This window comes from Luteibacter sp. 621 (assembly GCF_050435445.1).
In the GTDB taxonomy this organism is placed as follows: domain Bacteria; phylum Pseudomonadota; class Gammaproteobacteria; order Xanthomonadales; family Rhodanobacteraceae; genus Luteibacter.
Genome location: NZ_JBNDKI010000012.1, coordinates 1 through 56,979, shown reverse-complemented (window position 1 = coordinate 56,979; position 56,979 = coordinate 1). Strand labels below are relative to the sequence as shown.

At 66.3% G+C, this 56,979-nt stretch carries 50 protein-coding genes and 1 riboswitch (1 of these 51 only partly in view); of the genes, 32 read left to right on the top strand and 18 right to left on the bottom strand.

The genetic code is table 11. The features are described from left to right. Window positions 1-216: the 5' portion of a hypothetical protein gene (locus tag ABIE56_RS13950; protein WP_429244390.1), read on the bottom strand. The gene continues 54 nt to the left of window position 1, outside the view; the window shows 216 of its 270 coding nt (coding positions 1-216); the start codon lies at window positions 214-216; the stop codon falls past the left edge of the window. A gap of 292 nt (window positions 217-508) precedes the next feature. Between ABIE56_RS13950 and ABIE56_RS13945 the strand changes: the two genes are divergently transcribed. The 7 genes from ABIE56_RS13945 to ABIE56_RS13915 all read left to right on the top strand — a co-directional run bounded on the left by ABIE56_RS13945 (window position 509) and on the right by ABIE56_RS13915 (window position 5,738). Continuing rightward, window positions 509-943 carry an SPFH domain-containing protein gene (locus ABIE56_RS13945; protein ID WP_429244389.1) on the top strand — a complete coding sequence of 145 codons (435 nt, stop codon included), beginning with the start codon at window positions 509-511 and terminating at the stop codon, window positions 941-943. Window positions 944-1,044: 101 nt separating this feature from the next. Next, a complete protein-coding gene (gene rsmG, locus ABIE56_RS13940) occupies window positions 1,045-1,674 on the top strand; it encodes a 16S rRNA (guanine(527)-N(7))-methyltransferase RsmG (protein ID WP_429244388.1) in 630 nt (209 codons plus the stop codon). Window positions 1,675-1,842: 168 nt separating this feature from the next. After that, on the top strand, window positions 1,843-2,685 hold the full coding sequence (locus tag ABIE56_RS13935; RefSeq protein ID WP_429244387.1) for a ParA family protein: 843 nt from the start codon (window positions 1,843-1,845) through the stop codon (window positions 2,683-2,685). A 9-nt stretch (window positions 2,686-2,694) separates the two neighbouring features. Next, complete coding sequence (locus ABIE56_RS13930) at window positions 2,695-3,570, top strand: ParB/RepB/Spo0J family partition protein (protein ID WP_429244386.1); 876 nt, start codon at window positions 2,695-2,697, stop codon at window positions 3,568-3,570. 20 nt (window positions 3,571-3,590) lie between these two features. Then, entirely contained in the window at window positions 3,591-4,130 is a 540-nt protein-coding gene (locus ABIE56_RS13925) for a sigma-70 family RNA polymerase sigma factor (protein WP_429244385.1), read from the top strand. Then, window positions 4,127-4,855: a DUF3379 family protein gene (locus tag ABIE56_RS13920; RefSeq protein ID WP_429244384.1), complete on the top strand. Its 729-nt coding sequence runs from the start codon at window positions 4,127-4,129 to the stop codon at window positions 4,853-4,855. The genes ABIE56_RS13925 and ABIE56_RS13920 overlap by 4 nt, the downstream gene beginning before the upstream one ends. A 166-nt stretch (window positions 4,856-5,021) precedes the next feature. Continuing rightward, a complete protein-coding gene (locus tag ABIE56_RS13915; RefSeq protein ID WP_429244383.1) occupies window positions 5,022-5,738 on the top strand; it encodes a glycosyltransferase in 717 nt (238 codons plus the stop codon). Between the two features lie 81 nt (window positions 5,739-5,819). Here ABIE56_RS13915 and ABIE56_RS13910 read toward each other — a convergent pair whose 3' ends face one another. Next, the gene (locus ABIE56_RS13910) at window positions 5,820-6,767 is read right to left on the bottom strand and encodes a patatin-like phospholipase family protein (protein WP_429244382.1); all 948 of its coding nucleotides are present in this window, start codon (window positions 6,765-6,767) and stop codon (window positions 5,820-5,822) included. Between the two features lie 16 nt (window positions 6,768-6,783). After that, window positions 6,784-7,779, bottom strand: coding sequence for a helix-turn-helix transcriptional regulator (locus ABIE56_RS13905; protein WP_247431065.1), 996 nt, complete (start codon window positions 7,777-7,779; stop codon window positions 6,784-6,786). 213 nt (window positions 7,780-7,992) lie between these two features. On the opposite strand from ABIE56_RS13905, the gene ABIE56_RS13900 reads away from it, so the two are divergent. Next, window positions 7,993-8,922 carry a hypothetical protein gene (locus ABIE56_RS13900; RefSeq protein ID WP_429244381.1) on the top strand — a complete coding sequence of 310 codons (930 nt, stop codon included), beginning with the start codon at window positions 7,993-7,995 and terminating at the stop codon, window positions 8,920-8,922. A gap of 91 nt (window positions 8,923-9,013) precedes the next feature. After that, on the top strand, window positions 9,014-9,871 hold the full coding sequence (locus ABIE56_RS13895) for a DUF481 domain-containing protein (RefSeq protein WP_429244380.1): 858 nt from the start codon (window positions 9,014-9,016) through the stop codon (window positions 9,869-9,871). Window positions 9,872-10,031: 160 nt separating this feature from the next. Here the strand turns inward: ABIE56_RS13895 and hemC are convergent, their stop codons facing one another. The 8 genes from hemC to ABIE56_RS13855 form a co-directional block, all read right to left on the bottom strand. Continuing rightward, window positions 10,032-10,952: a hydroxymethylbilane synthase gene (gene hemC, locus ABIE56_RS13890; RefSeq protein ID WP_429244379.1), complete on the bottom strand. Its 921-nt coding sequence runs from the start codon at window positions 10,950-10,952 to the stop codon at window positions 10,032-10,034. Window positions 10,953-11,040: 88 nt separating this feature from the next. After that, window positions 11,041-11,751: a LytR/AlgR family response regulator transcription factor gene (locus ABIE56_RS13885; protein WP_429244378.1), complete on the bottom strand. Its 711-nt coding sequence runs from the start codon at window positions 11,749-11,751 to the stop codon at window positions 11,041-11,043. Beyond that, the gene (locus tag ABIE56_RS13880; RefSeq protein WP_429244377.1) at window positions 11,729-12,793 is read right to left on the bottom strand and encodes a sensor histidine kinase; all 1,065 of its coding nucleotides are present in this window, start codon (window positions 12,791-12,793) and stop codon (window positions 11,729-11,731) included. Before ABIE56_RS13880 ends, ABIE56_RS13885 begins: the two co-directional genes overlap by 23 nt. A gap of 44 nt (window positions 12,794-12,837) precedes the next feature. Then, window positions 12,838-13,506, bottom strand: a complete 669-nt coding sequence (locus ABIE56_RS13875; RefSeq protein ID WP_429244376.1) for an alpha/beta hydrolase — start codon at window positions 13,504-13,506, stop codon at window positions 12,838-12,840. A gap of 134 nt (window positions 13,507-13,640) precedes the next feature. Continuing rightward, a complete protein-coding gene (locus tag ABIE56_RS13870; protein WP_429244375.1) occupies window positions 13,641-14,744 on the bottom strand; it encodes a glutathionylspermidine synthase family protein in 1,104 nt (367 codons plus the stop codon). Next, complete coding sequence (locus tag ABIE56_RS13865) at window positions 14,741-15,277, bottom strand: hypothetical protein (protein WP_429244374.1); 537 nt, start codon at window positions 15,275-15,277, stop codon at window positions 14,741-14,743. The genes ABIE56_RS13870 and ABIE56_RS13865 overlap by 4 nt, the downstream gene beginning before the upstream one ends. Window positions 15,278-15,287: 10 nt before the next feature. After that, window positions 15,288-15,692 (bottom strand): DUF350 domain-containing protein, encoded by a 405-nt coding sequence (locus ABIE56_RS13860; protein WP_429244373.1) that lies wholly within the window; start codon window positions 15,690-15,692, stop codon window positions 15,288-15,290. A gap of 66 nt (window positions 15,693-15,758) precedes the next feature. Beyond that, window positions 15,759-17,861 carry a prolyl oligopeptidase family serine peptidase gene (locus ABIE56_RS13855; RefSeq protein WP_429244372.1) on the bottom strand — a complete coding sequence of 701 codons (2,103 nt, stop codon included), beginning with the start codon at window positions 17,859-17,861 and terminating at the stop codon, window positions 15,759-15,761. Window positions 17,862-17,982: 121 nt separating this feature from the next. On the opposite strand from ABIE56_RS13855, the gene ABIE56_RS13850 reads away from it, so the two are divergent. The 10 genes from ABIE56_RS13850 (at window position 17,983) to ABIE56_RS13805 (ending at window position 30,810) form a co-directional block, all read left to right on the top strand. Beyond that, complete coding sequence (locus ABIE56_RS13850) at window positions 17,983-20,391, top strand: S9 family peptidase (protein WP_429244371.1); 2,409 nt, start codon at window positions 17,983-17,985, stop codon at window positions 20,389-20,391. A 310-nt stretch (window positions 20,392-20,701) separates the two neighbouring features. Next, window positions 20,702-20,794: a K(+)-transporting ATPase subunit F gene (gene kdpF / locus ABIE56_RS13845; RefSeq protein ID WP_429244370.1), complete on the top strand. Its 93-nt coding sequence runs from the start codon at window positions 20,702-20,704 to the stop codon at window positions 20,792-20,794. Further along, window positions 20,791-22,512: a potassium-transporting ATPase subunit KdpA gene (gene kdpA / locus ABIE56_RS13840; protein WP_429244369.1), complete on the top strand. Its 1,722-nt coding sequence runs from the start codon at window positions 20,791-20,793 to the stop codon at window positions 22,510-22,512. The genes kdpF and kdpA overlap by 4 nt, the downstream gene beginning before the upstream one ends. Window positions 22,513-22,515: 3 nt before the next feature. Beyond that, on the top strand, window positions 22,516-24,591 hold the full coding sequence (kdpB, locus tag ABIE56_RS13835; RefSeq protein ID WP_429244368.1) for a potassium-transporting ATPase subunit KdpB: 2,076 nt from the start codon (window positions 22,516-22,518) through the stop codon (window positions 24,589-24,591). Window positions 24,592-24,604: 13 nt separating this feature from the next. Continuing rightward, entirely contained in the window at window positions 24,605-24,793 is a 189-nt protein-coding gene (locus ABIE56_RS13830; protein ID WP_429244367.1) for a hypothetical protein, read from the top strand. Between the two features lie 48 nt (window positions 24,794-24,841). Then, the gene (locus tag ABIE56_RS13825) at window positions 24,842-26,260 is read left to right on the top strand and encodes an outer membrane beta-barrel protein (RefSeq protein WP_429244366.1); all 1,419 of its coding nucleotides are present in this window, start codon (window positions 24,842-24,844) and stop codon (window positions 26,258-26,260) included. Between the two features lie 12 nt (window positions 26,261-26,272). Further along, the gene (gene kdpC, locus ABIE56_RS13820; protein ID WP_429244365.1) at window positions 26,273-26,848 is read left to right on the top strand and encodes a potassium-transporting ATPase subunit KdpC; all 576 of its coding nucleotides are present in this window, start codon (window positions 26,273-26,275) and stop codon (window positions 26,846-26,848) included. A gap of 132 nt (window positions 26,849-26,980) precedes the next feature. Beyond that, complete coding sequence (locus tag ABIE56_RS13815) at window positions 26,981-29,641, top strand: ATP-binding protein (protein ID WP_429244364.1); 2,661 nt, start codon at window positions 26,981-26,983, stop codon at window positions 29,639-29,641. Next, on the top strand, window positions 29,638-30,336 hold the full coding sequence (locus ABIE56_RS13810) for a response regulator (RefSeq protein WP_429244363.1): 699 nt from the start codon (window positions 29,638-29,640) through the stop codon (window positions 30,334-30,336). The genes ABIE56_RS13815 and ABIE56_RS13810 overlap by 4 nt, the downstream gene beginning before the upstream one ends. A 144-nt stretch (window positions 30,337-30,480) precedes the next feature. After that, window positions 30,481-30,810: a hypothetical protein gene (locus ABIE56_RS13805; protein WP_429244362.1), complete on the top strand. Its 330-nt coding sequence runs from the start codon at window positions 30,481-30,483 to the stop codon at window positions 30,808-30,810. Between the two features lie 7 nt (window positions 30,811-30,817). Here the strand turns inward: ABIE56_RS13805 and ABIE56_RS13800 are convergent, their stop codons facing one another. After that, window positions 30,818-31,609 carry an AraC family transcriptional regulator gene (locus tag ABIE56_RS13800; RefSeq protein WP_429244361.1) on the bottom strand — a complete coding sequence of 264 codons (792 nt, stop codon included), beginning with the start codon at window positions 31,607-31,609 and terminating at the stop codon, window positions 30,818-30,820. 144 nt (window positions 31,610-31,753) lie between these two features. Between ABIE56_RS13800 and ABIE56_RS13795 the strand changes: the two genes are divergently transcribed. The 5 genes from ABIE56_RS13795 (at window position 31,754) to ABIE56_RS13775 (ending at window position 36,863) form a co-directional block, all read left to right on the top strand. Then, a complete protein-coding gene (locus ABIE56_RS13795) occupies window positions 31,754-31,996 on the top strand; it encodes a hypothetical protein (RefSeq protein ID WP_429244360.1) in 243 nt (80 codons plus the stop codon). A gap of 76 nt (window positions 31,997-32,072) precedes the next feature. Further along, a complete protein-coding gene (locus tag ABIE56_RS13790; RefSeq protein WP_247430999.1) occupies window positions 32,073-32,531 on the top strand; it encodes a MarR family winged helix-turn-helix transcriptional regulator in 459 nt (152 codons plus the stop codon). A 24-nt stretch (window positions 32,532-32,555) separates the two neighbouring features. Further along, window positions 32,556-34,010 carry an efflux transporter outer membrane subunit gene (locus tag ABIE56_RS13785; protein ID WP_429244359.1) on the top strand — a complete coding sequence of 485 codons (1,455 nt, stop codon included), beginning with the start codon at window positions 32,556-32,558 and terminating at the stop codon, window positions 34,008-34,010. 30 nt (window positions 34,011-34,040) lie between these two features. Further along, complete coding sequence (locus ABIE56_RS13780) at window positions 34,041-35,255, top strand: HlyD family efflux transporter periplasmic adaptor subunit (RefSeq protein ID WP_429244358.1); 1,215 nt, start codon at window positions 34,041-34,043, stop codon at window positions 35,253-35,255. An 81-nt stretch (window positions 35,256-35,336) separates the two neighbouring features. Next, window positions 35,337-36,863, top strand: a complete 1,527-nt coding sequence (locus tag ABIE56_RS13775; protein WP_429244357.1) for a DHA2 family efflux MFS transporter permease subunit — start codon at window positions 35,337-35,339, stop codon at window positions 36,861-36,863. 166 nt (window positions 36,864-37,029) lie between these two features. On the opposite strand, the gene ABIE56_RS13770 is transcribed toward ABIE56_RS13775, so the two are convergent. Next, the gene (locus ABIE56_RS13770) at window positions 37,030-37,563 is read right to left on the bottom strand and encodes an acyloxyacyl hydrolase (protein ID WP_429244356.1); all 534 of its coding nucleotides are present in this window, start codon (window positions 37,561-37,563) and stop codon (window positions 37,030-37,032) included. 265 nt (window positions 37,564-37,828) lie between these two features. Here ABIE56_RS13770 and ABIE56_RS13765 point away from each other — a divergent pair, with 265 nt between their 5' ends. The 3 genes from ABIE56_RS13765 (at window position 37,829) to ABIE56_RS13755 (ending at window position 42,284) form a co-directional block, all read left to right on the top strand. Next, window positions 37,829-40,774: a bifunctional diguanylate cyclase/phosphodiesterase gene (locus tag ABIE56_RS13765; protein WP_429244355.1), complete on the top strand. Its 2,946-nt coding sequence runs from the start codon at window positions 37,829-37,831 to the stop codon at window positions 40,772-40,774. An 87-nt stretch (window positions 40,775-40,861) separates the two neighbouring features. Then, window positions 40,862-41,638 (top strand): dioxygenase family protein, encoded by a 777-nt coding sequence (locus ABIE56_RS13760; RefSeq protein ID WP_429244354.1) that lies wholly within the window; start codon window positions 40,862-40,864, stop codon window positions 41,636-41,638. Between the two features lie 82 nt (window positions 41,639-41,720). After that, window positions 41,721-42,284, top strand: coding sequence for a DUF2239 family protein (locus ABIE56_RS13755; protein WP_429244353.1), 564 nt, complete (start codon window positions 41,721-41,723; stop codon window positions 42,282-42,284). An 81-nt stretch (window positions 42,285-42,365) separates the two neighbouring features. Here ABIE56_RS13755 and ABIE56_RS13750 read toward each other — a convergent pair whose 3' ends face one another. Both ABIE56_RS13750 and ABIE56_RS13745 read right to left on the bottom strand, forming a co-directional pair. Further along, window positions 42,366-45,533, bottom strand: coding sequence for an efflux RND transporter permease subunit (locus tag ABIE56_RS13750; RefSeq protein WP_429244352.1), 3,168 nt, complete (start codon window positions 45,531-45,533; stop codon window positions 42,366-42,368). Window positions 45,534-45,802: 269 nt separating this feature from the next. Then, entirely contained in the window at window positions 45,803-47,695 is a 1,893-nt protein-coding gene (locus ABIE56_RS13745; protein WP_429244351.1) for a TonB-dependent receptor domain-containing protein, read from the bottom strand. 155 nt (window positions 47,696-47,850) lie between these two features. Continuing rightward, window positions 47,851-48,086: riboswitch (cobalamin riboswitch) on the bottom strand. A 531-nt stretch (window positions 48,087-48,617) separates the two neighbouring features. On the opposite strand from ABIE56_RS13745, the gene ABIE56_RS13740 reads away from it, so the two are divergent. Continuing rightward, on the top strand, window positions 48,618-48,749 hold the full coding sequence (locus ABIE56_RS13740; RefSeq protein WP_429244350.1) for a hypothetical protein: 132 nt from the start codon (window positions 48,618-48,620) through the stop codon (window positions 48,747-48,749). Window positions 48,750-48,854: 105 nt separating this feature from the next. On the opposite strand, the gene nagA is transcribed toward ABIE56_RS13740, so the two are convergent. Genes nagA through ABIE56_RS13725 form a run of 3 tightly spaced genes read right to left on the bottom strand, consistent with a single transcriptional unit; the run spans window position 48,855 to window position 51,835 of the window. Continuing rightward, entirely contained in the window at window positions 48,855-50,003 is a 1,149-nt protein-coding gene (gene nagA / locus ABIE56_RS13735) for an N-acetylglucosamine-6-phosphate deacetylase (protein WP_429244349.1), read from the bottom strand. 28 nt (window positions 50,004-50,031) lie between these two features. Next, window positions 50,032-51,066: an SIS domain-containing protein gene (locus tag ABIE56_RS13730; protein ID WP_429244348.1), complete on the bottom strand. Its 1,035-nt coding sequence runs from the start codon at window positions 51,064-51,066 to the stop codon at window positions 50,032-50,034. 16 nt (window positions 51,067-51,082) lie between these two features. After that, window positions 51,083-51,835: a GntR family transcriptional regulator gene (locus tag ABIE56_RS13725; protein WP_429244347.1), complete on the bottom strand. Its 753-nt coding sequence runs from the start codon at window positions 51,833-51,835 to the stop codon at window positions 51,083-51,085. Window positions 51,836-52,048: 213 nt separating this feature from the next. Here ABIE56_RS13725 and zwf point away from each other — a divergent pair, with 213 nt between their 5' ends. The 4 genes from zwf to eda are packed head-to-tail and all read left to right on the top strand — an operon-like array spanning window position 52,049 to window position 56,759. Beyond that, on the top strand, window positions 52,049-53,545 hold the full coding sequence (gene zwf / locus ABIE56_RS13720; RefSeq protein WP_429244346.1) for a glucose-6-phosphate dehydrogenase: 1,497 nt from the start codon (window positions 52,049-52,051) through the stop codon (window positions 53,543-53,545). Continuing rightward, window positions 53,542-54,240: a 6-phosphogluconolactonase gene (pgl, locus tag ABIE56_RS13715; RefSeq protein WP_429244345.1), complete on the top strand. Its 699-nt coding sequence runs from the start codon at window positions 53,542-53,544 to the stop codon at window positions 54,238-54,240. Before zwf ends, pgl begins: the two co-directional genes overlap by 4 nt. A 42-nt stretch (window positions 54,241-54,282) precedes the next feature. Then, window positions 54,283-56,094 (top strand): phosphogluconate dehydratase, encoded by a 1,812-nt coding sequence (edd, locus tag ABIE56_RS13710; RefSeq protein ID WP_429244344.1) that lies wholly within the window; start codon window positions 54,283-54,285, stop codon window positions 56,092-56,094. Window positions 56,095-56,108: 14 nt separating this feature from the next. Continuing rightward, a complete protein-coding gene (eda, locus tag ABIE56_RS13705) occupies window positions 56,109-56,759 on the top strand; it encodes a bifunctional 4-hydroxy-2-oxoglutarate aldolase/2-dehydro-3-deoxy-phosphogluconate aldolase (protein WP_429244343.1) in 651 nt (216 codons plus the stop codon). Window positions 56,760-56,979: the final 220 nt, after the last annotated feature.

Below are 56,979 nucleotides of genomic sequence, written 5' to 3'. Positions count from 1 at the left end.
TGCCACTGCGCCGAGCATCAGGGCGGTGAGCGTTGAGAAAATTCCGGGAAGCGTGGTCTCGCCCACCACCCAGCAGGCCAGTGCCACCACCGTGAGCACACCCGCCGCCAGCCTGGCGCCACGGCCCAACGGCCGCGCCAGCGCGCGCTGGTTACGGGAGGAAAGGTAGGCGAGCGCCATGGCGGCGAACGCCACCAGGCAGCCAAGCAGGTTCATGGGCGCGACCGGTCGGATAGTTATTGATAATTGTTATCATTCGCCACCGGCGGGTCAAACCTGCCTGCGCCACGCCCTGCCGCTTTCCGGCCACCTTCCCGCTGGCGTGGTCAAAAAATGCCCAACGCTCAAGTTTTGACCAACCCATCCGCTAACTGAACATGGGGGTCTGGTAAAACTAGCGTTAAGACCCTTCGTTATATTAGAGTTAACACCCCGATCGATCAGCGTGGTGCGTCATCTCGTTGCACCACGAGACAGGAATTAAGCGTAACTCATTGAAGTAACAGCCATGTTGACTATCGCCCTCCTCAGCACCGTCCTTGTCGCCAGCGTCCTCGCGGTCGCCTCGTTCAAGCGCGTGCCGGAAGGCCAGGTCTACAGCGTGCGTCGCTTCGGCCGTACCCCGGCCCTCCTGTCCGCCGGTACCCATGTGCTGCTGCCGCTGCTCGATCGCATCACCCACAAGATCGACCTCGGCGGCCAGGTGCTGCGCTTCGAGGGCGGCACCGTCTACTGGCAGGTGCTGGAGCCGGCAGCGGCCGATCCGGTGATCGAGGAAGCGCCCGAGCTCATCCGCAGCAACGTGGTCGCTGCGCTGCGCGATTCGGCCACCGCCCACGCCGCGGATCGCCGCGCGGTCGGCACCCAGTTGAAGCACGCCGTGAACGGTTCGCTCCGCGCCCGCGGCATGCTGGTGACCCGCGTCGAACTCGACGCCGCATAAAGCAGATAACAAGAGAACGCGTGTGCGTTTTTTAGAAGGCGGCGGCAACGCCGCCTTTTTTTCGCCCATACTTTGCGGCCAGTAGCCGAGCCAAGAAGCCCATGACCGCGCGCGACGACCTCAAATCCCTGCTCGAACGCGGCATCGCCAAGCTGGACGTAGCCCTGCCAGAAGGCGCCGTGGAGCGCCTGCTCGATTACCGCGAGCTGCTGGAGCGCTGGAACGCGGCTTACAACCTCACCGCGATCCGCGAAGACCGTTCTCAGGTGACCCTGCACCTGCTTGATTCACTTGCCATCCTTCCCTTCGTGCACGGCCGCTCACTGGCTGACCTGGGCACCGGCCCGGGGCTGCCGGGCATCCCGCTGGCCATCGCCGAGCCGGCGCGTGAAGTACTGATGGTGGATTCGAACGGCAAGAAGGTGCGCTTCCTGCGTGAGGCTATCCGCTCGCTAAAGCTCGGTAACGCGAAGGCGTTGCAGAGCCGCGTTGAAGACGTGGAAGGCACCTTCGAGTGCATCACCGCCCGGGCGTTCGCCTCGCTGGCCGACATGCTTGGCTGGGGCGGGCACCTGCTGGCGCCGGGTGGTACCTGGCTGGCCATGAAGGGCAAGCATCCGGCGGAGGAGCTTGAAGGGGTACCGGCGGGGTTTAAGGTGGAGGCTATCCACACGCTGGCCGTGCCGGGGGTAGAGGGCGAGCGGCACCTTGTGGTGATTCGACGGGATTGAGCCTGCGGCGCGCTGGATCGCGCGCAAGCGCGCTCCTACGGGGGTAGGCGACGCAGCAGTACAGGCCAGGCGGCACGGCGTGTCAGCCAGTGACGCGGTGGAATGCAGGCTTTGCGCGCTAGATGCTACGCTAGCGCCCCTTCCGTGCACGGTAGCTAGCGACTTTCCATGGCCCGCATTATCGCAGTCGCCAACCAGAAGGGCGGCGTCGGCAAGACCACCACTTCGGTAAACCTCGCCGCGGCCCTGGCCGCCGCGAAGCGCAAGGTGCTGCTTGTCGACCTGGATCCGCAGGGCAATGCCACCATGGCGTCGGGCGTGGATAAGCACGAGGCCAAGCCGAACGGCTGCGAAGTGCTGCTCGGCGAAGTCGCCATCGGCGATGTACTGGTCCGCACCGAGGCCGGTTACGACCTGCTGCCGGGCAATGGCGACCTGACCGCGGCCGAGCTGAAGCTGATGGACGGCATGGCCCGCGAGCAGCGCCTGAAGGAGCAGTTGGCCAAGGTGGCCGACCGCTACCACACCATCCTGATCGATTGCCCGCCCTCGCTGCACCTGCTGACGCTCAACGCGCTCACTGCGGCCAATGGCGTGCTGATTCCCGTGCAGTGCGAGTACTTCGCACTCGAAGGCCTTTCCAGCCTGCTCGATACGATCTCGGCCGTACGCCAGCGCCTTAACCCGGAGCTTGAGGTGGAAGGCCTGCTGCGCACCATGTACGACGTGCGCAACAACCTCGGCAACGAGGTTTCGGCCCAGCTCACCACGCACTTCGGCGACAAGGTGCTGCGCTCGATCATTCCACGCAACGTGCGCCTTGCCGAGGCGCCCAGCCACGGCCAGCCCATTCATCTGTACGACCGCGGTTCGCGCGGCGCCATCGCTTATATCGGCCTCGCCGGTGAAATCATCCGCCGCGAGCGCGCCCTGGCGGGCGCCGTCGCAGGCGCCGCCGAGGCCGATGAGCCGGCGGCGGATGCGACCGACGCCGCCCCGACCACGCCTTAAGGAGCCCCCATGGCAGCAGCGAAAAAACGTGGACTCGGCCGTGGCCTGGACGCCCTCCTGGGCGGCGGTGCCGGTCCGGAAGCCGCTCCCTCGGTGATCGAGCAGGAAGGCGAGCTGCGCACGCTGCCCATCCATCACATCCAGGCCGGCAAGTACCAGCCGCGCCGCCACTGGAACGATGAGGCGCTCGACGAGCTGGCCGCATCGATCAAGGCCCAGGGCCTGATCCAGCCGGTGGTCGTGCGCGCCATCGGCAAGAACAGCTACGAACTCATCGCCGGTGAACGCCGTTGGCGCGCCGCCCAGCGCGCGCAGATGAGCGAGATCCCTGCGCTGGTGAAAGATGTGCCCGAGCAGTCCGTGCTCGCCATGGCCCTCATCGAGAACATCCAGCGCCAGGAGCTCACCCCGCTGGAAGAAGCCCAGGCCCTGCAGCGCCTGGTCGATGAGTTCGACCTCACCCACCAGCAGGCCGCCGATGCGGTGGGCCGTTCGCGTGCGTCGGTATCCAACCTGTTGCGCCTGAACGAGCTGCCGGCATCCATCAAGCAGCTGCTCGACGAGAGCAAGCTGGAGATGGGCCACGCCCGCGCCCTGCTTACCCTGCCGGCGGCGATCGCCGAACCGCTGGCGCTGGAAGCCTCGCGCCACGGCTGGACGGTGCGTGAGCTGGAAGATGCCGCCCGCAAGGCCCAGGAAGCCCCCAAGGGCAAGGCCAAGTCGGCTGGCCCGGTGGACCCGAACGTCGCCAACCTCGAACGCGAGCTGGCGGAGCGTTTCGCCACCCGCGTGGAAGTCGCCCAGGGCCGTGGCGGCAAGGGCAAGCTCGTCATCCACTACCACAGCAACGACGAGCTGGACGGCATCCTCAGCAAGATCCGCTGAGCCGGTGCGGGTGTAAGGAAATGGCCAAGCGCCCGGTCCATGAGGATGTGAACCCGAAGCAGCGCCAGTACGAAGCGATGGTGCGCGCCCTCTCGGCCGACCTTTACCGGTTTGCCTGGTGGCTGGCGCGCGATGAGGCCGTGGCCCAGGACCTGGTCCAGGAGACCTTCCTGCGCGCGTGGAAGAACCTCGACGCGTTGCGCGAGGCCGAATCCGCCAAGGCCTGGCTGTTCACCATCCTGCGCCGCGAGCATGCCCGCCTATATGAGCGCAAACGGCTGGAAATCGTCGAACTGGATGATAACGTCGCCGAAGATGCTGCCTTCGCCAGCCCGGAACGCAGCGGCGACGCCGCGCAGGTACGCGATGCCATTGGCCGGCTTCCCGATAAATACCGCGAGCCGCTGGCCATGCAGGTGCTGGCCGGCATGAGCGCCGATGAAATCGCCGCGAGCACCGGCCAGAAGGCGGGCGCCGTGATGACCCAGTTGTTCCGCGCCCGCCAGCAGCTCAAGCGGCTGCTCGGTGGCCGCGCCGCGGCCGAAGGGAGCCGGACATGAACTGCCTCGACTTCCGCCGCCGCATCACCAGCGAACCACGTTCGCGCGATCCGGAGCTGCTCGCCCATCGCGATATCTGCCGCGAGGGCTGTGCCGCTTTCTGGCAGCGCGCCCAGCGTTTCGAGGATGACATTGAAGCGGCCATGGCCATTCCGGTGCCGGAAGGTTTGGCCGACCGGATCCTGTTGGCCCAGGCCACCGGTGAACGCCGTGCCCAGGTGGGCCGTCGTCGCGCGTGGATGGCGATGGCGGCCTCGGTGCTCATCGCCTTCGCGGGCGTGGGCATGATGTGGCGCTACACCGACCAGCACTCGCTGGAAGCCATGGCCGTGGCCCACATGCCTGGCGAGATGGACGCCCTCGCCCTCACCCGGCCGATGACGGACGACCAGGTCGAAGCGGGCTTCGTCGGCCGGGCCACCCGCCTGAAGGGCCCGGCTCCCGCCATGGTTACCTACGTGCACGATTGCGTGGTGGGCCAGTACCCGGTGGTGCATGCGGTGACCCGCATGGATGACGAGCCGGTGGTGGCCCTGTTCATGCCCGGCAAGATGGATGGCAAACCCGGAACCTTCCACCGTGATGGCTGGGATGGCCGCGAAGTGCAGCTGCGCGGCGGCACTCTGCTGCTGCTGGCGCAGGGCCCCAGCCACAAGGCCATGGACATCGCCGAACGCGGCTGGCGTGCCGCCATCGATGGCCAGGACCTGACCGTGTCCCTGTAGGAGCGTGCTTGCGCGCGATCCGCCACAGGCGGCCAGCCCGCGATCGCGCGCAAGCGCGCTCCTACAGAAAAGCCTGCCGCCTGAACGAGTGCAGCCAAAGCAGCCTTCTGTAAGGATTGTTGGGCGATAATGCCGCCCGACTCCTGCTACCCGCCCCGGAACCGCGATGACCGATCTCGCCGTGGTCGTGCCCGTCTTCAACGAGCGCGACAACATCCCGCCCCTCCTCGCCGAGATTGCCGCGTCCCTGCGTGGGCGGATCGACTTCGAAATCATCTACGTCGATGACGACAGCACGGACGACAGCGTGGCCGTGCTCAAGGCGGCGCAGAAGGATTATCCGGAGCTGCGCATCATCCACCACGTGACCCGCAGCGGGCAGAGCACCGCCGTGTGGAACGGCGTGCGTGCCGCCCGCGCGCCGTGGATCGCCACGCTCGATGGCGATGGCCAGAACGACCCGGCCGACATTCCCAAGCTGCTTGCCGCGCGTGCGGGCGCTGCCCCGGAGCTCAAGCTGTTCGCCGGCTGGCGCGTTACCCGCCGCGATAGCTTCAACAAGCGCATCTCATCGAAGGTCGCCAACGCCGTCCGCTCGCGGATGCTCCAGGACAGCACGCCGGATACCGGCTGCGGCCTGAAGCTGTTCGAGCGCGAGACGTTCATGCGCCTGCCCTACTTCGACCACATGCACCGCTACCTGCCGGCGCTGGTCAAGCGTGCAGGCTTCGCGAGCCAGAGCGTGCCGGTAGGCCACCGCCCGCGCACGGCCGGCACCTCGAAGTACGGCATGCTCGATCGCCTGTGGGTAGGCCTGGCCGATCTACGCGGTGTGGCATGGCTGATGCGCCGGGCCAAGGTCACCAGAACCGAAGAGATCTGATCGGAGAGCGATCGCGCGCAAGCGCGCTCCTACAAGGGCCAGCGCAGATTTTGTGTAGGAGCGCGCTTGCGCGCGATGCTCCTAACGCAGCGGCACCCCGCGCGGCACCCACTTATCCAGCATGGCCTCGGTACGTTCGCGGCCTAGCTCGATGAGTTCGCGGGCGCGATAGAACTCGTACACCGCCGATACGTTGCGTGGCATCTCAATCAGCAGGTCCGGCGGGTACGCGGCGAGGCGTAGCCGCGAGAGGTTCGCCTGCATGAGGTCCATCGATTGGGTCATCAGCTCGAACGCGCCGGGATCGCGGGCGATCTTCGAGTCCGAGCCCGGCAGCACTTTGCCAAGCAGGCGGCCAAGCTTCGCCGCGTAACCCTGGTCGGGCACTGCGGTCACATCCTTCTCCGGCGCCTTCTGCAATTCCGCCGCGCCATCCACGCTCACGGCCATCACGTAATCGGCGTCCTCGCGCATCAGTGGCAGCACGGGCAGCGGATTCAGCAGCGCGCCATCGACCAGCCGGCGGCCTTCGTGGGTATACGGGCGGAACAGGGTCGGGATGGCGATCGAGGCGCGGATTGCATCGAACAGCGGCCCACGCGTCAGCCACACCTCGCGCTCGCGGTCGATATCGGTGGCGACCGCGGTGTACGCGATCGACAATTCCTCGATGTTCACCTCGCCGATGAGTTCGCGCAGCGCGGCCATGATCCGGTCGCCCTTGATGAACCCGCCGCCGGAGAAACTCCAGTCGACCAGCCGCAACACATCGAAGCGCGCGAGCGTCGATACCCAGTCGCGGTACACATCGAGTTTGCCCATGCCATAGATGCCGCCAACCAGCGCGCCCATTGATGTGCCGGCAATGGCGACGATCTCGAAGCCACGGCTTTCCAGCGCCTCGATGGCGCCAATATGGGCAAGGCCCTTGGCCGCGCCGGCGCCTAGCGCCAGTGCGACACGGGGTTTGCGGGGTTGTCCGGTGGTGGCGGGCAGCGCGCCGGGATCGGCGATATCAAAGTCGCTCATGGAACCTGGCGCGTGATCAGTGGTGGTTACCGTTGTTGCCGTTCTGGTATCCGGACAACGCCAGCTGCAGGAGGATCTTCATTTCCTCGCGCAGTGGCAGTGGCGAGACGATTTCCGCATCAGGGCCGTACTTGAGCACGTCCATCAGCAGTTCGCGGGAGTTTGAATACGGCACCTTGAGCTCGTAGCGTCCATCGGGCAGCCAGTCGCCCTTCTGCTGCGAGTGCCAGTGCTCGTCCGCTACCCACCGCGCGGCATGCGATGAGAAACGGATGGTGGCCCACGCCTTCGGCTTGCCGGCGAAGATGCCGTAGCTGGAGGCGAGCAGGTCGTTGAGTTCGGTTTCTTCCACGTCCTTCGCACGGGCATCCTGTGCCTGCGGCTCGGCGATGCGATCCACGGCGAAGCTGCGCAGCGCCTCGCGATCGTGGTCCCATACATCGAGGTACCAGTTATCGCGGTAATGGGTGAGGCGCTGTGGCGATACCGTGCGACGCGTGTCCGAATTGGTGGTGCGGGCACGGTAGCGGAAGGTGAGCTGGCGGCGCTCGAGCACGGCACCGGCCACGATCCGGAACACCTGCTGGTCGAGCTTGCGCGCACCCCAGGAGATGACCCGGATGCGATCGACCGGCAGCGCCTTGCCGCTGCCGTGATCGGACAGCAGGCGTTCGATGCGCGCCTTGAACGGCGCCAACGCCCCGGCAAGCACCCCGGGATCGGAGCGGCCGATGAGTTCGTTGAGGGCCATGAGCGCGGCCAGCTCATCGCTGGTCAGCCACAGGCCGGGTAGTTCGAAGCTATCGCCCTCGCCCGCCTCGTAGCGGAACGAGGCCTGGTCGCCTGCCACGCTCTGTACCGGCGCGCCCAGCGCATCGCGCAGGAACGCCACATCGCGGTAAAGGGTGGCCCGCGAGCATTCCAGCTCATCCATGAGCCGCGAAAGCGGGACCGGATAATGCGCGGACTTCAGCAGTCGGTGCAGGGTGAGAATGCGCTCGTAGCGGTCCATGGGTCTCGCCGGCAGGTGGAGCTGTGCAAAGTGTGTCCGCGCGGGCGTGACGCCCGTATCTACGCACGACAAGCATGGCGTTGGCCGTGGCCGTCCGCAAGGGTTGTCGCAGTAAGCCGATTGGCCAGGTGGGGGCCCGTTGCGTCCGTAACGTTTGCGCCCGGCGCCATTAGGCGCAAAAATGCTGCTTTGCCATAGCCGAAGCCCCCGACCATGGCGCAATCCGACGACGTACCGGCCGTCGCGCTGGCCCCCAACGGCCCGCCTGGCGACGGTTCGCGCGCCCAAAGGCTCTTCTCCCTCCCTGCCGTGGTCCTCCAGACCGCGACCGCGACGGGTTACGGCCTGTGGATGGTGCTGGGCACCGCCGTGGCCCTGGGTACTTACAACGACGGCCGCGGTGATGTGCTGGTCCCCCTGACCTTCGGATTCGTCCTGGTGAGCCTGGGGCTGGCAGCCACCTGCCTGCGCCTACGCTTCGCCCGCGAGTGGCATGGCTGGGATCCGTTCCGGCGCATGCTGCCTACCACGGAGGGCATGGTGGCCATGGCCAACTACCTGCCGATGCTGGCGCTGGGCGGGCTGGCCCGCGGGGAGAACGATTTCTGGGCCACCCGGCTGGCCGGGGCGGCACTTATGATCTGTAGCCTTGCCACCTTGATCTACACGGCCCGCGGCGTGGCCCGGGATATGCCGGCGCCACTGGCCTCGGTCGCCAATACGCAGCCGCTGGGCCGGGCGGTGTCGGCGGTGTTCGCCGGTGGCCTGTGGTTCTGGCTGTGCGTCGCACTGCAGGCTGATACCACGATAGGGCCGTTAAATCCTTGGCGGATCAGTATGTTAGCGGTTGGGCTGGTGCTGGGCGTGATCGAAGGCATGCGCTGGCGCGCACTTCGCCAATTGGCGGATGAACGGGGTGCGGGCGCGTTCTTTGCCCCCGGGCGCGGTACAGGTACCCTGTTGGCCTGGTGTTTCGGCATTGCCGTGCTCTCGGTGGGCCTCCCCTGTGTCTTGCTGGTCTCGCACCCTACCGGGCCACTGGTAGCCGTGGCCGCTGGTATGGCCGCGTTAAGCTGCGTTATCGGTCAATGCCTTGAGCAACGGCTGTATGGGCGTGCGTGGACGCAGTTCGCAGGCCGTTGAGCAGCAAGCAGTCCCCCGGCGCGTGGGTGCGCCAAGGGCCGTCCCCACGGCCCACCCCAATACCACTTTCTTTCCACATCCCGGGTAGACGATGAAAAAGATCCTTCTCGCCTCGCTTGTCCTTGCCGCGCTGCCTTTCGCCGCGCAGGCCCAGGACGCTTTCTCCACGGCCAACCCCAATGGTGGTGGCGCCCCCAGTTCCGATGCCTCCAAGAATGGCGGCTGGACCGGTTCGGGTGAATTCGGCTTCGCCTCCTCGCGCGGCAACTCGCGCACCGAGAACGCCAATGCCAAGCTCGGCCTTTCCCAGGAAAACGAGGTGTGGAAGAACAACTTCTACCTCAACGGCCTGCGCTCGAAGGGCGACGTGACGGTGACCGACGCCGCCGGCAACACGGTCGACAAGTTCAGCACCACCGCCAACCGTTATGACAGCGGCGCCTCGGTCGGCTACAAGTTCGATCCGCGCAGCTACGTGGTTACCGCAGCGCGTTACGAGCATGACGATTTCGGCGCCAACCTCTGGCAGGGCATCGTCTCGGTCGGCTACGGTTACATCGCACTTAAGAATGAGCGCGCCGAGCTCTCCTTCGAAATCGGCCCCGGTTTCAAGCGCTACCAGCCGGCCAAGACCACCGAAGACGTGACCCAGCCCGATGGCACCGTGGTCTCGGTCACCACCACGCCCAACGCCGAAAGCGAAGTGGTCGGCCGTGGCCTGGTCAACGGCAAGTACCGGCTTACCGACAACACCGCACTGGAAGATACGTTCCTGGTGGAAGCGGGCTCGAAGAACCAGTACTACCAGAATGATATCGGCCTGTCGGTCAGCATGACCAAGAAGATGGCGCTGAAGCTCGGCTACCAGATCCGCTACAACAGCGATACGCAGCCGGGCACGGTGAGCACCGACAAGCTCATGACGACAAACCTGGTCTACAACTTTTAAGGGTTGCGGCTGCGCCGCCGTGTTGTTGAATCGCGTGCAAGCACGCTCCTACAACAGCCGCTGCGTAGCCGTGCTGTCGTGATCGTGGATCGCGCGCAAGCGTGCTCCTACAACAGCCTCCGCCGAAGCTTTTGTAGGAGCGCGCTTGCGCGCGATGCGTTTATCGCTGCGGCTTGAGCAACTCGCCGGCGCCCTGTTGCAACAGCATGGCCGCCACTTCGTGGCCTAGTTCCACCGGCTTGTCGCCATTGATATCCGCCTGGGCCACGATCAGTTCACCGCTGGCGGCATCGCCCACCAGCGCATGCAGCGTGAGGCCGAACTCCGCCACCACACAGAACGCGCCGATCGCCACGGCGCAGCTACCCCCCAGCTGTTCGTTCAACGCACGCTCGGCATCCGTTGCCAGGCGCGTGTCCGCGTCGTCGATCGCCGCCAGCAATTCGGCCACGCGCGTATCGCCTTCGCGGATTTCCACGGCAATGGCGCCCTGGCCCGGGGCGGGCAGCCAGTCCGGGCTGGCCAGGCGGCTGCGCACGCGGCCACCCAGGCCCAGGCGATCGACGCCCGCGCAAGCCAGCACGATCGCGTCGTAGTGGCCTTCATCCAGCTTCGCCAGGCGCGTATTCACGTTGCCACGCAGGTCGAGCAGTTGCAGGTCGGGGCGCAGCGCGCGTAGCTGGGCCTGGCGGCGCAGCGACGAGGTGCCGACGCGGGCGCCGTTCGGCAGCTCGGCGATCGTCGCGTAATCGTTACTGATGAAGCCATCGGCCGAGTCGGCGCGCGGCAGGATGGCTGACAGCGCGAAGCCCGGCTCCAGCACCGCCGGGACATCCTTCAGCGAGTGCACGGCGATATCGGCGCGGCCTTCCTGCATGGCCACCTCAAGCTCTTTGAGGAACAAACCCTTGCCCCCGATCGTCGCCAGTGAGCGATCGAGGATCTCGTCGCCACGGGTGGAAAGCGGCACCAGCTCCACGACCAGCCCGGGGTGGGCCTGGCGCAGCAAGGCGGCCACGTGCTCGGCCTGCCAGAGGGCCAGGGCACTCTTGCGGGTGGCGATGCGAAGCGGTGCGGTCATGGGGGTTCCGAAATCACGGGAGGCAATGCGCTAATTGTCCCGTAAAACGACACCCGAGCGCAGCGCGGCCTGTAGCCGCGCTATCCGCTCACGATTCCGTGCGCAGCAACTGGCGGATCGCCGGCAGGTTGCGCCGGCTGACCTCGGGCGCGCTTTCGGTACCTGACAAGCGGGCCAGCACCCGGCCATCGGCCAGCGTGCGTAGCCCCACCAGGCGATCGCGCGGCACCAGGCAATTGCGATGCAGGCGGACCAGCCGCTCGCCCAGTGCCACCTCGAGCTGGCGCAGCGAGTCGTCGATCAGCCGTGACCCACCGACATGCTCGACGGTCACGTACTTCTCGCCGGCCGTAAGCAGGAGCACATCGGCAAGCGCGATGCGCACCTCGTCGCCACCGCTGCGTGCCCTTAGCCATCCGCCGCGTTGCGGCTGCGCCGGCGCCAGGCGGGCCGCCGCCCGGTCGAGTGCCTCATCCAGGCGCTCCGCACGCACGGGCTTCAGCAGGTAGTCGGTGGCGCCCAGGTCAAAGGCGCTGAGCGCATGCTGCTCGTACGCGGTACAGAACACCACCAGCGGGCGGTTCGGCAGGGTGGCGAGCTTCGCCGCCACGGCCGTCCCGGTGAGGCCGGGCATCTCGACATCCAGCAGCAACACATCGGGCCGTTCGCTGGCGCAGGCGGCCAACGCGGCATCGCCATCGGCCACGCTGCCCACCAGTTCCACATCGCCGCGCCGGGCAAGCAGGCTGGCCAGCCGTGCCCGTGCCAGCGGTTCGTCATCGGCGACCAGGACGCGCACTCGCTACCTCCGGCAGGAATAGTGTGACGACGAAACGACCATCGTTCGCCTCGGCCTTTACCACCGCCTGCTCGCCGAACAGCAAGCGGACGCGCTCGCGGACGCTGCGCAGCCCATGGCCCGTCCCTGGTGTCGGCGGTGCATCGGAAAGTGGGTTATCCACCGTGACGAGCACCCCGCCGTCGAGGCGCCGGCCGCCCAGCCGCAGCACGCCCCCTTGCCGCGATGGCTGGATGCCGTGGCGGATCGCATTCTCCACCAACGGCTGGAGAAGCAGCCGCGGCATGGGTAACGCCTCGGGCGTATCGATATCACGCTCCACGCGCAGGCGGCTGCCCAGGCGCAGGCTTTCAATGTCGAGGTACTGGTCGACCAGCCGCCACTCCTCGCCCAGCGTGCCGGGTGTGCTGCCTTCGCTACCCAACGCGGCGCGGAACAGTTCGGCCAGGTTCTCCACCGTGCGTTCGGCAGCGTCCGGATCCACGCGGATGAGCGCGGCCACCGCGTTCATGCTGTTGAACAGGAAGTGCGGGCGGATGCGCGCCTGCAACGCGGCGACCTGGGCCTGGGCGACGGCTTCAACGCGCGCCTGCCATTGCGCCACCACGTAGAAGTACCGGAGCAGCGCGGCACCCAGCAGGCCGGTGGCAAGCAACGTGTCGCGAACAAAGCGCGCGGTGGAAACCGGGGTCAGGTTCGAGCCAAGGTTATGGTCGATCCAGCCCAGGGCGACGCTGGTCACGCCCACCATCACCATGAGCGTAAGCCAGATGCCGGCATACGGGAGCATGCCGGGCAGCCGCTGCATCACCGGCCGCGCCTTGCACAACACCACCGTAAGCAGCACGGAAAGCCACGCCGTGTAGAGCACGCCAACCGACAGCGAGCGCAGGCGCAATTCGCCACCGGGCGCGAGCCACATCAGGCACGCCGTGATCGTGCCCACCACCAGCAGCGCGAACAGGGTCGGCAGGCTGCAGAAGTCGGGCAACGGGGCCGACGCGCGGGGCGTGGCGGTTGTGTCGGAAGGCGCGGCGGGCATGGCGCGAGTATGCCGGATGGGCAACGCGCCCGCCGCGCGGGCCATCACGCCCCGACGAAAATCCCGCCGAGCCAGCTACGGATATCGTTGATCTCCGGCAGGCTCACCTGGTGGCCCATGGGGTAGGTGTGCCATGCGATCCGATGGCCCAGGCTTTCGAGCAGCTGGCGCGATTGCTCACCCAACGCGAGCGGTACCACCGGGTCGGCCACGCCATGGCCCCAGAACATCGGGGTGGCGTGGTTGGCACCGCTGCGCTCGGCCTCGATCGTGTCATGCAGGGGCAGGTACGCCGAAAGCACCAGCAGGCCAGCGAGCGACTCCTTGTGGCGGAGGCCCGCGGCAAGGGTCATGGCGCCACCCTGGGAAAAGCCTGCCAGCACGATGCGCGAGGCGGGCACGCCACGCTCGTGCTCGCGCGCGATGAGCGCTTCCACTTCATCGATAGACAGGCGTATACCGATGGCATCCTGCTTGTCCGCCAGCGCCAGGCCCTTGATGTCGTACCACGCGCGCATGGGCACGCCGTTGTTGATGGTGACCGGCCGCACCGGCGCGTGCGGGAACACGAAGCGAATGGCCGGCCAGCTTGGATCGACCAACTCCGGCACGATCGGAGCGAAATCGTTGCCGTCGGCGCCCAGCCCATGCAGCCAGATCACCGACCATTCGGGCGACGGGCGGGTTTCGTGTTCGACGGTGGGCAGGGGCATGGCAACGGGTCCGGCATGAAGAATCGCGTGATCGTATCAGCCCCGCTCCACGCGAACACTTACGAGCTCTCAGATTCCGGCTGATGCAGGCAATGCAGCAACCAACTCGCCTGTAGGTTCCTTCCGGCGGTGAGTCATCGAAAGAGGTGTGGCACGAAGCAGCTGGTGTTTCGGGTTATGCGATCGTTGTCCTCGCGAATACCCATGCCGGCCGCTTCGTTGCCAACGATCCACGAGCCGACCAATGCATGGCGCCCGTCGAACACCGGCAAGGGCGCGAGCGCCTGATAAACGATGTTTGGCGCCACCACGGCACCCTGGTGCCGATCGAGGACGCTGATGCCTTCGCCTTCGCGGCCCCAGAACGGCTTGGCGACCGCTGCGCCGAGGATATCTTCGCGGCGCAGGCTAGCGGGAAGCAGGTTCGGGTGGTTGGGAAACCATTCCCAGAGCAGCGGCAGGATGGCCTTGTTCGACAGCAACATCTTCCACGCGGGCTCGATGAACCGAGTACGCGATGGCGCGATGTGCTTAGCGAACGCCTCATCGAGCAGCCATTCCCAGGGATACAGCTTGAACAGCCTGTCGATCGGGCGATCGGCCAGGTCGATGAAGGCGCGGCCGTTCCAGCCGATCTCCTCGATATCCAGTGCCTGCACCTCGTGGCCGGCCTGCAGGCAGGTATCGAGCAGGTAATCGGTGGTGGTGCCGTCCTCGGGGTTGTCGTAGCAGGCTGCGAAGTGCACCCGGCCACCACCACCGACGATCGGCCAGCGTGCGATCAGCTTTTCGTGGATGGAGTTGAACTGGTCGGCATCGGGATAGCACGCCTCGAGCCAGTACCACTGCACCACCGACGCTTCGAACAGCGATGTCGGCGTATCGGCGTTGTATTCGAGCAGCTTGGGCGGTGACACGCCATCCCACGAGAGATCCATGCGCCCATAAAGCGAAGGTTCGCGATCAAACCAGCTGCGCTCGGCGAGGCGGGCGGCATCGTCGTTGATGCCAAGTGCGTCGTAGCGGCCATCGCGGACAATGCGGTCCACCGCTTCCAGGCACATCCCGTGCAGCTCGGCCGTCGCCGCATCGACCTCATCGATTGCATCGGCACCGAACACGTAGCACGCATCCTCGCGCCAGTACGGCTGGCCATCGATGGTATGGAAGCCAAAGCCGATGCTCTCGACCTCGCGCTGCCAGTCGGCGCGGGGCGTGATCCGTTCACGCCGCATCATCCGCCCCGCGAACCGACGCGGCCGCTCGAACCAAAGCCGCCGCGCGAACCGAAATCGAAGCCGGTGGGTCCGTGACCGGCAAAGCCGCTGGCACCGCTGCGTGCGCTGCTCGCGTACGACCGGCCCGGGCCAGGGTCACCCGCCACGGTGTTCGTGCGCCAGTCGCTGCGATACCACGGGCCGTAGTAGTGATAACCGCCACCACCCCCGCCGCCGCCGCTGGTGCCCGTCGACGGCGCGTACGTGCACTGCCCCGTCGCGTAATCGTGTTCGCAATCTTCCTTGCTCGCGTAGCTATTGCGCTGCACATCGGTGCGTGGCCACGCGGCATAGCCGAACAGGCCGAGCACGCCCACCACGACCGCCGCCGAGCGCATGCGCTTGCCGCGCTCGCCAAAGTTGAACAGCGGCTCGGCCTTGCCAGCGGGGTAGAAGGAGGGGTGCCGGTAATCCGGCGGCAGGTTGAACTTCGCATCTGGCTTGCGACCCGCCGCGGCCTCGCTGCTCAGGGACTTCTTGTCCTTGTTTGCCATAGGGCCCGCCTCAGTAGGTCATGGCGGCGGCGTTGATCGCACCCACGCAGGTGGCGACCACGGCGACGAACAAGGCGACCGAACACATATTCGCTTCGATCTTGCCGCGCAGGTCACGCACGACCAGGCGCAATACGAGATGGGTGAGCAGTTGCACCGCCCAGGCCACCAGGCCCCATAGCGCGAGGTCGGCAAGGTTCACGCTATGCGCGATGGCGCTGGCCAGCGGCAGTACGAAGCCGATGGCGGCACCGGCCAGGCTGATCGCGGCGGCGAGGTTCCCGGCACTGATCAGTGCCATCTCGCGCTGCGGGGTAATCCAGATGTAAGTCACGATGAACGCGACGAAATAGAGAATGCCCAGGCCCAGGTAGGCCACGAATGCGGGCAGGTTGAACAGGTCCGACAGGATCACGAACGCTTCCTTGTATGGCGCGGCTCCCCATGGCCGCCCCGCCACTATAAGGCGGGGCGGCCGTTCTTACTCGCCCAGTCCCAGTTCGTTCGCGAAGAACGTCATGGACAGCGCTGCGTTGCCCACGCGCTGGCTGAACGGAGCGCCGATACCGTGGCCGGCGTTCATGCGGGTGAGCAGCAGCACCGGGTTACCGGAGGTGGATGCATCCTGCAGGCTGGCGGCGAACTTGCGTGACTGCCACGGTGCCACGCGCGGATCGTTGGCGCCGGTGGTGAGCAACACGGACGGGTAGTTCGTGCCCTTCTTTACGTTGTACAGCGGCGAATAGGCGCGCATGGCCTTGGCGATGGCCGGGTCCTTGACCGAGCCGTACTCGCTGACGTTGTACGGACCGTTGGCGAACGCGGTTTCGTGGCGCGGCACATCGTAGATGCCGACCATGGCCACCACGGCGCGGAACTGTTCCGGATGCTGGGTGACCAGCGCGCCCATCAGCAGGCCGCCGTTGCTGCCACCCAGGATGCCCAGGTGCTTCGTGTCGGTCCATTTGGAATCGACCAGCGCCTGCGATGCCGCGTAGAAGTCATCGAACACGTTCTGCTTGTGGGTCTTCTGGCCCTGCTCATGCCACTGCTCACCGAACTCGTTGCCGCCGCGGATGTTCGCGTAGGCCAGCACGCCACCGCGCTCCAGCCACGCCAGGTTCGGGCCAATGAAGGACGGGGTGACCGGAATACCGAAGCCGCCGTAGCTGTACAGGATGGTCGGGCGCTTGCCGTTAGGCGTGACGCCATCCATCGAGATGACGGTGACCGGGATCTTCGTGCCGTCCTTCGACGTACCGTCGATACGGGTAACCTTCACCTTCGAGTAATCGGCGGCGGCCTTCACCTCGAACACGGTCTTCAGCGTGCCGCTGGCGCCGTCGTACTCGGCCCAGTGGGTCGGCGTGGTCCAGCCGCCGTATGTGATCAGCGCCTTGTCCTGGCCCTTCTCGGCGGCGACGCCGCCGATGGTGATGCCGGTCGCGGGCAGGGGCAGGCGGCGCACGAAGGTGGCCTTGGCGTCGTACTGGTCGGCCCACCAGTCCGGGCCGGCGCTGCGCACCACGAGGAAGCCGTTGCCGATCGGGGTCACGCGCTGGATCGCGCCGTCGCCCTGCGGCAGCACATCGGCCTGCTTGCCGCTCGCATCCAGGGCAATGACCTTGCCGCGCGGTGCACCAGCGAAGGTAACGACATACAGGCGATCACCCACCCAGTGCGCCGAGCGCACATCGGCCTCGTGGCCCAGCACCTTCTTGAACGGGCCATTGCCCTGGCGCAGGAACACCTCGGCCGGGCCGCCGTCGCCGATATTGGCCAGCAGTGCCGTGGACTTGCCGCCTTCGCCATCCATCAGGATGTATTCGGCCACCGGCGAATAGCCCTTGCCGAACACGACCGTGTCCTTCTCCTGCGCGGTGCCGATCACGTGATGGGCCAGGTACGCATCGAACTCACGCAGCGGCTTGTCCTTGGTGGGCGTATCGAAGCGCGCGTAGGTCACGCCCTTCTCGTCCGCATCCCATGACAGCGCCTGTGGCGTGGTGCCGCCGCCTGCCCAGGGCAGCGCATCGGACAGCGGCTTGCCGGTCTGCGTATCCAGGATGTGGATGGTGGTGAGCTCGCTGCCGCCTTCCGCCGTGCCGTAGGCCAGGTAGCGGCCACTGGGCGAGGGCCAGTATTCGGTGATGGCGGTATTGCCGTCGCCCTTGTTCAGGTCGACGAGGGTGCGCACCGGGCCATCCGGCCAGGCCTTGGCCACCAGTACGGGCTGCGGCTGCGGCGGCGTGTTCTCAAAATAGAACAGCGTGCCGCCGGCCAGCTCGGGTGACGAGCGCGTGGTGGAGGTGGTGGCGAGCTCGGTGATGCGCTTGGTCAGGTCCTTGCCCATCGGCATCTTGCCGATGGTGGCTTCGGTGAAGGCGTTCTGCGCCTCGATCCACTGGGCCACGCCCTGGCCCTCCGGGTTCTCCAGCCAGCGGTAGGCATCGGTCACCGGCTGGCCGCCGATGCTGTCCTTCACCTCATGCTGCGGCGTGGGCGGCGGAGTGGCCGTGGCGGCGTGGGCGGAGCAGGCCGCAAAAAGGCTCAACGCAAGCAGGCGGGGAATCATGGGACGCATGGGACAACCTCGTGGGCGGGATCGGCCGAGCGTAGCAAACCCATGACGCCTGGCACCCCTGCCGCCAGTTGGGTAGCGGCACCGATTATCCTCGAAGAATTTGCTGCTGCCGGAAACACCCATGCGCCCGCTCGCCACCGCCCTCCTCACCGCCCTGGCCACCATGCCCGCGCTGGCCTACGCCGCGCCGCCACCGCTGGATATGGAAACCATCATGGCCGACCCGGACTGGATCGGGCAGGCGGTGGAAGAGCCGTACTGGAGCGTGGATGGCAGCCAGGTGTATTACTCGCTGAAGCGCGATGGCAGCCCGGTGCGTGATCTTTATCGTGCGCCGGCCGCCGGCGGGGCGCCGGTCAAGCTCGACCCGGGCGCCGCCGCCAGTGCCGATGGCACGAAGCAGGTGTTCGACCACGCGCACCGTCACGCCGCCTTCGTTCGGCATGGCGATATTTTCCTGCGCGACCTGGGCGCGGGCACCACGGTGCAGGTCACCCGCTCGGCCAGGGCCGAGACGTCGCCGCATCTCTCGGCGGATGGGCGCCTGCTTACCTGGCGCTCGGGCGATGACTGGTTCGCCTACAACACCGCGGGTGGTCCGGCCTGGCAGGCCGCCGTCGTGGAAGCCAAGGACGACCCGAAGAAGGACAAGAGCTCCGACCTGCAGGACCAGCAGCAGGCGCTGTTCACGACCCTGCGTGGCCTGAAGAGCGATGAGAAGGCCATGAAGGCGGATGCCGATGCGCTGGCCGCCGCCGACCCCGCCCGCGCGCCGGCATCGTTCTATATCGGCAAGGACGTTTCCATCGTGGATACGTCGCTCTCGCCCGATGGCCGCTACATGCTCGTGGTGACCAAGGCGAAGGACGCCGATGGCGGCAAGGTCGCCGACCTCACCCACTACGTCACCGATTCCGGCTACGCCGAAGCCGAGGCCACGCGCACCTACGTGGGCCGCATCGACCCTACGCCGCAGGCACTGAAGCTGCTCGATCTGCGTGGCCACGCGGTCTACGACCTGGATACCGCCACCCTCCCCGGCATCCACGATGACCCGCTGGCGGATATCCGCGCGAAGACCGTGGCGGCGCTGCGCAAGGACGGCAAGGGCGACCGCGCCGATGCCCTGGCCGCGCCGAAGACGCGCCCGGTCATCGTGAACTCGGAGTACAGCCCGGGCATCGTGTGGAGCGATGACGGCCATGACGTCGCAGTGCAGCTGACGTCGGTGGACAACAAGGATCGCTGGATCGCCACCGTGGATTTCGAACGCCACGCGCTCAGCAGCCAGCACCGCCTGAGCGACAAGGCGTGGATCAACTGGGATAACAACGATTTCGGCTTTCTGCGCGACGGCAGCACGCTGTGGTATCTGAGCGAGGAGACCGGCTTCTCGCATCTGTACACGCGCCGGCTGGGCGGCAAGGCCACGGCGCTCACGTCGGGCCGCTTCGAGGTGGACCACCCGGTGCTCAGCGCCGATGGCAAGACCTTCTATGTGCGCACCAACCAGGTGGCGCCGTATAGCTACGACATCTACAAGGTACCCTCCGCCGGTGGCGCGCTGGGGCGCGTGACGAAGTACGAGGGCATGGATGACTTCGCGCTTTCGCCCGATGGCCGCCAGCTCGCCGTGCTGCATTCATCGCCCTATGTGCCTTCGCAGCTGGCGACGGTGTCGGTGGACGGTGGCACGCCGCACGAACTCACCCATACGGTGAAGCCGGGCTTCGCCGAGCACGCGTGGATCGCGCCGAAGATCGTGCAGGTACCCTCCTCGCATGGCGCGGGCACCGTCTGGGCGAAATTCTACGGCCCGGCCGATGCCGCGCAGGCCGCATCGCGCCCCGCCGTGATCTTCGTGCACGGTGCGGGTTACCTGCAGAACGTGCACCTGTCGTACCCCTCGTACTTCCGCGAGCAGATGTTCCATAACCTGCTGGTGCAGCGCGGCTACGTGGTACTGGATATGGATTACCGCGCGTCGAAGGGCTACGGCCGCGACTGGCGCACGGCGATCTACCGCAACATGGGCCACCCGGAGCTGGAAGACCTGCTCGATGGCAAGGCATGGCTGGTGAAGAACCAGGGCGTGGATCCGAAGCGTGTTGGCATCTACGGCGGCAGCTATGGCGGCTTCATGACCCTGATGGCGCTGCTACGCGCGCCAGGTGAATTCGCCGCGGGCGCGGCCTTGCGCCCGGTCACCGACTGGACCTCGTACAACCACGAGTACACCGCGGCCATCCTCAACGATCCGCAGCTGGACCCGGAGGCCTACGCGACCAGCTCGCCGATCCAGTACGCCGACAAGCTGCAGGATCCCGTGCTGATCGAGCACGGCCTGATCGACGATAACGTGCTGGCCAGCGATTCGATCCGCCTGTACCAGCGCTTCATCGAGCTGCACAAGAAGAACTTCACCATGTCGCTGTACCCCATGGAGCGCCACGGCTTCGTCCACCCGGATTCCTGGTACGACGAATACCGCCGCATCGACGAGCTGTTCCAGCAGAACCTGAAACAATAAATGTAGGAGCGCACTCGCGCGCGATGGGTGCTTGCGGCATGCCCCATCGCGCGCGAGCGCGCTCCTGCAGGTATCGGTGCCCCGCCGTGCCAACCGCGGCCACCGCGTAAAAAATTTACGCAGACGTTACGCCCCGCCCCCGGCGCCTTACACCGTAAATATCCACGAAGGCGAAAAATACGCTCCGTCCCCTCATGACGGAATGTTCCCGTGGAATTCCTGTACGTCCTTCTCATCGTCGTGCTCACGGCGGTGACGATCGGCTTCCTGATGATCTGCGACCGGCTGGGTCGCCGCTAAGGAAGCCGCCATGTCGCTCATCTACATTCTCGCTACCGTGATCGCGGTGGCCCTGTGCGGCTATCTCTGCGTGGCCCTGCTGAAGCCGGAGTGGTTCGAATGACCCCGAACGACTTCTTCCAGATGGGCCTGTACCTGGCCGTGTTGCTGGCGCTGGTGAAACCCGTCGGCAGCTATATGGCCCTGGTGTTCGCCGACCAGCCCAACCGCGTGACCCGCTTTGGCGCCCGCGCCGAACGCCTGCTTTACCGCGTGGCCGGCATCCGGGCCGATGAAGACATGGGCTGGAAGCGCTACGCGCTGGCCATGCTGGTCTTCAATGTCGCCGGCCTGGCCGTGGTGTACGTGCTCCAGCGCACCCAGCAATGGTTGCCACTGAACCCGCAACACCTGGCCGCGATCACGCCGGATTCGGCGATGAACACCGCGATCAGCTTTGCCAGCAACACCAACTGGCAGGGTTACGCGGGTGAATCGACCATGAGCTACCTGACCCAGGTGCTCGGTCTCGCCGTGCAGAACTTCCTCTCGGCGGCCACTGGCATCGCCGTGCTCATCGCGGTGGTGCGCGGCTTCGTGCGGCGGGGTGCCGGGGCCGTGGGTAACTTCTGGGTCGATATGACCCGCGCCACGCTTTACGTGCTGGTCCCGTTCTCGATCGTCATCGCGCTATTGCTGGTATCGCAGGGCGTGGTGCAAACCTTCGCACCGTACGTTGATGCTGCGACCCTTCAGCATGGCACCCAGAGCCTGCCACTCGGCCCGGTCGCTTCGCAGGAAGCAATCAAGATGCTGGGCACGAACGGCGGCGGCTTCTTCAATGCCAACTCGGCCCACCCGTTCGAGAACCCCACGCCGTTCGCGAACTTCGTGGAAATGCTGGCGATCTTTCTTATCCCTGCGGCGCTTTGCTACACCTTCGGCAGCATGGTCGGCGACCGCCGCCAGGGCTGGGCGATCCTTGCGACCATGCTGCTGATTTTTGTGCCGCTCTCCGTGGGCCTGGTCGCCGCCGAGCAGGCCGGGAACCCGGCGCTGCACGGGCTTGCCATCGATGCACAGGCCTCGGCCATGCAGAGTGGCGGCAACATGGAAGGCAAGGAAACCCGCTTCGGTATCGTGTCGTCGGGCCTGTTCGCCGCGATCACCACGGCTGCCTCGTGCGGTGCGGTGAACGCCATGCACGATTCGCTCACTCCGCTCGGCGGCCTGGTCCCCATGTGGCTCATGCAGCTGGGTGAAGTGATCTTCGGCGGTGTTGGCTCCGGCCTGTACGGCATGCTGGCTTTCGCCGTGGTCGCGGTGTTTATCGCCGGGCTCATGGTGGGCCGCACGCCGGAATACCTGGGCAAGAAGATCGAAGCGCACGAGATGAAGATGGCCAGCCTGGCCGTGCTGATTCCCTGTGCCCTGGTCGTGATCGGCACCGCCATCGCCGTGATGGTGCCTGCCGGCAAGGCCGGTGTCGCCAACCCCGGTGCGCACGGCTTCAGCGAGATCCTTTACGCCGTGACGTCCGCGTCGAACAACAACGGCAGCGCGTTCGCCGGCCTCTCCGCCAACACGCCGTTCTGGAACGTATTGCTCGGTATCTGCATGTTCCTGGCGCGCTTCCCGCTTGCCATCGCCATGTTGGCCATGGCGGGGTCGCTCGCGGCAAAGCGCCACGTACCGCCTTCGGCCGGCACCTTGCCCACGCATACGCCGCTGTTCGTCACATTGCTGGCCTGCGTGGTCATCGTTGTCGGCGCGCTCACCTTCCTCCCGGCGCTGGCCCTTGGGCCCATCGTCGAGCACCTCACGTCCGTTACGGGCCACTGATCCATGACTTCCCACGCCCACACCCCGCGCGGCTTCGATCGCGCGCTGGTGGCACGCGCCCTCCGGGACGCGTTCACCAAGCTCAACCCCCGCCTGCAGTTCCGCAACCCGGTCATGTTCGTCGTGTTCGTGTGCAGCGTCCTCACCACGTTGCTGTGGGTGCAGGCGCTCGCCGGGCACGGCGAGGCGCCCGCGGGTTTCATCTTCCAGGTTTGCCTGTGGCTGTGGTTCACGCTGCTGTTCGCGAACTTCGCCGAAGCCCTGGCCGAGGGCCGCGGCAAGGCGCAGGCCGATGCGCTGCGCGGGTCGCGCCGCGATGTCGCGGCCAAGAAGCTCATCGTGCCGCGGCGTGATTCACAGATCGTGTTCACCCCATCGAGCGAATTGCGCATGGGCCACCATGTGCTGGTCGAGGCCGGCGACATCGTGCCGGGCGATGGTGAGATCGTGGTCGGCGCCGCCAGCGTGGACGAAAGCGCCATTACCGGCGAATCCGCGCCGGTCATCCGCGAAGCTGGCGGCGACCGCAGTGCCGTCACCGGTGGTACCCGCGTGCTATCCGACTGGCTGGTGGTGCGCATCACCAGCAACCCGGGTGAAAGCTTCCTCGATCGCATGATCGCGATGGTGGAAGGCGCCTCGCGGCGCAAGACGCCTAACGAGATCGCCCTGACGATCCTGTTGGCGAAGTTCACCCTGATCTTCCTGCTCGCGTGCTCCACCCTGCTGCCGTATTCGATCTACAGCGTGGAAGCCGCGGGCTCGGGTAACCCGATCACCCTGACGGTGCTGGTCGCGCTGCTGGTATGCCTGATCCCCACCACGATCGGTGCGTTGCTCTCGGCCATCGGTATCGCCGGCATGGACCGCATGATCCGCGCCAACGTCATCGCCACGTCCGGCCGCGCGGTCGAGGCCGCCGGCGATGTGGATGTGCTGCTGCTGGACAAGACCGGCACCATCACCCTGGGCAACCGCCAGGCTGTGGCGTTCCACCCGGCACCAGGCATCGAGGAGCGTGAACTGGCCGAAGCCGCCGACCTTGCGTCCCGCGCGGACGAAACGCCGGAAGGCCGCAGCATCGTCGTGCTCGCCGAGACGAAGTTCAGCATCGCCGGGCGCCCACGCCGCGAGGAAGCGAAGGCCGTGTTCGTGCCGTTCACCGCGCAAACCCGCATGAGCGGCGTGGACGTGGGCACCCGCCACATCCGCAAGGGCGCCATGGATGCCGTGGAACGCTATCTGGATACCCAGGACAGCCACATGCCGCCGCTGGTCCGCCGCATGGCGGAAGACGTGGCCCGGCGTGGTGCCACGCCGCTGATCGTGGTCGATGGCGCGCTCACCCTCGGCGTCGTCGAACTGAAGGACATCGTCAAGGACGGCATCAAGGAACGCTTCGCCGAGATGCGCCGCATGGGTATCCGCACGGTGATGATCACCGGCGATAACCCGCTGACTGCCGCCGCGATTGCCGCCGAGGCTGGCGTCGATGATTTCCTGGCCGAAGCGACGCCGGAAGCAAAGCTCAAGCTCATCCGCGACATGCAGGCCGAGAACCGCCTGGTGGCGATGTGCGGCGACGGCACGAACGATGCGCCCGCACTTGCCCAGGCCGATGTGGCGGTGGCGATGAACAGCGGTACGCAGGCGGCGAAAGAAGCCGGCAACATGGTCGACCTGGATTCGAACCCCACCAAGCTCATCGAAGTGGTGGCGATCGGCAAGCAGATGCTGATCACCCGCGGTGCACTGACCACGTTCTCGATATCGAACGATATCGCCAAGTACTTCGCGATCATCCCGGCGGCGTTCGCCACCACGTACCCGGCGTTGAACGCGCTGAACATCATGCACCTGGCCACACCGCAGAGCGCGATCCTGTCAGCGGTGATCTTCAACGCACTGATCATCATTTTCCTGATTCCGCTGGCGCTGAAGGGCGTGGCTTACCGCGCGCTGGGTGCCGCCGCGCTCCTGCGCCGCAACCTGCTCGTCTACGGCCTGGGCGGCATCGTGGTTCCGTTCGCAGGCATCAAGCTCATTGACATGTTGCTGGTCCTTTGCGGACTGGCCTGACCGAGGTCACACCATGCATACCGTAAAACTCACCGTGCTTATCGACGATCCGGGCGACATCGACATGGAAGTGCGGGTTGTCGCCCCGGAGGCCGCGAGGGCCGAGTCCAGTAAGCCGGTTACCACCCTGAAACCGCGTGTCGTCACCCCCGTGCGCGGCAGCGATGACGAATACACCCTCGGCGGCTACGCCGGTATCTGATCCACCACCACACACCCACACAAGGCGTCCCGCGAGGGACGGTTCACCATGCGCACCACTCGTTATGCCTGTCTCGCCGCGCTGCTCGCGATCGCCCCGGTCTCCAGGGTGCTCGCTGCCAGCAGTGATGATTGCTCCCAGGGTTTCGGTACCCGCCTTGCCGCGGCCTACCGCGAAGATGCCCAGCCGGCCGACCCCAATGCACCGGCGCCGGAGCGCCGCGCCATGCCCTCGCCGTTCCCGTCACCGCCGTTCCCCTCGGCGGAATGGCAGCTTGGCGGCGTGGCCTACCCCATCGGCGTGCCCAACCTGAACTCGCAATACCCGCTGGAAAAGGCCATGGCCTGCAATGCCCTCGGCAAGTGGATGAAGGACAACCGCATCGAGGTGTACGGCTGGATCAACCCTTCAGTGAACATCAGTAGTTCGGCCAACACGAACTACCCGCTGTCGTACGCCACGCGGCCCAACCGCGTCGAGTTCAATCAGGCGCTGCTGCGTATCGAGCGCATTCCCGACACGGTGCAGACCGATCACCTGGATTGGGGTTTTCACCTGGATAACCTGTATGGGTACGACTACCACTACACGACCATGAAGGGTGTCTTCAGCAACCAGCTACTGAACAATCCGCGCGCGAGCCAGCCACTCAACGGCAACACCTACGGTTACGACCCGATGCTGTTCTACGGGGATATCTATATCCCGTGGGTGGCCGAGGGCATGGTCGTGCGTATCGGCCGCTACCTCTCCCTGCCCGACATCGAGGCGCAGTTCTCGCCGAACAATTACCTCGTGACGCATTCGGTGCTGTACACCGCCGATCCGTACACGCAGATGGGTGTGATGACCACCACCCGCCTGAACCAGCAGTGGACGCTCCAGCTGGGCATCAACGGCAGCAACGATACCGCCGTGTGGAACCACAGCGCCCGTCCCACGCTGCAGGCCTGCGTGCGCTGGGTATCGGCCGACAACAACGACATGCTGTATCCGTGCGTGAATAACTGGAACACCTCGGATTACAACTACAACAACGTGCAGATGTATGTCGCGACCTGGGGCCACCGCTTCAGCGAGAAAGTGCACATCCTCACTGAAGGCTACTGGATGTATGGCCGCAACATCGCGGGCTTTGGCCCCGATGGTGAGCCGGGCGTCGTCGGCTCTTCCCCGTACCCGGGCAAGGCCGCGGAGTACGGCGTGGTGAACTACATCAACGTCGAACTCAGCGCGAGCGACATGATGTCGTTCCGCAACGAGTGGTACAACGACCAGAAGGGCCAGCGCACCGGCTACGCCACGCGCTACACCACGCACACGCTCGGCATGACGCATTGGGTCAGCCCTGATCTGGAGATTCGTCCCGAGATCCGTTACGAGCGCTCATACGACGTCGACGCGTATGACCATGGCAACAAGGGTTACCAGCTCACCGCGCTCGTCGACGCCATCTGGCATTACTAAAGGAGGCTCATCATGGCCACCCTGTTGCGCAACGCGCTTGTGTTGCTCCTGCTGCTCACCGCCGTCACCGGTATCGCGTACCCCGCCGTGGTCGGCGGGCTCGGCCACGTGCTGTTCGCCCACGAGGCGGGCGGCAGCCTGGTCGAGCGCGATGGCAAGGTGGTGGGTTCGTCGCTCATCGGTCAGACCTTCACTGCCCCAGGCTATTTCTGGGGCCGCCCTTCGGCCACGACGCCGGATCCGTACAACGCGGGTGCCTCGGGCGGCTCCAACCAGGGCCCATCGAACCCGGCGCTTACCGAAGCGGCCAGGCAGCGTATCGCCGCGCTGCGGGCCGCCGACCCGGGTAATACCGCACCGGTGCCGGTGGATCTGGTGACCGCCTCGGGTAGTGGCCTGGATCCGGAGATCAGCCCGGCCGCGGCGGAGTACCAGGTGGGGCGTGTCGCTTCGGCACGGCATATGGCGGCGGGGAAGGTGCGTGAGCTGGTGGCGGCGAATACCAGGGGTCGTCAGCTGGGTGCCCTGGGCGAGCCGCGCGTGAATGTGCTTGAACTGAACCTCGCGCTGGACGCCGCCGCGCGGTAATCGGGTATCGCGTGCAAGCACGCTCCTACACGAGCGCCGGACCGGCAAACGGTTCGTTACCGCCCTGTAGGAGCGCGCTTGCGCGCGATCCGGTGTGCCGCAGCCCTCCACCCACCCTGTATCGTTCGCCCCATGACCGACTCCCGCGACGCCCGCGCCGATGCCTTGCTCAACGCCGTGAACAACGACGGCGGGCAACGGTTGAAGATCTTCCTCGGCGCCGCCCCGGGCGTCGGCAAGACCTACGCCATGCTTTCGGCCGCGCGTGACCTGCGCCGCCAGGGTATCGACGTGGTGATCGGCTTTGTTGAGACGCACGGCCGCGCGGAAACGGCAGCGTTGCTGGAAGGCATGGAGATCCTGCCGACCCGCGCGGTCCACTACGCCGGGCGCGACTTCCAGGAGTTCGACCTGGAAGCGGCGCTGGCGCGCAAGCCTGCCGTGCTGGTGGTCGACGAGCTGCCGCACACCAACCTGCCGGGTGGCCGGCACACGCGCCGGTGGCAGGACATCGCTGACCTGCTGGATGCAGGGATCGAGGTCTACACAGCGCTGAACGTACAGCACCTGGAAAGCCTCAACGACCAGGTGCGCCGGATTACCAACGTGGCCGTGCGCGAAACCGTGCCGGATGCCTTCCTTGATCGCGTGCGTGACATTGTCCTGATCGACTTGCCGCCGCGCGAACTGATCGCCCGGTTGAAACAGGGCAAGGTGTACGTGCCGGAAACCGCGGCCGTGGCGCTGGATGCGTTCTTTTCGCCCACCAACCTCGCGGCGTTGCGCGAGCTCGCCGTGGAAACCGTGGCCCACCACGTGGACAGCGACCTGCGCGAGCATATGCTGGCTCGTGGCGGGGCCATGCCGGTGCGCCGACGCACCATGGCCGCCATCGATGGCCACGCGCAGAGCGAGTACCTGGTGCGGATGACCCGGCGTATCGCCGAGCGTCGCGGAGGGCCGTGGAGCGTGCTGTTTGTCGATACGGGCAGCGTGGACGGCGAGCGGCGTGAACGCGTCGATGCCGCCATGCGGCTGGCCCGCCGTCTGGGCGGCGAGCCGGTGATCCTGCGTGGCCACGCCATCGCCGACGAGCTGCTGGCCTGGGCCGATCGCGAAGGCGTCGGCCAGATCGTCGTGGGCCGCACGCGCGAGCGGCCCATTGCCCGCCGCCTGGGCTGGTCGCTCACCCAGCAGCTGCTTCGCCGTGGCGCACACCTTGAACTGACCATCGTGGCGACACCGGCCGAACGGGCGCGTGCCCGCCGCCGGCTGCGCTTTGCCGATGGCAACGGCACGCGCCGCGAGTACGCGTTTGCCACGGCAGCCACCGCGGTGGCCATGGCGCTGTCGTTCGTCGCCGATCGCATCCTCTCCGTCGCCAACCTGTCGCTGATCTTCCTCACCACGGTGCTGGTGGTCGCGGCGCGCACGCGCATGGCCGTCGCCGTCTACACCGCCATCCTCTGCTTCCTCGGCTACAACTTTTTCTTCGCCCCGCCGCGCTACACGCTGGCTATCGCGAACGCGGATGACGTGCTCGCCGTCACCTTGTTCCTCGTCGCGGCACTGGTATGCAGCCGGCTCGCCACGCGCCTGGCCGGGCAGGTGCAGTCACTGCGCGCGGCGCAGGTGCGCGGCCGCGTGCTGGTCGCACTTGGCCAGCAGCTCGCCACGAGCGCCGACGCCGAAGGCATTCGCACGGCAGGCGCGCGTGCCCTGGCGCGTGCGCTGGATGCCGAAGTCGCCATGATCGCGCGCGATGCCAGCGCCGATCTTCAGGTAGTGGCGTCCAGCCCGGATGCGTTCGCGCTCTCGACCCAGGACCGTGCCGCTGCCGATTGGTCGGAGGCGCATGCCGAGCCGGCCGGCCGCTACACCGATACCCTCAACGGCGCCTCGTGCTGGATGCTGCCGCTCGGCACTGAGCAGCGTCGTGCCGGTGTCGCAGCGCTTCGCTTCCCGCTGAATGCGCGCGAGCCCGATGCGGACCGTCGTGGGCTTGCGCTGGCCATGGCCGAAGATATCGCGCAGGCCCTGGAACGCGCGCGGCTAGCCGTGGAACTGGAAAGCGCCCGTGTACAGGGCGAGACCGAGCGCCTGCGTAGCGCACTGCTTTCCTCCGTATCGCATGACCTGCGCTCGCCGCTGGCGTCCATGATCGGCTCGGCGGGCACATTGCTGAGCTACGACGCCCAGTTGCCAGAGGCCGAACGCCACGAGCTGCTGCAAGCGATCCTTGGCGAAGGCCAGCGCCTGGACCGCTACATCCAGAATCTGTTGGACATGACCCGGCTGGGCCACGGCACCCTCAAGCTCAACCGCGACTGGGTGGATGCGGGAGAAATCGTCGCGGCGGCGGTGGCCCGCCTGCGCAAGCTGTTCCCGGATACACGGGTGGACATGCACCTGCCGCACGATACGGTGCTGTTGCATGTGCATCCCGCGCTGATCGAGCAGGCGCTGTTCAACATCCTGGAGAACGCGGCGCGCTTCTCACCGCCCGACGAGGCGATCCGCGTCATCGTCCGTACCGAAGCCGGGCGCTTGCTGGTTGACGTGGCCGACCGGGGTCCCGGCATTCCCGATGACGAACGCGCGCGGATCTTCGACATGTTCTATTCGGTATCGCGCGGCGATCGTGGCAAGCAGGGTACCGGCCTGGGCCTCGCTATCTGCCGCGGCATGGTCGGTGCGCACGGCGGTACGGTGGAGGCCTTGCCCCACGCGGGCAATGGCACGACCATCCGGGTCTCCCTGCCCCTGCCACCGCCGCCTGAAGAGACCGTATGAACTCCACCGCACCGCGCGTCCTGGTGATCGATGATGAAGCGCAGATCCGCCGCTTCCTCGATATCGGCCTGCGTGCGGAGGGCTACCAGGTGCTTCTCGCCAGCACGGGTGAGGAGGGGCTTGGATTGGCCGCGACGCAATCGCCCGATCTGGTCGTGCTCGATATTGGGCTGCCCGACATGGAAGGCCACGACGTGCTGCGCGAACTGCGCCGCTGGAGCGCCGTGCCGGTGTTGATGCTTTCTGTGCGCGATGCCGAGAGCGAAAAGGTGAAGGCGCTCGATTCCGGCGCCAATGACTACGTGACCAAGCCGTTCGGTATCCAGGAGCTCATGGCGCGCCTGCGCGTATTGCTGCGCCAGGGCGCGAAGGCGGGCGAACCGGATGCACCCGTGCGCTACGACGACGGCTCGCTGGTGGTCGACCTGGCACGGCGTGACGTATTCCTCGATGGCGCGGCGGTGGCGCTGACCCGCAAGGAGTTCGCCGTGCTCTCCATGCTGGTACGCCACCCCGGCCGCGTGGTGAGCCAGCAGCAGATCCTGCGCGACATATGGGGGCCCACGCACGTGCAGGACACCCACTACCTGCGCATCGTGATGGGCAAGCTACGCCAGAAGCTGGGCGATGACGCCGCGACTCCGCGCTGGCTGAAGACCGAACCCGGCGTGGGCTACCGTTTTCCGGCCAGTTAGCGCCCACAGGGCCGTCATGCGTGCCGTTGGGCGTGACCGCGATCACGCGATGTGCAATCGGCCGCATTTCTCAGAATAGTCTGATTCCATTCGCGCTCCCGTCCCCGCAGGCTCGTCGGCCCTTGTTGGTACCGGAGCCTGTCCATGCGCCTTCCTTTCATCGCCGCCTTGCTTGGCCTCGTTGCCATGCCCGCCGCCGCAGCCACGCAATGCGGCACGGAGCGCTACGTGTTCGGTAACCACAACTTCCCTTCGCACGAGGAAGCACTGGCGCAGTGCCAGCGGGAGGAGGCGGAGATGACCAACGGCGAGACCGGCACGTACGAGCGTGCCGGCGGCTGCCACGACATTGGCGACACCGGCGAACACGAGGGATGGATGTATGGCCGGGTCGCGCTTGACGTGGTCGCGCGCGATTCGGGTGATCCTTATACGTTCGAAGGCTTGTGGATGTGCAAGCCCGTGGCGGAATAGCCCACGCCTAAGCCGCTGCGGCCTGGCGTGACAGATAACGCCCGGGCGTATCGCCGAAGGCCTTACGGAACATGGCGACGAAGGCGCTAGGTGTGGCGTAGCCAAGGGAATCGGCGATGGTGGCCACCGCTTCGCCTTCGGCCAGGCGCTCCAGGGCGCGGGTGAGCCGCGCGGTCTGCCGCCACTGCGCCACGCTGCACTGGGTTTCCTCGCGGAATAGCCGGGTGAGCGTGCGCACCGAAAGCCCGGCCCATGCGGCCCAATCCTCGATGCTGCGGGTGTCCTCGGGGTGCTCGACCATGGCCATGGCCACACGGCGTAATCGGCGGTCGCTGGGCATGGGCAGGTGCATGCGCTCCACCGGGGCATGGCGGATCTCATCCAGCAGAACCGCGAGCAGGCGCTCCCGCTCCGGGGTCATCGGTGCATCGGGCGCCCAGGTCGCTGCGCGCTTCACCACCGCACGGAACACGTCATCCACGCCGACCACGCACGCGTGGTCGGGCAGGCCCTGGGAGGCCTCCGGCGAAACAAAGACGCCCCAGGCCCGGCTCGGGCCGGAAATACTCACCGTATGCAGCAGGCCCGGCGGCATCCAGCCAGCCCGGTGCGGGGGCAGAAGATACGTGCCACGGTCAGTACGGGTGATGATAAGGCCTTGCTCAACATAGAAAAACTGACCGCGCACATGGCTGTGCCAGTCGATCTCGAGCAGCGCCGTATCGCGTTCCGCCGCGTAGGCGAGCACGTGCGGGCCATCGGCCCGGTCGAACAGCTCGTGGAACTCAGTTTTATCCATTTTGGCCGGATCTCGACACTATTTGGCCCGATAACGATATCAGGCCGATAGGGTACATGTATAACATTTGCATCCCCAAGTAACTGTCCCGCGCGCGGCATCCGCCGAGAGCCCGCGTGCCGGACCTCGACGCCGGAGGTCCCCATGATCCGCCTCGTCACCACCGATCTTTCCGAACTTCAGGACGACACCGCGGCCGGCGATGCGCTGGTCACGTTCGTCGCCTGTGCCCACGCCATGCTTGATGCCACAACGCCTGAGGAGCAGCGCCGACGCCTGGAGCCGCGGCTTTTGGCCCAGTTGCCGACCCTGAGGGCGCTGGGGGTATTCGACCTTTTCGAGGTTCGCGACCCCGCCCTGGCGGCCCTGCTGGCCGACGAGGAGTAGTACCGCCAAGCCAGAAATATATGACGCAAGTATATTTGCCTTGACAATTAATCCTGAGGCAATAGAATGCGCGTCCATGAATACCAACCTGTGCATTTCCCCGGACGGCCGCGATAGCCTCGGCGCCCTCATCGGCATGGTCCGCGGCGAAATCGTGCGGGCCATCGAGGCGGACCTCGCGGCGCTGGGCGCCGATCTGAAGTTCACCCAGTTCCACGTGCTCAAGCGCCTCGCCAACATGGGCCCGATGACGGCCACCGAGCTGGCCCGCGCCGTGGACCTGGATGGTGGTGCCATGACCCGCCAGCTGGACCAGCTGGAAGCCAAGGGCTACCTGCGCCGCCAGCCGCACGAGCAGGACCGCCGCGCGCTGCGCATCGACCTCACCGAGGCCGGCCTGGCGCTGTGGCGCCACCTGCACGAAAGCAACGTCGCCACGCTGGAGCGCGCACAGAAGGATCTGTCCGCCGAAGAGCGCAGCCAGCTACTCGATTACCTGCAGCGCGTGTTGTGCGTGCTGCGCGACAAGAACTGATCTAAAAAACCTGAGGCAAAACGCATGCGTCTGCACACTCTCGTGGCGGCCATCGGTGCCGCCTTCGTCCTTTCCGGCTGTGTCACCAGCCGCGGACTGGAACCGCAGGGCCACCTGACTGACCCGGCCACCCTCCACGCCGACAAGAGCCTGGCCAAGGGCGATGCCGCCGCGGCCACCTGGCCGGCGGCCGACTGGTGGACGGGCCTGGGCGATGCCCGCCTGTCCGCGCTGATCGATGAGGCCCTGAAGGACAACCCGAACCTTGCAGCCGCCGATGCGCGCGTGCGCCAGGCCCAGGCCCAGGCCGGTTCGGCCGATGCCAACCGCGCACCCACGTTCAACGTGGGTGGCGGCGCGGCGGGCGCGCACCTGCCGGGCACGATCTTTGGCTCGGACATGGGCAACCACTTCAGCTGGACGAAGTACGGTTACGGCAACTTCAACTGGGACCTGGACCTGTGGGGCGGCAAGCGCGATGCGTTCGAAGCCGCTGTCGGTTCGGAGCGCGCCGCTGAAGTCGATGCCCGCGCGGCGCGCATCGAGATCTCGACCAACGTGGCCCGCGCCTACGTGCAGCTCGGCTACGCGTTCGATCAGATGGATGTGGCCAAGGCCGAACTGGACCGCAGCCGCGCCTCGCGCGACCTGACCAAACAGCGCGTCGCCGCCGGCGTGGATAACCAGATCCAGGTCAAGCAGTCCGATAGTGAAGTCGCTTCCGCCGAGCGTGAAATGGCCGTAGCCCAGCGCGCGATCGATTCAGCCCGCACCTCGCTCAGCGTGCTATTGGGCAAGGGCCCGGATCGCGGCCTGGAGATCGATCGCCCCACCACGCTGCAGCCGTCCACCGTCGCGGTGCCGGCCAATGTGCCCGCCGATATCCTCGGCCACCGCGCCGATCTGGTCGCCGCGCGCTGGCGCGTGGAAGCCGCATCGAAGGACATCAGCTCGGCGAAGAAGGAATTCCTGCCCAACGTCTCGCTCGGCATCCTTGCCGCGCAGGTGGCCGGTGGCTCGGAAAACCTGTTCGCTGCGCAGGCGCGCTTCTGGCAGGTACTGCCCGCCTTCAGCCTGCCGATCTTCGATGGTGGCCGCCGCCGCGCGAACCTTGCCGGCAAGGATGCGCAGTACGACCTGGCCGTGGCCCAGTACAACCAGACCCTGGTGGGCGCGGTGAACGAGGTGGCCGATGACCTGGCCGGCCTGGATTCGCTCAATGCGCAGATGCAAGCCCAGCAGCGCGCGCACGATGCCGCGCAGCAGGCCTACGACCTGGCGCAGCAGCGCTACAAGGCCGGCGTCGGCAGTTACCTCGATTCGCTCGTAGTGCGCCAGCAGTTGCTTGAGGCCGAACAGCGCCTTGTCGGCCTGCGCGCCGAGCAGGTCGATACCTCGGTACAGCTTATCCAGGCGCTTGGTGGCGGCTTCCGCCCCGAGGCCGGCGACCAGCCCGTCGCCGACGCCGCTACCCATTAAGAACACACACACTTTCCAAGGCACCCAACGATGTCCCAAGAAACTATAGCCCCGACCGGCGCTACCGTTGCGCCACCGCCGAAGAGCCGTCGTGGGTTCTTCCTGAAACTGCTCGTCGTTATCATCATCCTGGCCGCCATTGGCTGGACGGTGTGGTATTTCGTGGATGGCCGCTGGTATGAAGATACCGATGACGCGTACGTCAACGGCAACGTCGTGCAGATCACGCCGCAGATCGCAGGCACCGTTACCTCGATCGGCGCCGATGATGGCGACCTGGTGCACCAGGGCGACGTGCTGGTGAAGCTCGACCCGAGCGATGCCGAAGTGGCCCTGGAAAGCGCCCGCGCCAACCTCGCTACCACCGTGCGCCGCGTGCGCGGCCTGTACAACAACGTGACCTCGGCGCAGGCCGATGTCGCCGTGCGCCAGACCGCCGTCGACCGCGCCCGCGCCGACTACAACCGCCGTCGTGACCTCGCCAAGAGCGGTGCCATCTCCGCGGAAGAACTGTCGCACGCACTCGATACGCTCACCTCAGCCGAGAGCAGCCTGTCGTCGGCGAAGCAGTCGTACAGCAGCAGCAAGGTGCTGGTGGATGACACCGTCGTCGCCTCCCACCCGGATGTGCGCGCCGCGGCTGCCAAGCTGCGTTCGGCCTACCTCGACTTCGTGCGTTCCACGCTCGTCGCGCCGGTGGACGGTTATGTGGCCAAGCGCAGCGTGCAGGTGGGCCAGCGTGTCCAGCCGGGCGCCGCCCTGATGGCCGTGGTGCCGCTGCATGAAGTGTGGATCGATGCCAACTTCAAGGAAACCCAGCTCACCCACATGCGCATCGGCCAGCCGGTGGATGTGACCGCCGATGTGTACGGCAGCGATGTCGTGTACAAGGCCAAGGTGCGTAGCCTGGGCGTGGGTAGCGGCAGCGCGTTCTCGATCCTGCCGGCGCAGAACGCTACCGGTAACTGGATCAAGATCGTGCAGCGCGTGCCGGTCCGCGTGGTGTTCACCGAGCCGAAGCAGCTGGAAGACAAGCCGCTGCGCCTGGGCCTGTCGACCAAGGTTACCGTCTCGCTGCACGACCAGAGCGGCGCCCTGCTCGCCCAGCAGGCGCCGACCAAGCCCGAATTCTCGACGCCCGTGTATGACAAGCAGCTGGCCGATGCCGACCAGGATATCGCCCGCGTCATCCACGAGAACGCGTCGGCCGGCGATGGCGCCGAGCAGCAGAAGGCGCCGAAGTAAGGGAACGGTTCGCAGGCGCGCGGGTTTCACCGGCGCGCCTGCTTCGCCCTCCTTGCGACTCATCAAACACCAGGCTTATTCATGAGCACCGAATTTCGACCGCCCAATCTGGCGCTGTCCACGGTCGGGTTATCGCTCGCGACCTTCATGCAGGTGCTGGACACCACCATCGCGAACGTGTCGCTGCCGACCATCGCGGGCAACCTTGGCGTCAGCTCCAACCAGAGCACGTGGGTGATCACGTCGTTCGCGGTAAGCAACGCGATCGCGCTGCCGCTGACCGGCTTCCTTACCCGCCGCTTTGGCGAAACCAAGCTGTTCGTATGGGCCACGCTGCTGTTCTCGCTAGCCTCGTTCCTGTGCGGTATCGCGCAGAGCATGAGCATGCTCATCCTGTTCCGCGCCATCCAGGGTGCGGTGGCAGGCCCGATGTACCCGATCACGCAGTCGTTGCTGATCTCGATTTACCCACCGGCCAAACGCGGTATGGCGCTGGCACTGCTGGCGATGGTGACCGTGGTCGCGCCCATCGCGGGCCCGATCCTGGGTGGCTGGATCACGGATAACTACACCTGGCCGTGGATCTTCTTCATCAACGTGCCGATCGGTATCTTCGCCAGCTTTGTCGTGGCGAACCAGATGAAGGGGCGCCCGGAGACGACCGAGCGGCCCAAGGTCGATTACGTGGGCCTCATCACGCTGATCGTCGGCGTGGGTGCGCTGCAGGTGGTACTCGACAAAGGCAATGACGAAGACTGGTTCAATTCCACCTTCATCATCATCACCGCGATCGTCGCCGCGATCGGCCTGGCCGTGTTCCTGATCTGGGAACTCACGGACAAGGACCCGATCGTGAACCTGAAGCTGTTCCGCCACCGTAACTTCGCCATGGGCACGTTGTGCCTGGTGCTGGCGTACGCGGCCTTCTTCGCGATCGGCCTTCTGGTGCCGCAGTGGTTGCAACGCAACGTGGGCTATACCTCCACGTGGGCGGGCCTGGCCGCGGCGCCGTTGGGCATCATCCCGGTGATCCTCACGCCGTTCGTGGGCCGTTATGCGCACAAGTTCGATTTGCGCATCCTGGCTTCCGGCGCGTTCCTGGTGATGGGCGCGACCTGCTTCATGCGTTCGGATTTCTACCTGGATATCAACTTCTACAGCGTGGCCATGGTCCAGCTGATCCAGGGCCTGGGCGTGGCGTTGTTCTTCATGCCGGTGCTATCGATCCTGCTTTCCGACCTGCAGCCGCGGGAGATCGCGGCGGGCTCGGGCCTGGCGACGTTCCTGCGTACGCTGGGCGGCAGCTTCGCGGCCTCGCTCACCACGTTCCTGTGGGATCACCGAGCCATCGTGCATCACGAGCGGCTGGCCGAGAACTTCACGCCGTTCAACCCCACCACCACGCAGGCACTGACCCAGATCGGCCATGGCGATTCGCAATACGCCGCGTCCTCGGTCAACGCGATGATCACCAACCAGGCTTACCAGATCTCGTTCAACGAGGTGTTCTACATGCTTGGCTTCGTGTTCCTGGCACTGATCCTGGTGGTGTGGCTGGCCAAGCCGCCATTTGCGGCGAAGGCGGGCCCGGCGGCTTCGGGGCATTGATGTTCCGGTGCCATCGCTTCGTTGGCATTTCGCGCGCAAGCGCGCTCCTACAGGCGTGCGTGCTCTTGTAGGAGCGTGCTTGCACGCGATGCACGACGCGAAAACGCACCAGAAAAGAAGGGCCCGGCATTGCCGGGCCCTTCTTTTCTTGCGATGTGCGCCCAGGTCAGATATCGAACCCGATACCTACCAGGCCCATCGTCTCGCCACGGTTCGGCTCCTTGAAGCTGCCGTTGGAGATGTGGCGGACCTGGAAGCTGATGTTCTTCCACTGCCAGCCCAGCGTGCTCACGAACTCGTAGCCCGAGGACAGCGCCTGGGTGCGGCCGCCGGCCGTGCCGGCCAGCTGGAAGCTGAAGAAGAACGGGTGGTACCAGTCGCCATCCACGCCGTAGTGAAGGCGGGCGCCGGCGGCGCCGACCCAGACGTTGTTGGTCACGCCCGGGTGAGAATCTTCGTAGCGGCCAATATCACGGCCCTTGATATAGCCGATCGACACATCCGGCGACCAGGTGAACCGGCTGGCGCCGATCTGGCGCGCATCGAACACCGATTCGATGAAAAAGGCGTTCGTGCCATGACTATCCATGTAGCTCCGCCCGCCCTGTACCTCGATATGGGTCTCGGCGGTGGCGGGGAGCGCGGCGGCGGAAAGCGAAAGGGCGGCAACAATGCCAAGTGCGACGCGGGACGAGCGCATGGGGGAACTGGTCCTTATGGTGGGACGTTTGTGTGCGGAGCTAATTGTGAACTGAATCGTTCGGTAAATAGTGTTGAGCGCGCGTGAATAAAGGGGGTAGGGAAAGAATATTTCTGCCGATAAAGCGCAGGATTGCACTGACGTGTTGCAGCCGCCTTTCTTCGCCATCTCAAGCCGCCGCCTCCGTTGCCGATAAGGCCCATAGGCTCCGCCACGGTGGACCCGGCGGATAACTTATAAGGCGGAAGGGACGTTGACAGGGGCGGTGGACAAAGGAGCGACCAAGCTGCGAGCGCGCCGTATCCGGCTGGCGCTCTGGCTGGCCGCAGCTGCCCTTTCGGTCGGTGTGGTCGCGATCGTGGCCCGCCTGCAGCTGGATGCGTACGAGCGCATGGTGGGCTCCAGCCACCGGCAGATCGCTGGCGCGGCGTCCGGCGTCATCCGGTCGCTGGACCAGGACATCGATTCCAGCCTTGGGCCTCTGCTGGCGCTGCGTAACGGCGTGACCAGCGCCGACCCGGGCCCGCTCAATACCGCGCTTGCCGAGGTACATGCCCGGCACCCGGAACTGGCCAACTTCGTGGCCCTCGATGCCGCGGGCAATGTCGTCGCCTCCACGCGCCCGCCACGACCGGGCGACTGGCACCCCGTGCTGAAGGCGCCCCGCCACACGGCCCTGGGGGCGAGCGTGCGTGTGAGCATCACCGCCGCGCAACCCGATCTTGGCCCGACGGTACGGGTGCTGGTCGATTCGCGCGTGGCGCAACCGGCGGCCTTCGGTGCGCGCATCGACAGCGAACGCGCCAGCGACATGCTGCGCCACTCCATGCTCAGCGGCTCGGCCGTGCTCAGCGTGTTCTCCACCGATGGGCAACTTTTTGCGAGTAACCGCGATAACGTCGCACAGCACTGGACCCGCCGGGATGTCGTGCCTGGTGCCAGCGGTACTTACGACGAAGACAGCTACATGTACGCATGGGCCACCTCGGCCACGTACCCGCTCGTCGTCCGCGTCGGTGTCGATCGCACCGCCATCCGTGAGGAATGGTTCCGCCAGGCCCAGTCCACCGTGCTGGCGACGCTGGTGCTGTTGCTCATCCTCAATGGCCTGGCCTCATGGCTTGGCCGCGCCTACAGCCACCAGGGCACGCTGCTTGAAGCACTCACGCGTAGCGCGCGTCATCTGGGCGATGTGCAGCGCAGTGGTCATATCGGCCTGTGGGAGGCCGACCTGCGCTCGCGCAGCATCTTGTGGTCGGGCCACGTGCACGAGATTACCGGCCTGCCGCTGGAACGCATGGGCGGCCGGCTTGGCACCTACTACAAGCTGGTGCATCCCGAGGACCAGGTCGCGATCGTGGCCTGGCTTGATCGCTTCACCGATGGCGACGGCCCCTACGAGATCGAGCACCGCCTGTGCCGCCCGGATGGCAACGAAGTACGCGTGAACCTGCGCGCCGCGCGCATCACCAACGAGGAAGGGGCTACGATCCTCGCCGGTACCATCAGCGAGATCACCGCGCTGCATGAAACCCGCCAGCGCCTGCGTGAATCCGATCGTGACCTGGCGGCGAGCGAAGCTGCCTACCGCAAGCTGCTGGCGCGCATGCCCCTGCCGTTGCTTGTGGTACGCGATGACCTGATTGATTTCGCCAACCCGCTGGCCGAAGAGCGCCTGGGCGCACCGGGCGAGGGCCTGACCGGGCGCAGCGCGTCCACCTTCATGGACAGTGATGCGCTGGCGGCGATTCGCGCCGGCAGCACCGACAACGCCGGCGTCATCGCCTGGCTTGAACCCATGCGCGGCATGCCGTTCGAAGCCGAACTCGCGCTATCTGACTACAAGGATTCGCGTGGCCGCGGCACGCTGGTGATCGTGCGCGATGTGACCGAGCAGCGCCGCTACGAAGAGCGCCTGAACCACCAGGCCACGCACGACGAACTGACCGGTTTGCCTAACCGCCGCGCGTTGCGCGAGCAGCTCGATGTACTGGTGCATGAGTGCATTCGCGATAACACCGGCCTGATGGTGCTGTTCATCGATCTGGACCATTTCAAGTTCATCAACGATGCGCTGGGCCACGCGTTGGGCGACCAGGTTCTGCGCGATGTGACGCTCAAGCTCGGCGATGCACTGGATGGCCTTGGCCACGTGGGCCGGTTCGGCGGTGACGAGTTCGTTGCGATGCTGCCGTTTAGCGGCCCGCCCGCAAAGGCCCTCGATGTCTTGCCACGCATCCAGCGGGCGATCGAGGAGCCGCTGGAAGTGGCAGGCACCGTGCAGCGCCTGAAGTGCAGTATTGGCGTGGCCTTCGCCACGCGCGATGGTGCCGATGCCGAAACCCTGATCCGCAATGCGGATACCGCCATGTACGACGCGAAGCGTTCGGGCCGGCACACCTGGAAGCGTTACTCGGCAAACATGCACGCCACGGCCATGGCCAGGCTCACCGTCATCACACGCCTTGCCCCGGCGCACCTCGACCAGGAGCTTGCCCTGGCCTGGCAGACCCAGCACGACAGCCTTACCGGTAAGGCGATCGGCGTGGAAGCCTTGTTGCGCTGGCCGATGGCGCCCGGTGACCTGGCGTGGCCGGACCAGCTGATTCCGTTGCTCGAAGAGACCGGCGCCATCGTCTCGATCGGCCAATGGGTGTTGCGCGAGGCCTGCCGCCAGCAGCGCCGCGTCGTGGAGGCGCTGGGCGAGGGCTGCCGCATCGCGGTCAACATTTCCGCGCAGCAGCTGGCCCATTCCGACCTGGTCGCCGAGGTGCGCCAGGCCCTGCGCGAAACGGGCGCGAGCGCCTCCGCGCTGGAGCTGGAACTGACCGAAAGCGCGTTCATGAACGAGCCCGAGCGTGCGATCCGCACGCTGCATGAGCTGCGTGCGATGGGCGTGAGCATCGCGCTGGATGATTTCGGTACGGGCTATTCCAACCTCACCTACCTTTCACGCCTGCCGCTCGACAAGATGAAGGTGGACCGGCACTTCACTACCACGTTGCTGGAAGACACGGCCGACGCCTCGATCTGCCGCTCGATCATCTTCCTGGCCCGCAGCCTCAACCTGCAGGTGGTGGCCGAAGGCGTTGAGACCCAATCGCAGCGGGAATGGCTGGAACGGGAAGGCTGCGTCGCCATGCAGGGGTTCCTGTTCTCACGGCCGGTGCCGCTGGATGCGCTGAGCCGCGAGCCAGCCCTCATCCGCTGAACAATCCGTTCGCCCGGCGGTGATTTATCCGCGCGGCCACGATGCCTACATTGGGATCATCCCCCCAACGCATCCAGGCAACCGGCCATGCAACGCGCTCCCGCCCTCTTCGTCTCCCATGGCGCCCCTACGTTCGCGCTGGAGCCCGGCTTGCTGGGTAGCCAGCTCACCACCCTGGGGGAGCGGCTGGCGAACGCAACGGCGATCGTCGTGGTATCGCCGCACTGGCAGACCTGTGGGGTGCGCGTTAGCGGTGCGCCGCGGCCGGCGACGATCCACGATTTCGGTGGCTTTGCGCCCGAGCTCTACACGCTGGGCTATCCCGCGCCGGGCCTGCCTTCACTGGCCGCGGAAACGGCGGGCCTGCTCATCGAGCATGAGTTCACTGCACTGGTGGATGGTGAGCGTGGCCTCGATCATGGCGCGTGGGTGCCATTGCGCTACCTGCGCCCGGCGGCAGATATCCCCGTGCTGCAGGTGTCCATGCCGCATAACCTGGATGTCGCGTCGGCGCTGCGCCTTGGCCGGGCATTAGCGCCCTTGCGTGATCGTGGCGTCGCCATCCTGGGCTCGGGCAGCCTCACGCATAACCTTCGCGAAGCACGGGTAACCCGGGAGCCGGAAGACTACGCCAGGGCATTTGCCGCCTGGGCGCGCAGCGCGGTGCTCGCCGGCGATACGGAGGCCCTGCGCGATTACCGCAGCCACGCGCCCTCGGCCCTGCGTGCCCACCCCACCGACGAACACTACCTACCCTTGCTGGTCGCGGCGGGGGCGGCGGGCAACGACACGCCACGGGTGATCGATGGAGGGGTAACCTATGGCGTGCTGTCGATGGATTGCTACGCCTGGGGCATCCACTGAGTAAGTGTTTTTACCCGGGCGCTATTGACGTGTAATTTTTACCGGGTAATATCTGGCGGGTCCCGGTTTAAGGAAGACCCCCATGCATACGAACTACACCGCATTCGATGGCGCCGCCCGTGTTGCTACGGGTGCGCTGGCCGTGGTGGCCGAGCGCTGCAAGGCCCTGCTCGATGGCGAGCCCAACGCCAGCCCCATCATCTACGACGACAGTACCGGCCGCCCGGTAGATATTGATTATCGCGGTACCACGCACGATGTGCTGGCACGCCTGCCGGCCGGCGAAGGCGCACCCGCGCGTCGCGGGCCGGGCCGCCCGAAGCTGGGAGTGGTCGCTCGCGAAGTGACGCTACTGCCGCGTCACTGGGAATGGCTGGCGACGCAGCCGGGCGGTGCCTCCGTGGCGCTGCGCCGGCTGGTCGAGAACGCCAGCCGCGAGAACGCCGATGCCGACCGCACGCGCGTCGCGAGCGAAGCCGTCGACCGGGTGATGCTGGCACTGGCTGGCAACCTGGGCGGCTACGAAGAAGCCTCGCGTGCGTTCCACCGCCGCGATGCCGAACGGTTCACGGCGTTGACCGAGGGTTGGCCTACCGATGTGCGTGATTACGTGCGGGGGTTGGCGGCGGCTGTTCTGTCGCCGTGACGTACACCCATCGCGCGCAAGCGCGCTCCTACAGGGCGTCGGTGCCCTTGTAGGAGCGCGCTTGCGCGCGATGGGGATACGTCATCCCTTGCGGGCCTTACGCAGCTTCTTCCACACCTTGTAACGCTGCTTGAGCATCTTGCGGTGCTTGCGGCGTACCTTGCGTTCCTTGCGGTCGTGGTTCCACAGGTAAATCGCCGGCGTGCTCAGCAGCGTGAGCAGCTGCGACACCAGCAGGCCGCCAACGATGGCGATACCCAGCGGCCGGCGCATCTCCGAACCCACGCCGAAACCGATGGCCAGCGGCAGTGCCGCGCCCATCGCCACCAGCGTGGTCATAGTGATCGGGCGGAAACGCACCAGCGCGGCCTGGCGGATGGCTTCGACCGGCGACATGCCTTGCTCACGCTGCGCTGTTAAGGCGAAATCCACCATCAAAATCGCGTTCTTCTTCACGATGCCGATCAACAGCAACACCGAGATGATCGCCATCAACGTGAGCTGCGTCTGCGTCACCAGCATCGCCAGGAACGCACCCGCGCCCGCCGCGGGGAGCGTCGAAAGAATCGTGAGCGGGTGGCCAAGGCTCTCGTAAAGAATGCCTAGCACGATGTACACCGCCAGGATCGCACCAATCAGCAGCACCATGCCGTTGGACTGCGCATCCTTCAGGCGCTGGTTTGCACCGGTGAAATCCATGCGCACGCCTTCGGGCAGGTTGAGCTTCGCCACCGCCTGCTCTACCAGTGTGTTGCCCTTGTCGGCAGTGATCTTCGGCGCGAGGTTATAGGTGACATCGGCCGATTCGAGCTGGTTCTGGTGGGTGACCGCACTGGGCGTGCTGATGGGCGCGATATGCGCCACCGCCGAAAGCGGCACCATGTTGCCCACGCTGTTCTTCACATAGGTGTTCAACAGCGACTCGGGCGAAAGCGATTGTGCAGCCGCCGCGGTCAGCACCACCCAATACTGGTTGATGTCGGAGTAGATGACCGACACCTGGCGCTGGCCGAACGCGTTGTACAGCGCCGTATCGATCATGCCCATGCCGATCTGCAGGCGGCTGGCCGCATCGCGGTCCACCTGCAGCATCTGCTGCTTGCCGACCACGTCGAAATCGCTGCCGACGTCCTTGAACTCCTTCATGCCGCGCATGATCTGCACCAGCTTCAGGGTCCACGGCTCAAGGCTTTCGCCGCCGGTGCTGATCAGCTGGAACGAGTACTGGCCACGGTTGCTGTTGCCGCCACCGCCACCGAGGAACTGCACCGGGTTAAAGAACACCTGGACGTCGGAGATCTTTTCGTACTCCTTGCCCATCCGGTCCATGATCTCCTTGATCGACTCCTGGCGATGATCCGGCCCGCTGCCCTTGGGCTTGAGGTCGATGAACATCAGGCCCTGGTTGCCCACGGCACCGCCGTTGTCGCCGCCCAGGATCGCGGTGACATCGGCCACCGTGGAATCCTTCTGCATGATCTCGGCCACGCGCTTCAGGCGCCGGGTCATTTCATCGGGCGAGATATTGGCATCGGCGGTGATCTCCGCCTGCAGCATGCCGGTGTCTTCGTCGGGCATGAAGTTGCCGCCCGCCGTGGCGACCACGCCCCAGGCCAGCACGAACGTGGCGACCAGCAGCGTGATCGGCTGCCAGCGCATGATCCGGCGGTGGCGCATGGCCCAGTCCAGGCCGCGCTCGTACAGGCGCAGGAAGCCCTTGTCGAACCGCTCAAGGGCCCTTTCCAGGCGACCCGGCACGCGGTCGGGTTCGTCGTGCTTCAGGTAGCGCGCGCAAAGCGCAGGCGTAAGTGTCAGCGATACCACGGCGGAAATGAGCACCGCCGCCGCCAGGGTCACCGAGAACTCGCGCAGGAGCTTGGTGATCATGTTGTTGCCGAACAGCAGTGGCGCGAATACGGCCACCAGCGAGATGGTGATGGAGATGACCGTGAAGCCGATCTCGCGCACACCTTCCAGTGAGGCCGGCATCGGCGCCGAGCCGTTCTCCATGTGGCGCACGATGTTCTCGATCACCACGATCGCATCGTCCACGACGAAGCCGATACACAGCACCAGCGCCATCAGCGACATGGTGTTCAGGGTGTAGCCCAGCGTCCACATCACTACGAAGGCGCCCGCCAGCGATAGCGGCACGCTCAGCGTCGCGATGAGCGTGGGGCCCAGCCGGCGCAGGAACACCAGCATCACCAGGCACACCATCACGATCGAGATCATCAGCGCGACCTTCACCTCGTGCAGCGCTGATTGGGTGGTCTGGGTCAGGTCGAAGATGGGGGTGACGACCGCATCGGCCGGCAGCATGGCGCGGAAACGTGGCAGTGCCGCGCGGATGGCGTTGGCCGTCTCGATCGAGTTGGCTTCGGGGCGCTTGCTGATCTGCATGGTGACCGAGCGTTCGCCCTGGAACCACGCCTTCTGGTAGATGTCCTGCTGGCCGCTGGTGACCTTGGCTATATCCGACAGGCGCACCGGCGTGTCGTTGCGCATGGCGACCAGGATGCGTGCGAATTCATCCGCGTCGCGCAGGCCATCGTTGGCGATCACGGTCATTTGCGAGCGGCCGTCCGAGAGCAGCCCCTGCGGTGAATTGACGTTGGCCGCCTGCAGCGCGTTCGACACGTCGTTCGTGGTCAGCCCCTTCGTCGAAAGGGCATTCGTATCCAGTTCCACGCGCACCGCATGGGGCGTGCCGCCGAACACCTGCACGCGTGCCACGCCATCGATCTGCGAAACCGTGGGCCGGATCAGCGTATCGACCACATCGAACAGCTTGTCCGCCGGCATCGTCTTCGAGGTGAACGAGACCAGCAGCACGGGGATTTGCCCCGTATCGAACTTGAAGTACTGCGGCGGGCTGGGCATGCCCGCGGGAAGATCGGCGATGGACGCGTTGATAGCGGCCTGCACGTCGCGCGCGGCGGCATCGGTGGAGCGGTCCATGGTGAAGCGGATACGGACGAAGCCTGCGCCTTCGGTACTGTTTGAGTACATCTGGTCGACGCCCGGGATCTGGCCCAGGTGGCGTTCCAGCGGCGCGATGATGGTGTTCGCCATCGTCTGCGCATTGGCGCCCGGCATCTGCGCCTGGATGAATACCGCCGGCACCTCGATCGAGGGCAGCGCGGCCACGCCCAGCAGCATGTAGGCCAGTATGCCGGCCAGCGTGAGGCCCGCCGCGAGCAGCGACGTTCCCCGGGGCCGGCGAATGAAAGGAGCAAAGAAATTCACGACACATCCTGTGACAGCGGGAAAGTCCCGCGCCGCGCACTTTATGCCGTTACGGTGCCATCCGTCGCCTGTGCCGTCCGTCAGCCCCCTGCCGAAAGGCAGGGGAAGGCTGTTTAAGCAGCTATCCCCCGATGGATGACCGCCTTGCTGTAGGAGCGGGGGGGGGGGGGGGGGGGGGGGGGGGGGCGCCCCCCCCCCCCCCCCCCCCCCCCCCCCCCGCTCCTACAGGGGGTGGGGCCATTCGCGGATGGCCCGGTGTGCGTTACCGCTTACGGGACGGGCGCGAAGCGCACCGTCACGTAGTAGGTGCGGCCCAGCTGGTTGTAGTACGCCGCCGTCTCATAGCGCTTGTCCGCCACATTGGCCACGCGACCCTGCACGCTCCAGGCGTTGTCCACGTGCCAGGTGGCGCGCAGGTCAGCGGTGGTGTAGCCGCCAAGGCGGGTGGTGTTGGCCGCATCGTCGTAGCTGTAACCCGCGGCGTACACCGAGCCGCCCAGCGTGAATGCGCCCAGGTCCTTGTCCAGGTCCACGCGGCCGGTGCGGCGCGGGCGGCGGGCCAGCAGGTTGTCTTCCTGCGGGCCGCTATCGCGGTTCAGCGGCTGCTGCAGCGTCAGGTAGGTACGCACGTGCCAGCCATCCACATCGGCGCCCAGCTGGCCTTCCAGCCCGCGGATGCGCGCCTGGCTCACGTTGATCGGCAGGAAGTTGGCGTCGTAGCCGATCAGGTCATCCACCTTGGTCTGGTAGGCGTTCACCGCCCAGTTCCAGATGCCCGGGCCGCCGCTCAGGCCGATCTCGGCCGTGCGCGACTTCTCCGGCTTCAGCGAGACGGGCGCACCGTAGGGGTAGTACTCGTCGTTGAAGGTCGGCGCATGGAACGCCGTGCCGTACGACGCGGTGATGCGCATGCCGTTATCGAAGCGGAAGCCGTACGCCGCCGAGCCGGTGTTGTGGTTGCCGAACTGGTTGTTGTGGTCGTGGCGCGCGGAGAGCTGGATCTCGTGCGGCCCGAACACGCCCTGGTACAGGGCGAACACGCCGGTGTTGTTGCGGGTGGTCTTGAGATAATCCGTATCGCTATCCAGCTTCTCCTGCTGGTAATCCACGCCCGCGCTCAGGGTCTGGCCCGGCGCCAGGGTGAAATCGTTCTGCCAGGCGGCCTGGTTGCGCTTGGAGTACAGGTAACCCATGCGCAGCTTATCGGCGCCCACGTGCGGATTGAAGTCTGCGTCGTACCAGGTCTTTTCCGAACCGTTGAGGTAGTTGTCCGCGCGGTCCTGGTTCTGGCCCAGGCTTACCGACATGCGCCAGTCGGCCATGGCGTCGAAGCTGAGCTTGCCGCCAGCGACCTGCTGCGAACGGCGGGTCAGGTTCTGGAAATCACCGTCATATTCGATGGTGCCCTTGCTGCGCAGCCAGCTGCCGGTGAGCTCGGTGCCGTCATCCCAGCGGTAGCCGCCCGAGAGCGCGCCGTTGTAGGTGCGGTAGGCATCGTGATCCGGCTCATCGGTGAAACAACCCTTGCCAGCGTCGGCGGCGCCGATGCGGCAGGCGTTGATGCCCGCGGTGTACTGGCCGCCCAGGCTGGCGTTGTACCAGCCGTGCGTGGTGCCACCGGAAACGCCGACCTGGCCGGCGGTGTAGCCATGGCTGCCACCGGTCACCGAGACCGACGGGGTCGGCGCTTCGCCGGCCTGGCCGTGGCGGGTGAAGATCTGGATGACGCCACCGATGGCGTCCGAGCCGTACAGGGTGGAGCGCGGGCCACGCACGACTTCGATGTGGTCGATCTGCTCCACGGGGAGCTGCTCGTAGGCCGGCAGGCCGGCACCCACGGTGCCGACGCGCACGCCATCGATCAGCACCAGCGTATGGGCCGAGTTGGTGCCGCGCATGAACATCGAGGTCTGCTGGCCGAGGCCGCCGGTGTTGGCCATGACCACGCCGGGCAGGCCGGTGAGCAGGTCCTGCACGCTGGTGGGCTGCAGGCGCTCGATATCGTCGCGGGTGATCACGGTGACCGGGGCGAGCACCTCGTCCAGCGGGGTGGGCGCGCGGTTGGCGGTGACGACGACCGAGGGCAGCGTTTCCGGGGCGTCGGCGGCATGCGCGATGGCGATGGACGACAGCAGGGCTGTCGCGAGCAGGGTCTTCTTCATGTGTGGAGCGTCCTCGTGCCGCAGGGCGGCAAGTCTTTAAACCGGGACGGCCACGGGGGAGGAGCGAACGGCGCACGGGCAGCGGGGCCCGGAGGCTGTCCGGATCCGCCCGCCGCGAATCGTCCGAAACAGGTTCACCCCCGCGGCCATGGCTGGCGCAGGGGGTGTTTCGGGCCGGTCTCCGGACTCGCCCTTGCCGCGCTCGCGGATTCTTCCGGCGCCTTCCCACCCCGTTCGGAGCAGTGGCCAAGGCCGGACAGAACGGGGGTGTTCCCCTGGGGCTTACCGTTGCGGGGGCAGTGCCGGCCTTGCCGCTTCAGCGGCGCACCGGCTTCCCGTTTCATCCTTACCGCCATGGAGGCGGGTGGACACCCGAACGGGGGCATTCTAGCGGTGATTGGGCGGGATCGGAGGGAATCAGTTCATTCGCCTCGGCGAATGCATGCGTTGAGCGGCTTGCGCCGCCTTAGGCTGGGGGTCGTCGGGGTCGGTGGTGGGCAGGCCCCTGGGGCCGCCAGTCGCGGACCTTCGGACCGGGCCGTAGGCAGCCTCATCGCGATAAGCGAATCGCCCGGCGGCCCTCCGCTCATGTCGGCCCCAGGGGCCTGCCCACCGCCGAGTCCAAACGCCCCGTTTCATGCGCCACAAGCCACCATATCGGTGCGGTCACCCCTGTAGGAGCGCGCTCGCGCGCGATCACCTCACGAAGCGGCGATGCCGGACACCCCCCATTGAACCATGCGTCCGGACACTGGTTTGCGGACAGGCCACCGTCCGCGGACGCGCCGATGATCAACGCGCAGACCACGGGACACGGCCTCGCAGCGCCCTTCGTTAAGCACCGCGCACGTTGGCACGGCGCATGCACTCTCCAAGACAAGGGGCCTCGACGCCCCATCGACCTAAACCAAGGAGACCGACCATGAAAACCGAAACCTTCCTGCTGAAGACCTTCTTCGTCGCCGCCGTGCTGACGTGCGTGCTGACCATGGGTGCGATCGTGACGAGTGGCGCGGGTAGCGTGCCGGCGACGGTGATTGCCAGCGCGCAGTGAGCGACGTGCGGAAGCACACGATGGCGTTTCCGCATCGCTGCTTCGTGAGGCATCGCGCGCAAGCGCGCTCCTACAGGAAGAGCGCAAAGCCGAAGGCGAGCCTGATCAGGCGGTGTAGACGCGCTGGCCGCCGATCCAGGTTTCGACCACGTGGTGGGTATCGTCCAGCACCACGAAATCCGCGCGGAAGCCCGCGGCGATGTGGCCGTGCGTCGCACCCAGGCCCAGGAACGCCGCCGGGTACGTCGATGCCATGCGCGCCGCCTCATCGTAAGGCACGCCCACCATATTGATCGTATTGCGCACCGCCGAGGCCATATCCAGCGCCGAGCCGGCCAGCGTGCCATCGGCCGTCTGGCAGACACCATCCTTCGCCGTGATCGTCTCGCCCTTCAGCACGAAATTCGGGTTATCCGAACCCACCGGCGGCATCGCATCGGTCACCAGCATCATCTTCTCGCGCGTCTTCGCCGCGATCGCGACGCGCAGCGATGCCGGATGCACGTGGTGGCCATCCACGATCAGGCCACACCAGCTCGCGTGATCTTCCAGCGCGGCGCCGACCACGCCCGGCTCGCGGCTGGTGAACGGCGTCATCGCATTGAAGAGATGAGTGAAGCCGCGCACGCCCATGGCCAGCGCGTTGCGCGTCGTCTCGTAGTCGGCGGCGGTATGGCCCGCGCAGACGATCACGCCGTTATCGACCAGCTGCTTCAGCACGTCATCGCTGGCGCGCTCTGGCGCCAGGGTGAGCAAGGTCACGCCACCGTGGCGGCGCGCCACCATGGCGATGTCATCCGCGCCGGCGATACGGAATTTGGCCGGATCGTGCACGCCCTTGCGTTCCGGCGCGATGAACGGGCCTTCCAGGTGCACGCCGAGCACGCCGGGTACGCCCTGCTCCACCGCTTCGTTCACGGCATCGATGGCGCGCGACATCACTTCGGCATCGTCGCTGATCAGCGTGGGCAGGAAGCCTGTCGTGCCGTACTTCGCGTGCGCCTCGCCGATCGCGCGGATCGTATCGACGGTCGGCGCGTCGTTGAACAGCACGCCGCCACCACCGTTTACCTGGCAATCGATGAAGCCCGGCAGCAACGTCCGCCCGCCCAGGTCGTGCCGTTCGGCCGCGCGCACGCGCGGATCCGATGGCAGGGCGAGCCCGGTGATCTTGTCATCATCGACCAGCACCGCGAAGCCGGTCTGGAAGCCGTTGTCGGTCAGCACGCGGCCGTTGACGAGGGCGAGGGTCATGGCGAAGTCCTTCGATTCAGATCAGGTATCAGACGGTTTCCGTCACCTTGTTGAGGTGCGGCGGGACATCGGGATTGAAGCCGCGCTTGAGCGCGAGGGCCGCGGTGGCGCGGTAAAAGCTCTGCACGGTGACCAGCGGCGCCGCGATCGGCGCGGTCGCGACCAGCGGCAGCACGCCATCGCCCGTCGCGCCCGGTGCGGCAACCCACACCTTGGCGCCACGCTTGCGGAATTCGGCGGCGACATCGAGCACGCCCGGCAGGGTGTCGTCGTTCTGCGCGAAGAACAGCACCGGGAAATCGGGGCCCACCAGCGCCATCGGGCCGTGCTTCACTTCCGCCGCGCTGAACGCCTCGGCGTGCAGGCCACAGGTTTCCTTGAACTTCAGCGCCGCTTCGAGGGCCCCGGCAAAGCCGAAGCCGCGGCCGACGACGAACAGGTTGTGTCCATCGACCAGGCCATCAGTCAGGGCGGACCAGTCGGCGTCCCACCCCTGGCGCAGCTGCGCCGGCAGCGCGGTGAGCGCATCGGCGATCTCGGGCTTGCCGCTCCAGCGGGCGGCGATGTGCAGGATGGCGAACAGCGCGCCGAGATAGCTCTTGGTCGCGGCCACGCTCTTCTCGGGGCCGGCATGCAGCGGCACGACCACATCGGCGACGGCCGCCAGCGGCGAATCAACCACGTTGACCAGGGCGACCACGTAGGCACCGGCGCGCTTGGCCGCTTCGGCATTGCGGACCAGATCCGGGCTCTTGCCCGATTGCGATACCGCGACATACAGCGCGCCATCCAGGTGCTGGTCGGCGTGGTAGATGGAGGTGACCGAGGGCGATGCCGAGGCGGTGACCACGCCCAGCTGCGTCTCGAATACGTACTTGCCGTACATGGCCGCGTGGTCGGAGCTGCCGCGGGCGCAGGTGATGACCATGCGCGGCGGGTGGGCGCGCAGGCGCTCGGCCAGCGCGGCAATCACCGGCTCGTTATGGGCGAGCTGGCGCTCCACGACCTCGGCGGTCTCGTGCGCTTCGCGGAACATCAGGGTGTCTTGCGGCTGGATGGTCATGGTGGCTTTCGGCTTGTCAGTCGCTTTGCAGTTCCGCCACGAAATCGTAGATATCGCCGCGGTACCAGGAGTTGGTGAACTCGACGATGCGTCCGTCGTCGAGGAAGCTGCGCCGCTCAATGTTCAGGCCGGCGCTACCGGTGGGCAGGCGCAGCAGGCGGAGCTGGGCGGGGCCCAGCACCACGGCGCGCAGGCGTTGCAGGGCGCGGGTGGGCCGGTTGCCCAGCTTATCCAGCGCTTCGTACAGGGAATCCTCGACCAGGCCCGGGTCGGGCAACAGGGCCAGCGGCACCGCGCTGCGCTCGATGGCCAGGGGTTCATCGCCCGCGTAGCGCAAGCGGTGCAGGCGTACCACCTGGGTGCCTGGCGACAGGTTCATCGCCATGGCCTCCTCGGGGTTCACTTCGCCGATCGCCTTTTCGAAGAACTCCGAGCGCGGGTTCAGGCCGCGGGCACGCAGGTCCTCGGTGAAGCTGGTCATGCGCGAGAGCGGCTTCACGATCCGCTCGGAAACGAACGTGCCGGCGCCATGGCGCTGGGTCAGCAGGCCATCCTCGACCAGGCCGCCGATCGCCTTGCGCACCGTGACCCGGGACAGGGTGAGGGCCCTGGCCAGGTCGCGTTCGCTAGGCAGGGCGTGGCCCACCTGCACCTCGCCGTTCTCGATCACATTGCGGATGGCCCGGCGCAAACGCATGTACGCCAGCGGCAGGCGGGCGGCCGGGTCGGACTGCAGGCGCTGGTATTCGGCGACGAGGGCGGGTTCCATTCGGCGAAGATACCAATACCTGACCACTGGGGCAAGGCGGTCTGGTCCCGAGAAGACCGGCCGTTTGACCGAACGGTTGTTTGCACGATCTAAAACCCCGTGAAAACGTTTCCGTTGTGTGATCACTAAGTTACGTAGAGAGGAAGCATCCACCGAGTGGTACGGGGCTGGTACGCCGTGGTATGACACTGGTACGATCGAGCGGAACCCCTGATGCAACCCTCAAGAGGCACTGTCGTGAGCGCTCCCTCCCTCCCGGTCGAACCCTTTGACCTGGTTATCTTCGGCGGCACGGGCGACCTCGCCGTGCGCAAGCTCCTCCCCGCGATGTACCACCGGTTCATCGATGGCCAGATCCAGCCGCGCAGCCGGATCATCGGCGTGGCGCGCGAAGGCCTGGACGATGCCGGTTACCGCGAGCAGGTGCGCGCGGCTGTAGAGAAGAGTGTCTCCCACGTCGCGCCGGCCCAGCTGGATGCCTTCATCCAGATGATCGGCTACCGCTCGCTCGATGCGCGCAAGGCCGATGGCTGGGATGAGTTCGCCGCGCTGATGGCCGAGCACAAGGAACACATCCGTGTGTTCTACCTCTCGACCTCGCCGGAAATCTTCACCGATATCTGCCAGCGCCTGGGCAGCCTTGGCCTGAACGGCGAAGGGTCGCGCGTGGTGCTGGAAAAGCCGATCGGCCGCGATCTGCAAAGCGCCAACGCCATCAACGATGCGGTAGCCAAGGTATTCACCGAATCGCAGACCTACCGCATCGACCATTACCTGGGTAAGGAAACGGTGCAGAACCTGCTGGCGCTGCGCTTTGGCAACGCCCTGTTCGAGCCGCTGTGGAATGCCCAGCACATCGACCACGTGCAGATCACCGTGGCCGAGACCGTGGGCGTGGGCCACCGCGCCGGTTACTACGACCGTGCGGGCGCCCTGCGCGACATGGTCCAGAACCACATCCTGCAGCTCCTGTGCATGCTTGCCATGGAGCCGCCTTCGTCGCTGGCACCCGATGCGGTGCGCGATGAAAAGCTCAAGGTGCTGCGCTCGCTCCGCCCCATCAACGGCGCGAACGCAGCCCAGCTCACCGTGCGCGGCCAGTACCGTGCCGGTGCAGCGGAAGGTCAGGGCGTTCCGGGTTACTTCGAAGAACTCGGCAGCGACCAGTCAAAAACCGAAACCTTCGTCGCCCTCAAGGCGGAGATCGGTAACTGGCGCTGGGCCGGCGTGCCGTTTTACCTGCGCACCGGCAAACGCCTTCCCAATCGCGTCTCGGAGATCGTGGTCACGTTCCGTGCGTTGCCGCATTCCATCTTCGATCCCGCGAGCGGCCCGCTCCTGCCCAACCGCCTGACGCTGCGCCTGCAGCCGGACGAGGGCGTGAAGCTGTGGCTGACGATCAAGCATCCGGGTCCGGGCGGCCTGCGCCTGCGCCACGTGCCGCTCGACATGAGTTTCGCGGCGGCGTTCGGTGTGCAGCAGCCCGATGCCTACGAGCGGCTCATCCTCGATGTCGTGCGTGGCAACCCGACCCTGTTCATGCGCCGCGATGAAGTGGAAGCGGCGTGGAACTGGGCCGGTCCCATCCTCGACGCCTGGGAGGCAAGCGGCGATACGCCGAAGCCGTACACCGCAGGTACCTGGGGTCCCAGCGCCGCCGTGGCGCTTATCGAACGCGATGGCCGCACCTGGGCCGAGGACGCCGCATGAACGCAAAGATCATCCGCAACGAATACGCCGACAAGCTCACGCTCGCCGACAAGCTGGCGCGCGATATCGCGTCGAAGCTGGACGCCGCCATCAAGGCGCGCGGCAAGGCCACCCTCGCCGTTTCCGGCGGCGGCACGCCCAAGCAGATGTTCGCCGTGCTGTGCGAGCAGGAAATCGACTGGTCGAAGGTGACCATCACGCTGGTCGACGAGCGTTGGGTCGATACCGATAGCGATCGTTCGAACGCGCGCCTGGTCGCCGAGCACCTGCTGCACCACGAAGCGCACACCGCGACCTTCGTCCCGCTGTTCGACAAGGCGCACAAGGATGACGTCGATGCCGCGCTTGGCGACGTCGGCAAGCGCATCGATGCGCTCGGCAAGCTCGATGTCGTCATTCTCGGCATGGGCCCCGATGGGCATACCGCGTCGTTCTTCCCCGGTGGCGATAACCTTGCCGAAGCACTGGATCCGAACGGCAAGAAGGCCGTGATCTCCATGCGCGCCGGCGGCGCCGGCGAGCCGCGCATCACGCTCACGCTGCCGCGCGTGCTCGACGCCGGCACGCTGTACCTGCATATCGAAGGCAACGACAAGAAGGAACTGCTCGCCAGGGCGGAAGCCGGCGAAGACGTGCCCATCCGCGCCGTGCTCACGCAGGATCGCGTGCCCCTCCACGTCTTCTGGGCGCCCTGAACGGCGCCGTGATTTAACCGGTCAAAGCCTGAGAACACCGCCATGACCCTGCACCCCGTCCTCGCCGAGGTGACCCAGCGCATTGTCGAGCGCAGCCACGCCACGCGCACGGCCTACCTCGCCAAGATCGATGCCGCGCGCGGCAACGGCGCCAAGCGCCATCACCTGTCCTGCGGCAACCTTGCCCATGGCTTCGCCGCCTCGTGCGAGCCGGATAAAGATGCGCTGCGCAACGGCCATGCGGCCAATATCGCGATCGTCACCGCGTACAACGACATGCTTTCCGCGCACCAGCCGTACGAGGGCTATCCGGAGCGCATCCGCACCATCGCGCGCCGCTATGGCGCCACCGCGCAGGTCGCTGGCGGCGTCCCTGCCATGTGCGATGGCGTGACCCAGGGCCGTCCGGGCATGGAGCTGTCGCTGTTCTCACGTGATCTGATCGCCATGGCCACCGCCGTGTCGCTCTCGCACGATATGTACGAAGGCGCGCTCTATCTGGGCATCTGCGACAAGATCGTGCCGGGCATGATGATCGGCGCCCTCTCCTTCGGCCACCTCGCCAGCGCATTCGTGCCCTCGGGCCCGATGCCGTCGGGTATCCCCAACGAAGAGAAATCGAAGGTGCGCCAGGCCTTCGCCGCCGGCAAGGCCACGCGGGCGGAACTGCTGGAAGCGGAGGCACGCTCGTACCATGGCGCGGGCACCTGCACGTTCTACGGTACCGCCAACTCCAACCAGATGCTCATGGAAATCATGGGTGTGCACCTGCCGGGTTCGAGCTTCGAACTGCCCGACACGCCACTGCGCCACGCCCTGACCGAGGCGACCGTGGAGCGCGTGCTCGCCAGCGATTGCATGGGCGAGCACTACATGCCTATCGGCCGCATCATCGATGAGCGGGCGATCGTCAACGGCGTGGTCGGCCTGCATGCCACCGGTGGTTCCACCAACCACCTGCTGCACCTCGTCGCGATCGCGCGTGCCGCGGGCATCGATCTGCGCTGGGACGATTTCGACGCACTGTCGTCGGTCGTGCCCCTGCTGGCACGCGTGTATCCGAATGGCTACGCGGACGTGAACCACTTCCACGACGCGGGCGGCATGGGCTTCCTGATGGATCAGCTGCTTAGCGCGGGGCTGCTGCACAACGATGTGAATACCATCATGGGCCACGGGCTGGAGGCCTACCGGCGCTACCCGGCGCTCGAGGATGGCAAGCTCGCCTGGCATCCCGTTTCGAAGGAGAGCGGCAACCGCGGCGTGCTGCGCGCCATCAGCGAACCGTTCCGTGCCGATGGCGGCCTGCGCATGCTCAAGGGCAACCTCGGTCGCGGCGTCATCAAGGTGTCGTCGGTGCCGGAAGACCGCATGATCATCGAGGCACCGGCCATCGTGTTCGACGAACAGGATGACGTAAAGCACGCCTTCGATCGTGGTGAACTGAACCGCGATTTCATTGCCGTCGTACGCTTCCAGGGCCCGCGTGCGCGCGGCATGCCCGAGCTGCATAAGCTCACGCCAACCCTGAGCCTGCTGCAGGATCGCGGTTACCGCGTGGCGCTGGTGACCGACGGACGCATGTCCGGCGCTTCGGGCCGCGTGCCCGCGGCCATCCACGTCACGCCGGAAGCCGAAGCCGGTGGCCCGATCGCACGCATTCGCACGGGTGACATGGTGCGCCTGGATGCGGTTGCCGGCACGGTTGAAGTGCTGGTGGATGCCGACGACTGGAACAGCCGTGTTCCCGATAACGTGGACCTGGGTGTGCACCACACCGGCATGGGCCGCGAACTTTTCGCCATGTTCCGTCAGTCGGCCGTCGCGGCCGACCTCGGCGCGGGCGTGTTCTGATCAGTGGAGTAACGATGAGCAACGAAGTAAAGCAGGCCAAGGTCGCCGCCACGCTGGCCCTCGCACCGGTCGTCCCCGTGGTGATTATCGAGGATGCCTCGAAGGCCGTAGGCATGGCGCGTGCGCTGGTCGCGGGCGGCATCCCGGCGATCGAGGTGACCCTGCGCACGCCGGCCGCGCTCGACGCCGTGCGTGCGATCGCCGCCGAAGTCGAAGGCGCCTTCATCGGCGTGGGCACCGTGCTGACCGCTAAAGATCTTGAGGCCGCCTTCAAGGCGGGGGCGAAATTCGCCGTATCGCCGGGCAGCAGCCCGCGCCTGCTCGATGCGGCGGATGACCACGAACTGCCGCTGCTCCCCGGCGCCGCCACCTCCAGCGAAGCCATGGAACTGCTTGAGCGTGGCTATCGCTTCCAGAAGTTCTTCCCGGCCGTGCCGGCCGGCGGCGCCAAGCTGATCGGTGCGTGGGCCTCGCCGCTGCCGCAGATCACCTTCTGCCCGACCGGCGGTATCAGCCTCGCCAACGCCCCGGATTTCCTGGCGCTGCCGAACGTCGCCTGCGTGGGCGGCTCATGGCTCACCCCCGCCGACAAGCTCGCCGCGGGCGACTACGCCGGCATCGAAGCGCTGGCCCGCGAAGCGGCACAGCTCAAGCGCAAGGCGTAACAACGGCCTGCGGGGCGCCATCGTGCCGATGGGCGCTGGCGACATGGCTCGCATGCTCTTGTAGGAGCGGGGGGGGGGGGGGGGGGGGGGGGGGGGGGGGGCCCCCGCCCCCGCGCGCCGGGGGGCCGGCCCCCCCCCCCCCCCCCGCGGCCAAAAAAAAAACACACAGCGCGGGCGGGGGTGTTTTGTTTTGAGTGGGGGGTGGGGGGGGTGATGTGTG

Bases quoted from the DNA above. Each gene is read 5' to 3' on its own strand.
- ABIE56_RS13945 (WP_429244389.1), top strand. From the start codon at position 509: ATGTTGACTATCGCCCTCCTCAGCACCGTCCTTGTCGCCAGCGTCCTC.
- rsmG (WP_429244388.1), top strand. From the start codon at position 1,045: ATGACCGCGCGCGACGACCTCAAATCCCTGCTCGAACGCGGCATCGCC.
- ABIE56_RS13935 (WP_429244387.1), top strand. From the start codon at position 1,843: ATGGCCCGCATTATCGCAGTCGCCAACCAGAAGGGCGGCGTCGGCAAG.
- ABIE56_RS13930 (WP_429244386.1), top strand. From the start codon at position 2,695: ATGGCAGCAGCGAAAAAACGTGGACTCGGCCGTGGCCTGGACGCCCTC.
- ABIE56_RS13925 (WP_429244385.1), top strand. From the start codon at position 3,591: ATGGCCAAGCGCCCGGTCCATGAGGATGTGAACCCGAAGCAGCGCCAG.
- ABIE56_RS13920 (WP_429244384.1), top strand. From the start codon at position 4,127: ATGAACTGCCTCGACTTCCGCCGCCGCATCACCAGCGAACCACGTTCG.
- ABIE56_RS13915 (WP_429244383.1), top strand. From the start codon at position 5,022: ATGACCGATCTCGCCGTGGTCGTGCCCGTCTTCAACGAGCGCGACAAC.
- ABIE56_RS13910 (WP_429244382.1), bottom strand. From the start codon at position 6,767: ATGAGCGACTTTGATATCGCCGATCCCGGCGCGCTGCCCGCCACCACC.
- ABIE56_RS13905 (WP_247431065.1), bottom strand. From the start codon at position 7,779: ATGGACCGCTACGAGCGCATTCTCACCCTGCACCGACTGCTGAAGTCC.
- ABIE56_RS13900 (WP_429244381.1), top strand. From the start codon at position 7,993: ATGGCGCAATCCGACGACGTACCGGCCGTCGCGCTGGCCCCCAACGGC.
- ABIE56_RS13895 (WP_429244380.1), top strand. From the start codon at position 9,014: ATGAAAAAGATCCTTCTCGCCTCGCTTGTCCTTGCCGCGCTGCCTTTC.
- hemC (WP_429244379.1), bottom strand. From the start codon at position 10,952: ATGACCGCACCGCTTCGCATCGCCACCCGCAAGAGTGCCCTGGCCCTC.
- ABIE56_RS13880 (WP_429244377.1), bottom strand. From the start codon at position 12,793: ATGCCCGCCGCGCCTTCCGACACAACCGCCACGCCCCGCGCGTCGGCC.
- ABIE56_RS13875 (WP_429244376.1), bottom strand. From the start codon at position 13,506: ATGCCCCTGCCCACCGTCGAACACGAAACCCGCCCGTCGCCCGAATGG.
- ABIE56_RS13870 (WP_429244375.1), bottom strand. From the start codon at position 14,744: ATGATGCGGCGTGAACGGATCACGCCCCGCGCCGACTGGCAGCGCGAG.
- ABIE56_RS13865 (WP_429244374.1), bottom strand. From the start codon at position 15,277: ATGGCAAACAAGGACAAGAAGTCCCTGAGCAGCGAGGCCGCGGCGGGT.
- ABIE56_RS13855 (WP_429244372.1), bottom strand. From the start codon at position 17,861: ATGCGTCCCATGATTCCCCGCCTGCTTGCGTTGAGCCTTTTTGCGGCC.
- ABIE56_RS13850 (WP_429244371.1), top strand. From the start codon at position 17,983: ATGCGCCCGCTCGCCACCGCCCTCCTCACCGCCCTGGCCACCATGCCC.
- kdpF (WP_429244370.1), top strand. From the start codon at position 20,702: ATGTCGCTCATCTACATTCTCGCTACCGTGATCGCGGTGGCCCTGTGC.
- kdpA (WP_429244369.1), top strand. From the start codon at position 20,791: ATGACCCCGAACGACTTCTTCCAGATGGGCCTGTACCTGGCCGTGTTG.
- kdpB (WP_429244368.1), top strand. From the start codon at position 22,516: ATGACTTCCCACGCCCACACCCCGCGCGGCTTCGATCGCGCGCTGGTG.
- ABIE56_RS13830 (WP_429244367.1), top strand. From the start codon at position 24,605: ATGCATACCGTAAAACTCACCGTGCTTATCGACGATCCGGGCGACATC.
- ABIE56_RS13825 (WP_429244366.1), top strand. From the start codon at position 24,842: ATGCGCACCACTCGTTATGCCTGTCTCGCCGCGCTGCTCGCGATCGCC.
- kdpC (WP_429244365.1), top strand. From the start codon at position 26,273: ATGGCCACCCTGTTGCGCAACGCGCTTGTGTTGCTCCTGCTGCTCACC.
- ABIE56_RS13815 (WP_429244364.1), top strand. From the start codon at position 26,981: ATGACCGACTCCCGCGACGCCCGCGCCGATGCCTTGCTCAACGCCGTG.
- ABIE56_RS13810 (WP_429244363.1), top strand. From the start codon at position 29,638: ATGAACTCCACCGCACCGCGCGTCCTGGTGATCGATGATGAAGCGCAG.
- ABIE56_RS13805 (WP_429244362.1), top strand. From the start codon at position 30,481: ATGCGCCTTCCTTTCATCGCCGCCTTGCTTGGCCTCGTTGCCATGCCC.
- ABIE56_RS13800 (WP_429244361.1), bottom strand. From the start codon at position 31,609: ATGGATAAAACTGAGTTCCACGAGCTGTTCGACCGGGCCGATGGCCCG.
- ABIE56_RS13795 (WP_429244360.1), top strand. From the start codon at position 31,754: ATGATCCGCCTCGTCACCACCGATCTTTCCGAACTTCAGGACGACACC.
- ABIE56_RS13790 (WP_247430999.1), top strand. From the start codon at position 32,073: ATGAATACCAACCTGTGCATTTCCCCGGACGGCCGCGATAGCCTCGGC.
- ABIE56_RS13785 (WP_429244359.1), top strand. From the start codon at position 32,556: ATGCGTCTGCACACTCTCGTGGCGGCCATCGGTGCCGCCTTCGTCCTT.
- ABIE56_RS13780 (WP_429244358.1), top strand. From the start codon at position 34,041: ATGTCCCAAGAAACTATAGCCCCGACCGGCGCTACCGTTGCGCCACCG.
- ABIE56_RS13775 (WP_429244357.1), top strand. From the start codon at position 35,337: ATGAGCACCGAATTTCGACCGCCCAATCTGGCGCTGTCCACGGTCGGG.
- ABIE56_RS13770 (WP_429244356.1), bottom strand. From the start codon at position 37,563: ATGCGCTCGTCCCGCGTCGCACTTGGCATTGTTGCCGCCCTTTCGCTT.
- ABIE56_RS13760 (WP_429244354.1), top strand. From the start codon at position 40,862: ATGCAACGCGCTCCCGCCCTCTTCGTCTCCCATGGCGCCCCTACGTTC.
- ABIE56_RS13755 (WP_429244353.1), top strand. From the start codon at position 41,721: ATGCATACGAACTACACCGCATTCGATGGCGCCGCCCGTGTTGCTACG.
- ABIE56_RS13745 (WP_429244351.1), bottom strand. From the start codon at position 47,695: ATGAAGAAGACCCTGCTCGCGACAGCCCTGCTGTCGTCCATCGCCATC.
- ABIE56_RS13740 (WP_429244350.1), top strand. From the start codon at position 48,618: ATGAAAACCGAAACCTTCCTGCTGAAGACCTTCTTCGTCGCCGCCGTG.
- nagA (WP_429244349.1), bottom strand. From the start codon at position 50,003: ATGACCCTCGCCCTCGTCAACGGCCGCGTGCTGACCGACAACGGCTTC.
- ABIE56_RS13730 (WP_429244348.1), bottom strand. From the start codon at position 51,066: ATGACCATCCAGCCGCAAGACACCCTGATGTTCCGCGAAGCGCACGAG.
- ABIE56_RS13725 (WP_429244347.1), bottom strand. From the start codon at position 51,835: ATGGAACCCGCCCTCGTCGCCGAATACCAGCGCCTGCAGTCCGACCCG.
- zwf (WP_429244346.1), top strand. From the start codon at position 52,049: ATGCAACCCTCAAGAGGCACTGTCGTGAGCGCTCCCTCCCTCCCGGTC.
- pgl (WP_429244345.1), top strand. From the start codon at position 53,542: ATGAACGCAAAGATCATCCGCAACGAATACGCCGACAAGCTCACGCTC.
- edd (WP_429244344.1), top strand. From the start codon at position 54,283: ATGACCCTGCACCCCGTCCTCGCCGAGGTGACCCAGCGCATTGTCGAG.
- eda (WP_429244343.1), top strand. From the start codon at position 56,109: ATGAGCAACGAAGTAAAGCAGGCCAAGGTCGCCGCCACGCTGGCCCTC.